The sequence below is a fragment of the Cohnella sp. LGH genome, assembly GCF_017671885.1.
In the GTDB taxonomy this organism is placed as follows: Bacteria; Bacillota; Bacilli; order Paenibacillales; family Paenibacillaceae; genus Cohnella; species Cohnella phaseoli.
Window position 1 is genome coordinate 2,479,876 of the sequence record NZ_CP072117.1, and the last position, 55,608, is coordinate 2,535,483.

Below are 55,608 nucleotides of genomic sequence, written 5' to 3' on the forward strand. Positions count from 1 at the left end.
TCCCGGCAAAAAGCTGCTTTTCATGGGCGGCGAGTTCGGCCAGTTCGACGAATGGAAGGACGACTCGGGACTCGATTGGAGCCTGCTGCGTTATCCGCTGCACGACAGCATGCGCAGTTACGTTCGCGATTTGAACCGGATCTATCTGGACCGGCCCGCTCTCTGGGAGAACGATCATGCGCCCGCCGGCTTCGAGTGGATCGACGTCAACAATGCCGACCAGTGCATGCTGTCGTTCCAGCGCCGGGACAAATCCGGCCACCGTTCCGTCGTTGTCGCCTGCAATTTCTCCCGACGAAGCTATGACGTCTATCGCATCGGAGTAAGCCAATCCGGTATATATCGGCTTCTGCTCAGCAGCGACCGCGCCAATTACGGAGGTTCGGGGGCGCCGATGCCCGAACGGGTCCAAGCGACCGACATCCCTATGCACGGCAAAGCGTACAGCATCGAAATTCCCGTCCCCGCTCTCACCGTCTTAATGTGGGAGACTGAGGAGCCCGCTTCGCGTTTCTCTAACTCATATGAGGAGGTTTGATGTGCATGCGCAAAAACGAATGCATCGCCATGCTGCTCGCCGGAGGCGAAGGACGCCGATTGGGCGTTCTCACGAAAGATCTGGCGAAGCCCGCCGTTCCCTTCGGAGGGAAATACCGCATTATCGATTTTACGCTCAGCAACTGCGTGCATTCCGGGATCGAAACGGTCGGCGTGCTGACGCAATACCAGCCTCTCGTGCTGACGCAGCATCTGGGCATCGGCTCTCCTTGGGGGCTCGACCGGCGCGACGGAGGGATGCATGTTCTGCCTCCTTACGTCCGCCAGAAGGGAGGGACCTGGTACAAAGGCACGGCCAATGCCATCTACCAAAACCTCGGGTTCCTTGAAAGCTACGATCCCGAATACGTATTGATCATTTCTGGGGACCACATTTATAAAATGGATTACGATCTGCTGCTAGAGGCCCACAAGAAAAACAACGCGGATGCGACGATTGCCGTCATCAGCGTGCCGTGGGTGGACGCCAGCCGCTTCGGCATCATGAAGGTGAACGAGGAAGGACGCATCGTCGAATTCGCGGAGAAACCGAAAAATCCGACGAGCAACCTGGCGTCGATGGGCGTCTATATGTTCAACTGGTCGGTGCTGAAAGAATCGCTGATTCGCGACGAGGCAAATGCGCAGTCGTCCAACGACTTCGGCAAGGACATTATTCCGACTCTGCTTGCGGAAGACGCGCGGCTGTTCTCCTACACATTCAACGATTATTGGAAGGACGTCGGCACGATCGACAGTTTGTGGGAAGCGAACATGGATTTGCTGGAGGAGCGTCCATCGCTGCAGCTAAACGATCGTTCGTGGCGCATTTTCACCTCGAATCCGAACCAGCCGGCGCAATATGTGTCGCCGTCCGCCAAGGTGCAAAGCTCGCTGATCAACGAAGGCTGCGTCGTCGAAGGCGCGATTAATCGCTCCGTACTGTTTAACGGCGCACGCGTCGGAGAGGGCAGTCTCGTCGAGGATTCGATTCTGATGCCGGGAGCGGTCGTCGGCCGCAATGCGAAAATCATCCGCGCGATCATCGGCGAAGGCGCGATTGTCGGAGACGGCTGCCAGCTCGGCAGTGTCGATGCAGTGGACATCGCGGTTGTAGGAAGCGGAGAGACGATATGCCTGACGGCAGACGACAAGGAGGCTGAAAAGGTATGAAGCTGCCAATGATGGGCGTCATCAATTTGATTCACGAAGCGGACGAGATGGAGGCGTTGACGGCCAATCGCTGTCTGGCGTCGGTGCCGTTCGGAGGCAGATACCGGCTCATTGATTTCGCGTTGTCCTCCATGGTCAATTCCGGCATACCTAACGTTGCCGTATTCGCCCACCGGAAGTTTCGTCCGCTGATGGACCACCTCGGCTCCGGGGCGAACTGGGATTTGCATCGCAAGATGAGCGGACTGTTCGTGCTTCCGCCGTCGATGGATGACCAGACCGATTTCGGCAAGGGCGATCTGTATCACTTTTACCGCAATCGCGATTACTTTACCCGTACGCCGCTGGAATACGTCGTCATCTCACGCAGTCATATGGTGTCCAACGTCGACTTCGCGAAGGTGTTGGACCAGCACCGGGAATCCGGGGCGGATATTACCGTCGTCTGCAAACAGACGCCGGAGGGGACGCCGGGCCTCGCTCGCAAAGCGAAGCTGGACGACACGGGACGAATCGTGGAGATGCAGGATCACTTTGGCCGTTTGGACAGCGACATTGTGTCGATGGAGATGTACGTGCTCAGCAAGGAGCTGCTGCTCGATCTGGTGGAGACCTCGCTGGCTCAAGGACGCGATCATTTCGTCAGGCATTCGATTCTAACCAGATTGCACCAGCTGAACGTTCGCGCCTATATGCATGAAGGAGTGCTGGGCGTCGTTAACAACATCGCCGCTTATTATCAGCACAGCATGGAGCTGCTGCGGCCGGAGGTGTGGCGGGAGCTGTTCTTCAAGCCGGGCTCGATCTATACGAAAGTCAAGGACGAGCCGCCTACGCATTATCGAGGCGGGGCGGACGTGTCGAATTCGCTCATCGCCAACGGCTGCGACATCGAAGGCGAAGTAACGGGCAGCATTCTGTTCCGCGGGGTTAAAGTCGCTAAGGGAGCGGTCGTTCGCAACAGCATCGTCATGCAGAACGGCATTATCGGAGAGAACGGCGTGCTGGAAAACTGCATACTCGACAAAGAGGTGGAGATCCGTCCGCAGGTGCAGCTTCGAGGCTCGTCGGAAGTGCCGTTTATCGCGTTGAAGCGCAAAGTGATTTAAGCCGTCGGGAGTCAACGGGCATGTCGATCGAAGCAAACAATGGAGGTAGACGAATGAGAGTGATGTTCGCGGCGTCGGAGGCGATGCCGCTCGTCAAAACCGGAGGGCTGGCCGACGTCGTCGGCGCCCTCCCCAAGGCGCTCGCCAAGCTGGGGGCGGAGGTGACGGTCGTTCTGCCCAAGTACGAGGCGATTCCGCAAGAGATCGCGGAGGCCGCCAAGACGATCGCCGTCACGGAGGTGCAGCTTGGGTGGCGTAGACAGTATTGCGGCATTCAGGAAGTAGTCGTCGACGGAGTTCGCTTCCTTCTAATCGACAACGAATTTTACTTTAAGCGGGGACAGCTGTACGGCTACGGCGACGAGGCGGAGCGGTTCGTCTTCTTCAGCGTCGCCGTGCTGGAAATGCTGGACAAGCTGGGACGGATGCCCGACATTCTGCACTGCCACGACTGGCAGACAGGGCTGATTCCGTTCCTGCTGAAAACAAGATACGCGAATCGTCCGGGATATCGGAACATTCGAACCGTATATACGATTCATAATCTGCAGTATCAGGGCGTGTTTTCCCGCGAGCTGCTGCAGGAGCTGCTGACGACCGGCGACGATTCTTTTACGGAGGACAGCCTGGAGTTTTACGGCGCGGCGAGCTGCATGAAGGGGGGGCTGCGCTTTGCGGACAAGCTGTCTACGGTGAGCTTCACGTACGCCCGGGAGATTCAGTTCGAAGAGTACGGAGAGAAGCTGGACGGCGTCATTCGCCAGCGCTCGCACGACCTCTGGGGCATTCTGAACGGCATCGACACGGAAGTATACAATCCGATGACCGATCCTAATCTGGCGGTCAATTACCGCGACTCGCTCGAGAAGAAGCGCCGGAACAAGCTCGCGCTGCAGCGCGAGCTGGGTTTGCCGGAGGACGTCGGCGTGCCGCTGATCGGGATCGTCTCGCGATTGACGCAGCAGAAGGGCTTCGATCTGATCGCAGAGGCGCTGTCGGAGCTGCTTAAGGAGCGCATTCAACTCGTCGTCCTCGGCTCGGGAGAGCCGGGCATCGAGGACATGCTCCGCGGCGCGCTGCCCGCCAACCGGGACAAGATGGCGATCTGGTTCGGCTTTAACGAAGGCTTGGCGAGACGGATTTATGCGGCTTCGGACTTGTATCTAATGCCTTCGCGCTTTGAGCCGTGCGGTCTCAGCCAACTGATCGCCTTGCGTTATCGGTCGGTGCCGATCGTGCGCGAGACGGGCGGGCTGAAAGACACGGTTGCGCCGTATAACGAATATACCGGTACGGGAAACGGTTTTACGTTTGGCCCGCCGACGGCGCACGATATGCTGTACACGATTCGCCGCGCGCTGTCGTTCTACGGCGACGCCGAGCATTGGGAACGAATCGTGGCTAACGGCGCCAAGAACGATTACGGATGGGAGTCATCTGCTGAACTTTATTGCAAATTATATCGCGAGCTTGTCAGCTAAGAGGGAGAGGATAGCATGGCACGTCATCTGGTCATCGGAAATGGAAAAATGCTCGTTAATCTGGATAATCGCTGCTTCATTCGGGACGTTTATTTTCCGTATGTGGGACAGCTTAATCACGTCGGCGGACACGCCTGCCGGTTTGGCGTATGGTGCGACGGCCTGTTCGCCTGGCTGGACGATCCGGAGTGGAGCATCGAGCTCGGCTACGTCGAAGACTCGCTTGTCACGAACGTCACGGCCCGCCACGAGCGGCTGGGACTGGAGCTGCAGCTTAACGACGGCATACACCAAAGGGAGAGCATTTACTTAAAACGCGTCGTTGTGCGGAATTTGCGGGAGTACGAACGGGATGTCCGGGTGTTTTTCCACCATGACCTGATGATCGACGGCAACGAGGTCGGGGATACCGCCGCGTTTTATCCGAGCAACCGCACCGTTTTTCACTATAAGAGATCGTCGTACTTCATGTTTAACGGCCGTTCGGATCAGGGCGGCATCTACCAGTTTTCCACCGGCATCAAAAGGTTTCACTCCGCAGAGGGAACGTGGAGGGACGCCGAGGACGGAGAGCTGATGGGCAACGCGATCGCGCAGGGATCGGTCGATAGTACGATCAGCTTCCGCACGTCGGTTCCGGTCGGCAGCGAGCGCACGATCTATTATTGGATGTCTGTGGGCGAGAGCATGGAGGAGGTCAAGCGGCTGGATCAATACGTGCAGGACAGCCATCCGGAGAAGCTGCTCAGCCGCATCGTCATCTACTGGAATCAATGGCTGTCGCGGGCCGGCGGCAGCTTTGGCGATTTGCCGACGGCCGTCGTCCGCCAATTCAAGCACAGCCTGCTGATCGTCAAGACGCAGACCGACGAGCGCGGCGCCATCATTGCGGCGAACGACACGGACATCCTGCAATACAACCGCGACCACTACAGCTATATGTGGCCGCGGGACGGGGCGTTGATCGCGGACGCAATGTCGCTAGCGGGATACCACAGGACGATAGCTCCGTTCTTCCAGTTCTGCGGGCGCAACCTGTCTCCGGAAGGCTATCTTCAGCATAAGTACAACCCGGACGGCACGGTCGGTTCAAGCTGGCACCCTTATGTCGTGAACGGAGTTCCGCGACTGCCGATTCAAGAGGACGAGACGGGACTTGTGCTGTACGCGCTCTGGAAGGATTACGCGCGACACGGTGAGATCGAGCTCGCGCAGTCGTTGTACAGCACGCTGATCCGCAAAGCCTCCGCCTTCCTATGCGACTACATGGAGCCGGAGCTGGATTTGCCGAAGCCGAGCTACGATCTGTGGGAGGAGCGCTACGGCATCTGGACGTATACGGTTGCTTCGGTATACGGAGGCCTGATGGCGGCTGCTTATTTCGCCGACCTGTTCGGGGACTACGACCGCAGCGATCATTATCGCGAGGTTGCCGAGCGCATCAAGCGCGGCATCGAAGAGCGGCTGTGGGACGAAGAGGCGGGACGGTACGCGCGAGGGCTTGTACAGCAGGACGGCCAATGGGTGAAGGATATGACGGTGGAGAGCAGCCTGTTCGGCCTGTTCGAGTTCGGCGTATTCCCGGCGGACAACGACCGGGTCGCCAAGACGATGCAGGCGATCTCGGAGAAGCTGCGGATCAACACCTCCATCGGCGGTATCGCTCGCTATACGAACGACTACTATTTCCGCCAATCGGACGACATCGAGCGGATTCCGGGAAACCCGTGGATCATCTGTACGCTGTGGGTCGCGAACTTCCAGATCGAGACGGCCCAAGACCCTGCAGCGCTGGGGGAGCCGCGCCGCACGCTAGAGAAGGTCGCGGGCTTCGCGCTCGCTGGCGGCAATCTGCCGGAGCAGCTTCATCCGGAGACGGGCGAGCCGTTGTCGGTCGCTCCGCTTACCTGGTCGCACGCCACCTATGTGGCGACTGTGTGTAAATACGTACGTAAGCTGGAGCGGCTGAACGCGGCCGCTACAGGTGGATAAAACGCAAGCGAAGGAATATGTATTACGAAAAGAAGCCGATCCTTGGTAGAATGGAAGGCGTGAGCCGCTGTTCGCCTTAGGTATCGGTTTTTTCGCGATTCAGTGAGGGAAGGTAGGCTAGGGCGTGTATGCAAACCCGCTCGGGGGCAGCTTTCACCGCCTTTTCGCCCCCTGCTGCGTCACTTTTGCTTGACGTACCTCCGGTACGCCTTCACAAAAGTTCCTTGCATGGAACGAAAATTCGGCCAAATCTACTGTCCTCGGAGTATGCATACACGCCCTAACTTATCGAAGCGTCTACGGAGGAACCATGATTCCATTTTTATACGAACTGATCGAAGCAAAGCTTGTGACGGGACATGATTATCCCCTTCGCGTTATTTCGAATTCGCTAGCGCTGCTTATTCCGACCGACGACGTGCAGGTGAAGTTGGGCGATCGAACATACGATCTTCGCTGCAAACAGATGATAGGTTTGATGTTGGTTGCGTTATTCGTCATGGCATGCGGCACTTCGACGCCGGCTTCGGAGCAAGCGACGCCGGTTGCATCCTCTGCGGCTCCAAGCGAGAGTGCTGAAGCCGAAGCGACTACGAAGAAAGTGGCCGCGCCTCTGGGGGAGATCGAAATTCCGACGCATCCCGTAAAAATTGTGACCGACGGCTATTTGCCGGAATTGCTCGTTCTTGGCGTGAAGCGATACCGGACTTTGCAGGCGACCATCTCATTTTGGCTTCCGATGCCAGCGCAGAGGATGCCGTTGGCCAACTGCTGGACAGCGGGCTGTGGAAATCCCTCGACGCCGTTAAAAACAATCGTGTCTATCGAATCGACTTCGATCAATTTTTGTTTAACGATCCGATCTTCGCGATGAAGCAGGTGGATCTATTGGCAGACGTTCTAACCCGCAAACAATAGAGCGGTTCTCATCCAAACCTTGAGGGACTTGAATCCTTCAAGGTTTTTTAGTGTAATTATGAAGAAAGCGAATCGAGGGATTCGGCAAGGAGGAGCAAAGTGGAGAAAACGAGAAAAACGAGAGTCGCTCCGGAGATCGTCGAACCGCTGTTTTACGCGTTGGCGGCGACGTCGGTCTTATGCGCGGTGTTAATCGCCATTAGGACGATGCGTATGGAGGATGTGCAGTACCGGTTTCTGTTGTGGAATTTGTTTCTGGCCTGGCTTCCGTTGATCGTATCGATGACCGCCTTGACGTTCGTTCGCGTCGCCCGGGGAGCGATGCTTGGAGCCGGACTGATCGTGCTCGGCGTCGCCTGGCTGCTCCTGTATCCGAATGCGCCCTACTTGACGACCGATTTTATCCATCTGATCTTCGATACCTACTACATTCGCTACGATAAGGACGGCTTGCTGCTGTGGTACGATCTCGTTTTGTTTTTTCTGTTTTCCTGGTGCGGGCTGTTGCTTGGTTATTTGTCGATGCGGCACTTCCATGAGCTTGTCAATCATTACTTCGGGCTGCTGACAGGATGGATATTCATTCTGACTGTATCCTTCCTAGGCGGCTTCGGCGTCTATCTGGGCAGAATCGTCCGACTGAACAGCTGGGACGTGCTGTTCAGCCCGTTCCGGTTGCTTGAAGGCGTATTAGAGGGGATCAACAGGCAGGCGGTCGGATTTACGCTGTTGTTCGGGACGCTGATTCTGATCGTCTACGTATCGCTATTTCTCGGATGGAGCCGGAGATCCTCCTCATCGTTCGCAACGACAGGAGAAGGGCCGTGAAGCCTGCGATACTGCTCGGGCGTCAGCCCCTCCTTCTGCCTGAAAGTAGCGACAAAATGGCTCGGATCGCGAAAGCCGACCGCCTCGCCGATCCGGCGCACGCTCCAATCGGGGCGGGAGGGCAGCCATTCCTTCGCTTTGCGCAGGCGGAGCTGGATGAGGTAGGCGTAAGCGGTCTGGCCGAACGATTGGCGGAACCTCTCATTCAGCTGCCGCTCGCCGATGCCCAATCTCTCCGCCATAGCCGCCAGCCCCAAGTCGGGGTTGGCGTATTCTTTTTCCAGCCACTGCAGCAGGTCCTGCACTTTCTCTAAGCGCCGGTTCAGGGAAGGGAGGTGGTTGCTTCTGCCATTTGTTCGCAGCAGCGTCAGAAATCGATACAGCTCCGCCGAGCTCTGCCAGCCCGACGCGTCGACACCCGATTCCGCCAGCCTTAGCATGCTGTCCACTTGTTCCGTGATCGCGTTGTCGTCGCCATCCCATTGGATTTTGCCGGGAAGCGCTCCGATCAGCTCAGAGACAAGTCCGTCGGCCAGCGTTCCCGTGAATGTGACGTAAGACGTTTTCCATAGAGGGCTTTTGGCGGAATAGAAATGGCGTCTCCCCGGAGGCAGCAAAATGCCGGACCGTTCGGGAAGCTTAAAGCTCCGTCCTTCGGCCCGCAGCTCCCCTTCTCCTTCGAGCGTAAGCAGCCAGTGGTAGCAGGGATAACCGCGGGGCCGTTGAATCGGCTCCTGCTCGGTGTTGATGCCGATCGTTTCCATCTGCAGCGGCAGCGCATCCGTCGGTACGGGCGGGACGACTCGTCGTATCACTCTGAAACAACCTCCATATTCTTATATGACTAAACCATTTTATTATATAGGATAAGGATAAATATTGCTTATATAATTTAATGATAAACGACATTTTACAATATGATGAGGTGCTTTCCATGATCAATGAACGGAAGCCGAAAATATGGTACGGAGGAGATTACAACCCGGATCAATGGGAGAAGCCGGTCTGGGACGAGGATCTGAGAATGTTTAAGCTGGCCGGCATCGACGTTGCGACGCTTAACGTGTTTGCATGGGCGCGCAATCAGCCCGACGAGGATGCGTACGAGTTCGGCTGGCTGGACGAGATGATGGACAAGCTGCACGCGGACGGCGTCGGCGTCTGTCTGGCGACGAGCACGGCGGCTCATCCGGCTTGGATGGCCAGAAAATATCCCGACGTGCTAAGAGTCGATTTCGACGGGCGCAAGCGCAAATTCGGCGGCCGCCACAATTCCTGTCCGAACAGTCCGACCTACCGGAAATACTCGGTGCGGATGGCGGATAAGCTGGCAGAGCGCTACAAGGATCATCCGGGATTGCTAATTTGGCACATTTCCAATGAATACGGCGGATACTGCTACTGCGACAATTGCGCGGCGGCTTTTCGCGAGTGGCTGCGCAAGCGGTACGGGTCGCTGGAGAGAGTCAACCGGGCGTGGAACACGGCTTTCTGGGGTCATCAATTTTACGATTGGGAGGACATTGTTCCGCCAAGCTCGCTCAGCGAGGAATGGCGCGGCCCGAACGGGCGGACGGCGACCAGCTTCCAGGGGATTTCCCTGGATTATTGCCGCTTCCAGTCGGACAGTCTGCTGGAATGCTATAAGCTGGAATACGACGCAGTCAAAAAGCATACGCCCGACATTCCGGCGACGACGAATTTAATGGGCGCCTTTAAGGAGCTGGATTACCACAAGTGGGCGAAGGAGCTGGACGTTGTCTCGTGGGACAACTATCCGGGCCTCGATACGCCGCACAGCTATACGGCGATGATGCACGACCTGATGCGCGGGCTGAAGGACGGCCAGCCGTTTATGCTGATGGAGCAGACGCCGAGCCAGCAGAACTGGCAGCCTTACAATTCGCTCAAGCGTCCCGGCGTCATGCGGCTGTGGAGCTACCAAGCGGTGGCGCGCGGCGCGGACACGGTCATGTTCTTCCAGCTGCGGCGCTCGATCGGTGCGTGCGAGAAGTATCATGGCGCGGTCATCGAACACGTCGGCCACGAGCATACACGGGTGTTCAAGGAGTGCGCGGAGCTTGGGCGGGAGCTGTTCGAGCTGGGAGACGCTTTGCTGGACTCGCGCGTGAAGGCGAAGGTGGCGATTCTGTTCGACTGGGACAACTGGTGGGCCGTCGAACTGTCCAGCGGTCCAACCGTTGCGTTAAAGTATGTCGAAGAGCTGCATAAAGCTTACGACGCGCTGTACAAAGCGAACATTGCGGCCGATGTCGTCTCGTTGGAGGCCGACTTGAGCGGATACGACCTCGTTATCGCACCGGTGCTGTATATGATCAAGCCGGGAATCGCGCAGAAGCTTGAGGAGTATGTGTCGGCCGGAGGGACCTTCGTCACGACATTCTTCAGCGGTATCGTGAACGAGAGCGATCTGGTCACGCTCGGGGGGTATCCGGGAGAGCTGCGCAAGCTGCTGGGCATCTGGGCCGAGGAAATTGACGCGCTGCTGCCGAGCCAGAGCAATACGATCGTCGTCCGAAATCCGGGGGATGGCCTCCAGACCTCGTATGCTTGCGGAATGCTCTGCGATCTCATTCATTCGGAGGGGGCCGAGGTTGTCGCCGAGTATGGGGAAGATTTCTACGCGGGCATGCCGGCGTTGACAGTCAACCGTTTCGGAAACGGGGAAGCCTGGTATTTGGCTACAAGTCCGGAGGCGGCGTTCCTGCAGGATTGGCTGCCTAAGCTGTGCGCCTCTCGCGGTATCGCGCCGCTTGTCGCCTCCGCTCCGGAGGGCGTCGAGACGACGGTTCGCGAGAAAGGCGGAACGAGTTATCTGTTCGTCCTGAACCATAATGCCGAGGCTGTATCGGTAGCCTTGGGAGTACAGTCGGGTGTGGACATGTTGAGCGGACGCAATCTGAGCGAAGCTGCGGAGCTGGCCGGCCGGGATTTATGGATTGTGAAGCTGGACCGATAAACCTGATCGCTGGCTATGGGAGCATGCGCATTTTCTCGCCGTAAGGCGGGGGAGAGCCATGCTTCTTTGTCATTGATCGGCGCGGTTGCGGCATAGGTTTGAATAAGTGCGCGGAACCCTGTAAAATTGTCGAAGTATGAGATAAAATAATGAAATGAGCTACTTCATTACATGGGTTTCAACTTATGCAAGGCATAGGGAGGAGAGATTGGGATGAGCTTTTTCAAAAAAATTACGGATTCGGTCAGCAAAGGGGTTACGACGGCAACGGAGAAGGCGCAGCAGACCGTGGAAATCACCAAGCTGAACAATCAAATTTCCGGCAAGCGCAAGGATATCGATAAATTGTACGCTGCTATCGGCGAAGTTGTATACGACGCTTACTTGGCGAACGATGTGTCCGTTACCGAGGAGCAGGTTAAGCCGAAGTGCGAGGAGATTTCCGCAATTCGCGAGGAGATCGCGGGGCTAGATGCCAGAATCAAGGAGATTCGCAACGAGAAGGATTGTCCGTCCTGCGGCAAGCGGGTGTCCGATGAAACGAAATTTTGCCCTTCCTGCGGCCACGCTTTTCCTCCGCCGGTCATTGATAAAGAGCCGATCCAGGTCGATCTCCACGTACCGGATGAGTCTGAAACGTCTGTAGAGACGGATGAGCCGAATGCGGCGTTAGAGGGAGACGCTGAGTCGCCGCGTGCAGACCAACGGCAGATTTGCCATAGCTGCGGTACTCCGCTTTACGCGGATAGTCATTTTTGCCCGGCATGCGGGCAGTCGACCCGCGCGTAAATCGCGCAGCGCTTCTTAAGACGGAGGGCGTCCTTAAGTCGTTACAAGACGACTTGGGGGCGCCTTATTTTTATATCTTGAGCGCTCATTGTTAGGGGAGAGAGGGGTCATCAAGCATTTGATGTTAAGTAACGTTACTTTAAATAAGCGGAGATCGCAAAATAATGGACGATTTTAGCTGTGATCATTAGATTTTTAACAATTTTAAGTGAAAATGCTTCTGTTTATGTGTTATTATATATGACATAATAAGGTGTTGGGTCTGTTTTTAATGTGAGATAGGTTGTTTGTGTCATCTTAATTGGCATTTTGTTGAGGGAGGCTGGTTCATGACCATCATGCCGTGCAATGAAATGGATATCGGTCGCATGGGAGGGAGAATCGCCGTTCACGGTAGCGGAATTGCTGACACAGCCGATCATGAGGGTAAGGAGACCGATTGGGAACAAAGGGTCGAAGCGTACGAATGCTTCGTTCCGAACGAGTTGGCGTTCGTCGCCGTACTGGTCGAATTGCCCTCGGATGGCTGTATGGCGTGCTGGATTCGGGAGGTTCGTCGCGTTCTTCGCTCGGAGCAGGAATGCGAGCCCGGAATGCTCGTCTGTACCGTCGGCAAAGATCTAGCCTTCATCCTGCCGGTTGCTCAAGGGCAGCCGACCGAGGCGGAGCGCGAGTCCGCTCTGCTGTCCGAGTTATACCGACTGCAGGAAAAGCTGAAAGATCGGCTCGATACATTCGGGTTGAGGCTATATGCGGGAAAGGCCGTTTCCCGCCCGGAAAGTCTGCAGGGCAGTTGGGCGCAGGCGAAACATGCGCGGCAGGTTGCGAAAGTATGCGGATTGACGGCAGAAGTCGTCGCTTATGATAAGCTAGGCGTTTATTCGCTTCTCTATTTGATTCCTTCGGGAGAAGAGCGGGAGCAATTTATCCGGCGGTATTGGATGCCGCTGCAATTGGCGGACCGCAAAGGAAGCGGAAGGCTGGCGGAGACGCTGGAAATGTTTTTCCGCTGCAACGGGAACGTTAAGTTGACTTCCGAGAGGTTGCTCGCCCACTATAATACAATTGTCTATCGGTTGGAGAGAGTTCAGGCGATTTTGGGCGTTTCCCTCGATGATCCCGAAGATCGGCTGCAGCTTCAATTAGCGTTAAAGCTAGGCCGGATTGCGCCTGCTTCAGCATCAATGTGAGCGACATGCCCGCTGGGGCGGACTTGCGAGTGAGTCGCTGGCAATTTGGGGCCGTCCTAAAAGTTGATCCAAGGTATAGCGAATGTGCAAAGAAACCGTTCCTTTCTTAGATGGGTTACGACTCCCATTTACTAAAGGGCGGTTTCTTTTGACTTATTCGTAGTCTCGATGAAAAGAGGGGGGATACCCCCCGCTAAAAACCTTATCGAGTAAATAAATCAAGGCTGCTCATAAGTCACTTATGAGACAGCCCCCTGAGGTAGAGACGATCCGTTTCACGCGAACGCTTCTGGAACGAATCTGCTATTCGGCGCTTGATTAAAATCCTGCGCGGAGGATGATGACCAACAGAATGAACAGAACCAGGGCGAATGTAGCCGTTCCGAATTGGCCGCCGTGAGTCGGCCCGCAACCGCAGCCTGCTGCACCTGCTACCGGATAACTCATTGTTAAACCCTCCCGTACTCATAGGTTTGTGATGGCGAATCACAATGTCAGCATATGACGGGGGACATGCGGAATCTTGGACGTTTGTACCGTCAGGACGAATATTCTCTATAGTTCCGGCTCTTGCCCGGGTTGATTAAAATTCCGAATGTGCTTGATCCGGGAAATTCCTTGAACCGGGCCGCTGCAGCCGACGCGGAGCGTGGAGGAGCTGGATACGCCGAGCGAGTAAATGCAGCCGACGCGAAGGACGGGGAAAGGCGAGTCGCTCGTAAAGCGCACGGGATCTTGGACTCCCGGAACAAGCTTCGGCAAATAAAAAATAGGGTATGACTCAAAGAAAAACTCGTCCTTCTGAACGTTCGCGACGGCCCGCTGCACGGCAAGCGCCTGCGAAGTCATATCGGTGTTGTCTCCGTCCCCGAGCTGTACGATTCCCGACGAACTGACGGTGTTCACGAAGAGAGAGAACAGAACTGTACTTCTGCAGTCATGATTCATTTTCTCCCTCCTCTTCTTCGGGCAGCGGAAGCGGCGCTAACGGCGAGACGATAACCGACTCCGGCGGCGTATCGAAGTAGGAGTACAGCGTAATCGACTCGGTATCGCCGAGCAGCAGCGCCGACGAGCTGGATACTCCGACAAGATTAATGCACCCGACGGATACGGGACCGTTGGTAACATGAAGAGACAGCGGCGACGACAAGCTCTCTCACCTCCTTGTATGGGATTGCTGAAGCTGCTGTTGCTTGTTCAAGTACGCGGTAAAAGCGCCCTGGACGTCTCGCATCGTTTTCTCTTTGACGGTATCCCGCCATTTTCGTTTCTCTTCTTCCGTTCCAGAAGCCGGGTATGCTTCGGAACGGACATAATAGTGCACGCGTTCGTCCAACTGCCGCTTAACGTCCGCGACAATTCTCCTGCGATGCTCCTCGTTCAGGGAGACTCCAAGCTGTCGCTCCAGCTCGGTCAGGTCGACGTATGCTTCCCTGTCCATGTACGCCGCGATCTCCTGCTGAAGCTGCCGCATCGGTTGAAGCGCCTCGTCGGCGCTTCCTTCCGCGGCCTTCCACCCGACGAAGTTGGGCGTCTCCAGAGATTCGAGGCCGGGGATGCCCTGCGGGGAAATTCCTACGTTCAGCGTTCCTTCCAGACGGTTGACTTTTAATTGGTCGAAATGATACTCGACGTGCAGAGGGGGTTTGCTCTTTATTTCATCCAGTTGTTTCTGCATCGAAGCGATTTGCTCCGACATCTGTTTGAGCGAGAGTTCGGCCTGGTATAAGCGCTGGGCTAATTCGGACCAGAAGTTCGGAGCCGTTCCCGCTGTCTGCGGGGCATTCGGATAAAGCGCGGGTTGCGTCGATTGATAGACGCCGTCCCATACATTCGGTCGTTGCTGCTGCATCAATCACTGCCCCTCTCTATCTCGGATTCGGCAAAGGCACCAGCGATAATGCGTTGAGATCTTCTTTCAGTTCTGGAGCGGGCTCGGTAAATCCGCCGGTATTGTAGAGCTGCGATAGAGCTTGAATGCTCCCCGCGCTTCCGATCTGCAGGACGGAGGAGTTGGTAATGCCATCTATTCGGAGCTGGCCGATCGTTATCGTCTGCTGCACGTTCCAGTTCATGTCAGATAACCCCCGAGTTCCCGCCGATGGTGTTTTCGCTGGAATCCTCCACGTCGGGATCGTTCGTGTTCGTGGCGCTGATGGCGTTATTGGTGCGCGGTAGATCCCCTGTCAGAAAAGAGCCGGCTCCTGCGTAAGTTTTGTTCGTGCTAGAAGGAGTGATTTGAATCGCGTCGCCGAATTGCACGACGCCGCTGCTGCCGATGCTCAGGATTTTGACATTGCCGACGATGCAGGGCATGGGCATAACGCCTCCTTCGCTGTAGGCTCTTAAACAGTGTATGAAGGCAGTAGCCCAGAGGTTCTCCCAAGACGGGCGGGAACGAGCGAGACTTCGCTCTCATATGCTGAAGGAAGGTGTCTGGGCGCTGGCCCGGTTATCGGACTATCGGGCAGGGGGGAGAAGGCGTTGAAATCTTTTTTCAATAGCGGACCGCTTCCGGATTGGCAGGAGCTTAGGAAGTGGCTCGGTAAGGATATCCCTTGGAAGCTGGCGGAAAACTGGGATCGGACGGGGGATGACGATTGGATGAACAACTATGTCAAGCAGATTTTGCAGAACGCCAAATCCGGTACGAACGCTCCGGATCGCTCAGCGATAAGGACGGAAATCAAGCAGGACGGGAAATATGTCAGGGTTGCGATTCGACTGGCGCCGGAGGTTGATCTGCGCGCGTTGCAACTGATGGCGACTTCCGATCGGCTCAAAATCAACGGACTGCCGGGAGACAAGAAACGCGTGATCCGGTTTCCGGGGCTCGTCTACCCGCGCACAGGCAAAGCCGTAATGAAAGCGGATCGTCAGATTCTCATTCGTTTCAAGCGGAGGCCTCCGGAAAAGTCCGAATATGAATTGTTTATCCAGACGTAAAACGTTATAATTCTAAAGGAAGCTAGCATTGGAAGTTTCGGATCAGTTCGTTGCGAGGGGGCAAGGAAGTGGAAATTACAGACGTGTCGGGAGTGTCGCCCGGCTTGTTTATTGCAGGAGTCATTTTCATTACGATGATCGGTTCGTTCTTGAGCATGGGTGTGCTGCGCTTTTTTCAACTGAAGAAGCGCCAGGGAGGCATTTACTTAGGATTGTCTGCGGTTTCTTTCGTGACGATGGTGCTTGTGGTCAATACGTGGTTTTCTTCTTAAACGAGGAAGTACGAGCCGCTCGCGCCGAATGAAAGGCAGGGCGGCTTCTTTGGTATGGGGATTTGTGCGGAGCTTCGCGATAATTCCGGGCTGTCAGAGCGACTGTCTGAATAAAGGAGCCCGCCCGACCGCGGAGGCGCGATCGGGGAGGCCGGCGATCAGGGCAGGTTTAGCGGCGTTTGTTTCTCCAACTGGACGTAGTGGCGCTGCCTTCGCGGCCGTTACCGCCTTCGAAGTCTCCGCAATATACGTCTTTGACGGATACGCTGGTCTTATGGTGATAGCACGGGACGCAGTGATGACGTCTAATGACTTGGATTTGATGAATAACGTCGACATGCTGCGGATGGTAGTAATCTTCGTACACCGTTTGCGGAGGATCGAAGACGGCTTTGCTATTGCATTTCGGATGATCGGACACTTAGATCATTCTCCTTCCATGGGATGTTGTACATTATACGGCATCCATCGCGCGTTGCCTGTTCAAAGGCCTAAGGGCTCGCCCACATCTTGTGCGGTTTGACGAGAGCCCAGGTTTCCTGCATAGTAAGAGTAGGTGTTCGATTATAAGAAAAAGCTTTGCGGGAGGTTATCTCGTGAGTACGACTGAGCACATTATGCAGAGGATGTCCCGGAACGGACTTCGTATCACCGAACAGCGCAAGACGATGGTCCGGCTGTTCGACGGAGCCTCCGGCTACTTGACGCCTAAAGAAGTGTACGAGCATATGCAGAGGGTATACCCGGGGCTCAGCTTCGATACGGTCTACCGAAATTTGCGGCTGCTGCTGGATATGGACGTTGTGGAACAGGTTGTGTTCGAGGACGGTGTCAAATTCAAGCTGAGCTGCGAGGAGCAGCACCATCATCATCATATGATTTGTCTGCAATGCGAGAAGACGCTTCCGATTCGCTTCTGTCCGATGTCGGAGACGGACGTGCCGGGAGACTTCAAGGTCGTCAAGCACAAATTCGAAGTGTTCGGCTATTGCGGCGAATGCCAGGAGGCGGCTTCGGGCGCCGCGCCGGAAGCGCGATGAACGTCGCTCGGCGGGTGCTGCAGGCGCCGATCCATGTGTATCGCAAATTCATCTCTCCGCTAAAGCCTCCGACCTGCCGTTTCCTGCCGACTTGCTCGGCGTATGCGCTGGAGGCGATCGAGGTGCACGGCGCGGCTAAAGGCTCGTATCTCGCCGCCAAACGGATCTGCAAATGTCATCCGTTCCATCCCGGCGGCTTCGACCCCGTGCCGGAACGTAAAGCTGAGAAATAGCTTACAGAGGCATTCAAGGGGGACAGGCCATGAAGAAGGCAATGATGGCGCTATGTCTCGTGTTTCTGCTGACCGCGTGCGCTGTCGGCAGCGGGAAGAGCGCCGAAGCGGAGTATATCCGGGAGGATACGTACGCGGGAGATGAACTGGACATCGTCCGGCTGATCAATCAAAGAATAAAATATTTGCATGAAGAAAACGAAAGCGAATACATGAAGCTGTTTTATACCGACAGTCCGATCAACGGAATGTCGAAGTTTAAGCTGAAGGCCGTCAGGCTGACTGAGGACATTAGCATTCAGCAGCAAAAGCAAGCGGTTGTTGCCTTGGCGCGGGCTGAAGATGTCGTATCGACGGGAGAGACATTCAACAGCCAATACGTTTTCATTAAGTCGAAACGTACCCATGACGAATGGAAGATCCTCGATATTGACTAACTAGAGGACGACTGCGGGAGCGGCACCTGACACGAAAACGGCGCTCGACTTGACACGAACCGTTCGTTCGGCTATATTGCGGAAAGAAGATCATATTGTTTCCAATGAAGGGATAAGTACAAGGAATCGCGATCTATCGCAGAGAGCCGGAGAAGCTGCGAACCGGCATAGGGCGACCTTGGAAGATGGTCCTGGAGGAATTGCTTTCGAGCAGGGCGCGGCACTCAGCCGCATCGGTAAGAGGGCGACGCGGAGATCAGCGTTAAAGATCGGCTTAATGAGCTTTCGCGGGGGATTTTTTTCGCGGGAGGAATTTGGGTGGTACCGCGTGAGCGCAGCTCTCGTCCCATACGGACGGGAGCTTTATGTTTTTTAAACGTAAAGGAGACGAGTGGGATGACCGACAACAAACAAACGTTTTACATTACGACGCCGATTTATTATCCGAGCGACAAGCTGCATATCGGGCATGCGTATACGACGGTGGCGGGCGATGCGATGGCTCGCTACAAAAGGCTGCGCGGCTACGACGTTCGCTATTTGACCGGAACCGACGAGCACGGGCAGAAGATCGAAAGGAAAGCGCAGGAAGCGGGCAAAACGCCGCAGCAATTCGTCGACGATATCGTCGTGGGCATCCAGGATTTGTGGAGGAAGCTGGAAATTTCCAACGACGATTTCATTCGCACGACGGAGCCTCGTCATACGAAGGTCGTACAGGATATTTTTGCGAAGCTGCTGGAGCAGGGGGATATCTATAAGGGCGAGTACGAAGGCTGGTACAGCATTCCGGACGAAACGTATTATACGGAGTCGCAACTGGTCGACGTGGAGAGAAATGCCGACGGCGTTGTCGTAGGCGGCAAAAGCCCCGACAGCGGCCATCCGGTGGAGTTGGTCAAGGAAGAGAGCTACTTCTTCCGGATGAGCAAATACGCCGACCGCCTGCTTCAACATTACGAGGATCACCCGGACTTCATCCAGCCGGAGTCGCGGAAGACGGAGATGATCAACAACTTCATCAAGCCCGGGTTGGAAGATTTGGCCGTGTCGCGGACGACGTTTAACTGGGGCATCCCTGTTCCTGGAGATTCGAAGCATGTCATTTACGTCTGGATCGACGCGCTGTCCAATTATATTACCGCGCTCGGCTACGGGACGGATACGGATGAGGCCTACCGGAAGTATTGGCCGGCCGACGTTCACTTGGTGGGCAAGGAAATCGTTCGATTCCATACGATTTATTGGCCGATTATGCTGATGGCGCTTGGCGTGCCGCTGCCGAAGAAGGTGTTTGCCCACGGCTGGCTGCTTATGAAGGACGGCAAAATGTCCAAATCTAAGGGCAACGTCGTCGACCCGGTGAAGCTGATCGATCATTTCGGTTTGGATGCCGTGCGTTACTACTTGCTGCGGGAAGTGCCTTTCGGAGCGGATGGAGCGTTTACGCCGGAAAATTTCGTGGAGCGGATCAACTACGATCTCGCCAACGATTTGGGCAACCTGCTTAATCGAACAGTGGCGATGATCGACAAGTATTTTGGCGGCGAGGTTCCGCAATTCGAGCTTGGCGTAACGGAATTTGATGGAGATTTGGAGCGCACGGTGCTGTCTGCAGTGGAAAAGGTAGAGGCGGCGATGGAGAACATGGAGTTCTCGGTAGCGCTGTCCGCGATCTGGACGTTGGTCGGGCGGACGAACAAGTACATCGACGAGACGAAGCCTTGGACGCTGGCGAAAGAGGAGGCCGATCGGGCGGCGCTCGCTTCTGTCATGGGGCATTTGGCGGAAAGCCTGCGGGTCGTGTCGATTTTGATTCAGCCGTTCCTGACGAATACGCCTCGTCTCATCTGGCAACAGCTCGGTTTGACGGAAGGCGGGCTGACCGAATGGGAGAGCATTCGCAAGTTCGGGGCACAGCTGGCCGGCACGAAGATCAGCAAAGGCGATCCGATATTCCCGCGTCTGGATCTGGCGGAAGAGGTTGCATGGATTTCCGGCTCAATGGGCGGAGCTGCGGCTGCGGTGAGCGCGGACGAAAACGCGGAGGCTGCAGTTCCCGCGAAGGCGGAAACGGAGGAGGCTCCGGAGCTTGCGCCGGAAATTACGATCGACGATTTTATGAAAGTCGAGCTGCGGGTCGCGCAGGTGGTCGCCTGCGAACCGGTTCCGAAGGCCGACAAACTGCTTAAGCTGCAGCTAGACTTAGGCTTCGAGCGGCGCCAGGTCGTATCCGGCATCGCCAAGTTCTACAAGCCGGAAGAGCTTATCGGCCGCAAAGTGATCTGCGTAACCAACCTGAAGCCCGTTAAGCTGAGAGGCGAGATGTCCCAGGGCATGATCCTCGCCGCGTCGAAGGACGATCAACTGACGCTGGCGACGGTGCCGGACGGCATGCCGAACGGCGCGATCGTTAAGTAGGACTCGAAACGAGTCGTCTATCGAGTCGTCTGATGAGCGATTGAGACGAATAGGGCAGTTCAGAAAGAAGCATCGAACCCTTATCCGCTCCTGGAGCGAGCTACAGAGAAGGGGCGATGCTTTTTTTCCAGGTTCAGCGTAAAATTGGCGATCCTGTTCTGAAAGACGCTGGTCAATTCTACGAGAAATATAAAGTTGACAGAGGGCGGATAGCGGCCTATAATCGGATCTGTTAATAAAAACGATTACGATTAAGGGGTCTATCATGAAGAAATTATCTTTTCAGCTAACATTGATCATAGCGTTGAGCGTTTCCGTAGCGCTTTTGGCCGGGTGCGGCAAGGACGATACCTATACGCAGGAGGAAGGCAAGGTCAATGTGGTTACGAGCTTTTACCCGCTGTATTTCTTTGCGAAAGAGATTGGCGGAGAGCACGCCCACGTCGTGAATCTAATCGCAGCAGGAGTCGAGCCGCATGAATGGACGCCGAAGAGTCGCGATCTGGACGCCGCCTCTAAGGCGCAGCTATTTCTTTATAACGGTGCGGGCCTGGAAGGCTGGGTCGACGGCTTTCTGAAGGGGCTCGGATCGGGCAGTCAGGTGCTGACGGTGGAGGCAAGTCAAGGAATCGAGCTGATCCAGGGCAACCCGGAGCACGGGCATAAGCACGAAGGCGAGCAAACGGACGCAACGGGTACGGAGGCCGAACACAGTCACGAGGGAGAAGAAACGGACCACGATCATGAGGGCGAGGATGCCGAGCACAGCCACTCCGATCTGGACGTCGATCCGCACACATGGACCAGCCCTCGCTCGGCGCTGGTGATGGCAGCCAACATTCGCGACGCGTTTGTGAAGGTGGATCCGGAGAACGCAGCGGCGTATGAGAGCAACTATTCCAATCTGGAGAAACAGCTGCGCGAGCTGGACGATATATTCACTCAGGAGTTGGCCGGATACAAGCGTCGCGACATCGTCGTCTCGCACCAAGCATTCGGATATCTGTGCCGGGATTACCAGCTGAACCAGATTGCCATTATGGGGCTGTCCCCAGAGGCGGAGCCAAGAGCGCAGGATTTGCTGGAAATCGCCAAGTTCGTGAAGGATAACGGCATTCCGTACATTTTCTTTGAGGAGCTTGTATCCGAACAGCTTGCCGATACGTTGGCCAGAGAGGCGAAGGTGGATACGCTTGTGCTTAATCCGCTGGAGGGTCTCACCCCGGAGCAGGAAAAAGCGGGAGACAATTACTTTACGCTGATGGAGCGCAATCTGAAAAACTTGCAGAAGGCGCTGCAGTAATCTAACATAAAGAGATGGATACAAGCAGGAAGGAGGGGCTGCGCATGGAAGCAGCGGCAAGCATGGCGCAAACTGGTTGTCACCGCGAGATCGTCAATCTAAGCGGGGTATCGTTCTCGTACGACAACCAGCCGATTTTGCAGGATGTGAACTTCCGCATTATGGAGCGCGATTTCGTCGGACTGATCGGCTCCAACGGAGCGGGCAAAACAACGCTGCTAAGGATGATCGTCGGCCTGACCCGTCCGCATAAGGGCGCAGTCTCGCTGTTCGGAACGCCTGCGGCTCGATTTAAGGACTGGAACCTGATCGGCTACGTTCCCCAACGAAGTCATTTTAACCCGTTGTTTCCCGCTACGGTTAAGGAAGTCGTGTTGTCCGGACTTTACGGCAGAAAGAAGCTGTTCCGCCGCGTAACCAAGGAAGACGTCGCCCGCTGCGAAGATGCGTTGAGAGCGATGAAGATCGAGGAACTTGGCAACAAGCGGATCGGCGCGTTATCGGGCGGACAGCAGCAGAGGGTGTTTCTGGCGCGTGCGCTGATCAACAATCCGAAGCTGCTTATTTTGGACGAGCCGCTTACCGGCATCGATGTCGAGACGCAGCAGAACTTTTTCCAGATGATCAAGCATATGCACCAAAGACACAATATTACGTTCCTGATGGTGTCGCACGATATGGACATGGTTCGCTCCTATTTGGGCGAGGAACCGAAGGAAAGAAGCGGCAAGCTCAGCTTCTACGTGCGTCACTCCCATGACCTGGAAGATTGCCAGGGGACGGATTTGCTGCACTCGTTGCGGAAAGAAGGGTAACCGGGATTGGAACTTTTATCGGCTGAATTTTTCCAGAGGGCTTTGATCGGAGGCGCCTTGATCGCGATAACCGCTCCGCTGATGGGGCTGTTTCTCGTGCTCAGGCGCTTGGCCATGATCGGGGACACGCTGGCCCATGTTAGCATTGCGGGTGTCGCGCTCGGCTTCTTGATAAACGTATACCCGGTCGCGGTAGGGCTGCTGTTTGCGATTGCCGCCTCGTTCGGGATCGAAATGCTACGCAAGATGTACCGGACTTATGCGGAGCTGTCGATCGCCATCATTATGTCGGGAGGAATCGCGCTCGCCTCGCTGCTGTTTACGATGGGGAAAGGGTTTAATCTTAGCGTAACCTCGTATTTATTCGGAAGTATCTACACGCTTGATTATACGGACATTTATGTCATTATGGGCGTGACGGTTATCGTGCTATCGATGGTGCTCATTCATAAGAAAGAGTTGTTCCTGCTGACGTTCGACGAAGACGCGGCGGCGGTGAGCGGTTTGCCTATGAAGTATTTTAATATTATGCTAAGTATATTAACCGCTCTTGTCATCAGCGCGGCAATCAAGATTGTCGGCGCGCTGCTCGTATCCGCATTGCTGACGATTCCGGCCGCCTGCAGTCTGGCGCTGTCGCGCAGCTTTAAGCAAGCCGTCATTATTGTCGTAATCATCGGTGAAGCGGCAGTGCTTGCCGGGCTGTGGATCGCCGGCGTCGCCAACCTTGCTCCGGGAGGAACGATCGTGCTGCTGCTTATCGGCATTCTGGCGGTGTCGGTGGCTTCAACGAAGTTAATTAGAACCTAGGTTCAGGAGGGGATATACGCAATGGCGGACTTAAACGTCGGAATCGCCTTCGCCGCCGGCTTGGCCTCATTTATCTCGCCGTGCTGCCTGCCGCTCTACCCGGCGTATCTATCTTACATAACCGGCGTATCCGTCAATCAGATTAAGACGGATACGAGCCGGAGCATGCGAATGAAGACGATGACCCATACGTTTTTTTTCATCCTTGGCTTTTCCGTCGTGTTCTTCGCGCTGGCATACGGCGCCAACGCGTTTACCGATGCTTTCCGGGATTATCAGGATACGATTCGTAAAGTTTCAGCCATCTTCATTGTGCTGATGGGCTTATTTCTTATGGGGATTTTTCAGCCGCAGCTGCTGATGAAGGAACGGAAGCTGAATATGAAATGGAAGCCCGGCGGCTACTTGGGCTCGTTCGTCTTCGGAATCGGCTTCTCCGCCGGCTGGTCGCCCTGCGTCGGTCCGATTCTCGGCTCGATCTTGCTGCTGGCCGCCAGCAATCCCGGAACCTGGGTCGGACTGACGACGGCGTATTCTCTTGGTTTCGCCCTGCCGTTTTTCGTTCTGGCTTTCTTCCTCGGCACGGCCAGATGGATTCTGAAATATTCGAACATGCTTATGAAAATCGGCGGCGTGCTGATGATCGTGATGGGCGTATTGCTGTTCACCGACAAAATGACGCAAATTACGATTTGGCTGCAGAGCATTACCCCCAAATGGCTGTTCGATATTATGTGAAGTATTCGATCCGAGCTTGGGGAAAATGCTCGAAGATGCGCTCCGTGATCCATTCGCGGAGCGCTTCGGCTTGTTCGTCGGGGTACACATATTTGTGTTGTCCCCAGCGTCCCCACTTTTTTTTGCGTTTCGCCTCGTCCATCTCCAGCTTGGACTTCGGGTATCTCTTCTCGATGACCGTCTTGGCCGTCTTGGTGAAGCGGTGCTGAATAAGCTCGAAAGTCAAGTCTTTCGTCGCTTCGGCCGGCAGCTCCTTCGCAAGCTTGTCGAACAGTTCGGCGTAGCCCTCGGGCCAGCCCTCGTACCAAATAATCGGCGCGACGATAAAGCCGAGCGGATAACCCGCCTTGCCGATCCGGCCGGCGGCCTCAATCCGTTCATGAAAACGGGAGGTTCCCGGCTCAAAGTTGCGGATGACGTAATCCGCGTTGACGCTGAAGCGGATGCGCGTATGGCCGTTGTGCCGCAAGGGAAGCAGCGAATCAATATGGTGATATTTGGTTACGAAACGGAGTCTGCCTAACGGCTGATCGGCCATGAATTCGATCGTTTCCGCCAGCGAGCCGGTCAGATGCTCCAACCCGACGGGATCTGACGTGCAAGCAGCCTCGAATCGGGTGAGCTCGGGGGCGCGCTCGTCAATGTACGTTTTGGCGGCTGCGAAGATGTTTTCCGTATTCACGTAAACCCGAATATAGGGCTTGGCTCCCAGCGTCGTCTGCAAATAGCAATAATGGCAGTGTCCCATACACCCCGTCGCCAAGGGCAGGGCATATTCGGCAGACGGCTTGGACGTGTCGAATTTGAGCGTTTTGCGGAGACCGACGACCAGCGTACGCTTGGCCGTTTTGTACTGCTCCAGCACCGTGTCGCCGGGCAGGTTCGTGATCCGGTTGTGGGACGCCGTCGTGCGGTAGGGCAATCCGCGCTCCTTGACCCAGTCGAGAATGCGTTGTCCTTTCGGGTATTCGAGCGCCGCCGGCTCGAAGTAAACGAGCTCGGGCACGAACAGGGCGGTTTCTTTGGTACGGCGGGAAGGGGTATCGGTTGAGGGCATCTTATAACCTCCGTTTCTGTCGGAACGATTCGATCGGTTTATTATGCAATGCGCAAGGCAGCTTAATACTTTCCCTGCCGGGAAACGAGTTCGGACTTGCTCGGTTTGCGTCAAACGGTGTATGATATGGAAGGAAAGGGGGACTAGCGTTGCCTACCCCAAGTATGGAAGATTATTTGGAGAAGATTTACCGCTTGATCGACGAGAAGGGCTACGCCCGCGTCTCCGATATTGCCGAAGGCTTGGAAGTGCATCCATCCTCGGTGACGAAGATGATTCAGAAGCTGGATAAGGATAATTATTTGATTTACGAGAAATACAGGGGCCTTGTGTTGACCAACAAGGGTAAGAAGATCGGCAAGAGACTCGTCGACCGCCATCACCTTCTGGAGACGTTCCTGTCGATTATCGGAGTCCAGGAGGATAAAATTTACGCCGACGTGGAAGGGATCGAGCACCATTTGAGCTGGGATTCCATTACATGCATCGAGTCCCTTGTGGAATTTTTTAACCGCGATCCGTCCCGAGTGGAGGATCTGGTCAAGATTAGGTCCGAGATGGACAGCGAGTAAGCGAAAGTTACGAAGATTCAGCCAAGCAGCCATGCCCGCACGAGGCTCGGCTGCTTTTTGAATGCGCGGAAGTCGGCGTGTTGCTGTATTAGGGAGGTCTCCGAACGCATAGGAATGAAAGCGAGGGCTGGAAGGTAAGGCCGAACAGGCGCGAAGTCCGCGAGGAGGCGGGGCAGTTGGAGACGACCCGAGTAAATGCGGTATTCGAAGGCGGAGGCGTAAGGGGAATATCGTTAGTAGGCGCGGTTTGCGCGGCGGAGCGGCACAACGTCGTTTTTAATCGGGTCGCAGGCGCGTCGTCGGGAAGCATTGTCGCCGCGCTTCTGGCTGCCGGTTATACGGCCGCCGAAATGAAGGCGGCGATCGAACGCACGCCTATTAGCTCTCTTCTGAAGAAAAGCGTCTTCCCCGCAGTCCGTCTCTTCCTACGCAAAGGACTCTATTCCGGCAAGTGGCTGGAGCTCTGGATCGCGGAGCTGCTCGAGGCCAAAGGCGTTCGGACGTTCAGCGACCTGCCGGACGGCAAGCTGCGGATTATCGCTTCGGATATTACGAACGGCAGACTTCTCGTTCTTCCCGGCGACATTGCGCAGTACGGCGTCGCGCCGGAGCTATTCTCCGTCGCCAGAGCGGTGCGGATGAGCACGAGCATTCCGTATTTTTTCGATCCGGTTATTTTGCGTCAACCGTTTAAGGAGCGTCAAAAACAGGCGGCGCTTTCGAAGTCTTCCTATGTCGTCGACGGAGGCTTATTAAGCAATTTTCCGCTGTGGTTGTTTCAGCACGACACTTCGTCCGATCCGGCCGTTCCGGTGATCGGCTTCCAAATGGTCGGGCGCTCCGATGCGCATCCTCATCGAATCAACGGTCCGGTTTCGATGTTTCAGGCGATATTCGAAACGATGCTCAGCGCGCACGATGAAAGATATATTGAGAAGAACAAAGCGATCCGCACGATTAAAATTCCCACCTTGGGCGTCGGAGGTACGCAGTTCAATTTGTCTCCGGAGAAAAGCGAGGCGTTGTACCGTTCAGGACTGGATGCGGGGGAAAAGTTTTTTCAAAGCTGGGATCGCAAGCTGGGAATGCTGAAGGTGACGATATCCAAAACGAAGTAAGTTGCGCGTCAGAGTTTGTTAGATAGGTTGGAGGGTAAGACAAAGGGGCTGCTCGATCGGCACTGGATCCCGCACGGGTTCCGGCCGATCGAACAGCCCCTTTATCTGTTTAGTGATAGCGCGGAGGTTCGTCATCCCGGTTTTTCCGGCCTTCGATGACGGTGAACGGAGAGGCGCGTCTTCGTTCCGACTTAGAGGCGGCGCTGCGAAAATCCGGACGCGGTCTCTTGGAGGGCGGTTGTTTCTTCTGAAACAGCTTCCTCCATCTATCCGGCGGAAATTTGTACAGCAGAAACACGATTGCCGCGAGTCCCAGCGGAATTGCCCACGAATCGACGGAGCCCTGCAGTAAAGTCGTGATCACTCCGATCGCCATAAATGCGAGCACGACGGCAAACCAGGGTTGAATTCGATTTCTCATGCGCATCCTCCTCAGGATACCTCAATGATCTTGACTGGCGAACAGCAGAATCAAGCTTGCTTCGCAAGCGCAACGCGAGGGGTGGAAATCTCTGCGTCGAGCTCTCTCATCCGGTTGAACGAAGCGATGGAGACCGCTACCTGCTCGTCGTTAGGCTCCTTGGTCGTCAGAAGCTGCAGCCACAAACCGGGGGCTCCCAGCCACTTCAAAACCGGAATGTCCCGAAGCGCATTCGTCCATCTCAGTACTTCGTAAGAGACGCCAAGCACGAGCGGGAGCAGCAGGATGCGTTGGATAATACGTTCGGCCATCGTGTCCCACGTAAAGAAGGAATAAATAATGACGCCGACGATGACGGTGAAAATGATGAAGCTGCTGCCGCATCTGTAGTGAAGCCGGCTGAACTTCTGAACTTTCTCGACCGTAAGTTCCGATCCCGCCTCGTAAGCGCTGATGACCTTGTGCTCGGCGCCGTGATATTGGAACAGTCGCTTGATCATTGGAGTTTGCGAAATGAACCATAGATAGGCGAGCAACAGGATGATTTTAATGACGCCTTCAAGCAGGTTATGCATAATTTTATTCTCAAAAGCTTGGCTGAAGATCAGTCCTTCCACGAAAGCCGGAACGACAGTGAAGATGAGCTTGCCGACGACGAAGGACAGGATGCCGACAACGGCAACGCCCAGAATCATCGTCAAGTTCCAACGCTGATCTTTCTCTTTTTCCTTCTGCTTGGCCGCTTCTTCCGGCCCGGTCTCGTCTTCTGCGTAGGCTTCGGCGGAATAGGTCAAATGCTGAGAGCCTTTGGCCGCCGATTCGACAATGCCGACGATGCCGCGCACGAACGGAATTTTCTTAATCTTGTTGAGGACGGGTGTGGGCTTCTTGGGCACCTCGAGAAAGGTAATTTGCTGATCCTTGCGGCGAACCGCAGTCACATGGACATGCTTGCCGGCGAACATGACGCCTTCTATGACGGCCTGTCCTCCATAGATCGAGGTAGATGGTTTTGACATGACGGGTCACCTGCTTTGCGAATAACTCTGGAAGCGTACGAAGCTGCGCCCCAAGTAATTCTATTTTACAGGATCGGGGAATAGAAAGCCACTGGGAATGGGGAAAGCTCGTCCCGGCACGGAGTAGCGGGAAGTAGACGGGGCTATACTATACCGGGAATCCGCAATATGACGCGAAGGATGGGATCGCATGACGGGTAGGAACGACCCGGCTCCGACAAGGCCGGTCTTGTACAGTCTGAAGATCGGTTTTTTCGCCGGACTGATCTGGGGATTGCTCCGCTGGTTGGCAACGGGACTCCATTTTACGAAAGTATCGCAGGCTTTTTTGCTTGATCCGTTCGTTCCGCGCGCTTGGCTTGGCGGGTTTTATTGGCAGTTGGGCGGACTTGGCGCGTTTATCGCGATGTCGATACTGGCGGCGGTCCTCTACGTAGCGCTGCTGGGCAAGCTGACGGGGCCTTGGCCGGGCCTTGCTTTCGGAGCGGTCTGGTGGGCGCTCGTATACGCATGGGCCGGGCCCTTGGTCGGAGCTCTGCCGCCGCTTAACCTAATCGGCTGGGATAGCATTGCAACCGATTTCTGCCTGTTCCTGCTTTGGGGCTTGTTTATTGGATACAGCATCTCTTTCGAGCTTCATGACGAAGCCGCGCGAGAGCCGTCTCCCAAGAAGACGCAAGGCTCTCCGCAGCCGTCCTCCTGACCAGAAAAGTCGGAAAAAACTGTAATCCCCCGTTTTCTTGGAAGCCGCAGATATGTTACAATGTCTGATGTACTTGGCCCGTCGGCCCCGGCCGATCCAGTCAACCGGTTGGACGGCGACGGCTGCGAGCGGGAGGAGCGGGACAATGGCAAGCATATTGGTACTGAACGGTCCGAACTTGAACATGCTCGGCATTCGCGAGCCGGACATCTACGGCGCCGTAACGCTGGCGGAGATCGAGAAGCGGCTGCGAAAGCTGGGCGAATCTCTGGGCGTGGAGTTAAGCTTCTTTCAGTCGAATCACGAAGGGGCTCTGCTGGACGAAATTCATGCCGCCTACGGCAAGCACGACGGTATTCTGATCAATCCGGGCGCGCTGACGCATACGAGCTATGCGCTAAGGGACGGGCTCTCATCCGTCGGGCTTCCCGCCATCGAGGTTCATCTCTCGAACATTCATAAACGCGAAGCCTTCCGCCATACTTCGGTGACGGCTGCTGCGGCGCTCGGCCAGATCGCCGGATTCGGAGCGGACAGCTACGAGCTGGGACTTCAAGCGTTATGCCGTCACATCCGGGGAGGGATAACGAATGCCTAATCAGAGGGTCGCCCGTTTGCGCGAAGCAATCGCCCGAACGGAAGCCCAGGCGATTCTCATCACCAATCGCCACAACGTTCGCTACTTGACCGGCTTTACCGGGACATCCGGCGCGGCGCTCATTTCGACCGACAAGGCCGCGTTTATCACCGATTTCCGCTACACCGAACAGGCGGCGGAGCAGGCGCAAGGCTTCGATATCGTGAAGCACGGCGCCGACATGAACGCGACGATCGCCGGGCTGTTGAAGGATTGGAATACGGAGAAGCTGCTGATCGAGGAGCAAGACGTTACGTATTCGGCTTATCTGAAAATGGAAGAGGCTTTCCGACCGGCGAAGCTGCTGCAGTCGAATGGCATCGCAGAGAAGCTGAGGATGACGAAAGACGAGGCCGAGCTGGCTATCTTGCAAGAAGCGGCCGATTTGGCGGACCGGACCTTCGATCATATTCTCGCTTATTTGAAGCCTGGCGTCGCCGAGCGGTCGATCGCCCTGGAGATGGAAATGTTCATGCGATCTCAAGGCGCGGCAAGCTCGTCCTTCGATACGATCGTCGCTTCCGGCGAACGTTCGGCTCTGCCGCACGGAGTGGCCAGCGACAAGATCATCGGGACAGGGGAATTCGTAACGCTCGATTTCGGCGCGTACTACAAGGGCTACTGCTCGGATCTTACTCGTACGGTTGTCGTCGGCAAAGCGAGCGATAAGCACAAAGAGATTTATGCGATCGTACGGGAAGCGCAGCAGCACGCGCTCGATCACCTGCGCCCGGGGATGACCGGAAAAGAAGCCGACGCCTTGACGAGAGATATCATCGCACGTTATGGTTATGGGGAATATTTCGGTCATAGTACGGGACACGGAATCGGATTGGAGATTCACGAATTGCCTAGGCTGTCGCTTACCGGCGATGTCGTGCTGACCCCCGGAATGGTCGTGACGGTTGAGCCGGGCATCTATCTTCCCGGCTTCGGCGGGGTTCGGATCGAGGACGACGTCGTGATGACCGAACGCGGAATCCGCGTTCTGACAAGCTCGCCCAAGCAGTTGATCGAGTTGGACTAATCAAGAGCAGTGTCTCTACAGGAGGAGTATCGAAGTGATTTCTGTCAACGATTTTAAAACAGGCTTGACCATCGAACTGGACGGGGCTCCGTGCACCGTCGTTGACTTCCAGCACGTTAAACCGGGCAAAGGCGCCGCGTTCGTGCGCTCCAAGCTCAAAAACCTCCGCAACGGCAACGTCGTAGAGAAGACGTTCCGCGCAGGCGAAAGCGTCGTTCGCGCCCATGTTGAAAACCGTGCGGTGCAATACCTGTACAATTCGGGCAACGAGTACACATTCATGGACAATGAGACGTTCGATCAGTTCGAGCTGTCCAAGTCGCAGCTGGAGTGGGAGATCAACTTCCTGCTCGAGAACATGACTGTTAACATCTCCAGCTACCAGGGCGAGCTGATCGGCATTTCCATTCCGAACAGCGTCGATCTTAAAGTCGTGGAAACAGAGCCCGGCATCAAGGGCAACACCGCGACGGGCGCTACGAAGAACGCGAAGCTGGAAACCGGCTTTAACGTCCAAGTTCCGCTGTTCATCAACGAAGGCGACGTGCTTACGATCGATACGCGCGAAGGCAGATACGTTTCCCGCGCCTAAGTCGCAGAATGCACCGAATTCCCGATTACGCCTCGCCGGCGGGTCGGGGATTTTTTTTCTTTTTGGGCCAATCGACTTATGCTATAATATAATGCTGTATGCAGAGGTTCTTCAATAGCTTGGAAAGTTAACTGGGGGAGTGACTACCGGTGTCATTGATAGTGATGAAATTCGGCGGAAGTTCCGTAGGCACGACGGAGCGGATGAGCCGTGTCGCGCAGCGGATCGTGGACAAAAAGCTGCAGGGCGACCGGGTTGTCGTGGTCGTGTCGGCGATGGGAGATACAACGGACGATTTGATCGACAAAGCAAGCGAAATTAACGCCAATCCGCCTGCGCGCGAGATGGATATGCTGCTGACGACGGGCGAGCAGATTTCCGTAGCTTTGCTGTCCATGGCTATTCATAAGCTGGGGCATGGCGCGAAATCTTATACAGGCTGGCAGGCCGGAATCGTTACGGAGGCGACCCATGGCAAGGCGAAGATCAGCGACATTTCGCCGGAGCGGATTTTCGCTGCGCTTGACGACGGCAACATCGTCATTGTCGCCGGCTTCCAAGGGATGAGCGAGACGGGAGAGATTACGACGCTTGGCCGGGGCGGCTCGGATACGACGGCTGTTGCGCTGGCGGCGGCTCTGAAGGCGGACATGTGCGAAATCTATACGGATGTCGACGGCATCTATTCCACCGATCCCCGCATTGTCAAATGCGCGAGAAAGCTGGATGAAATTTCGTATGACGAAATGCTGGAACTGGCTCATCTGGGAGCTGCGGTGCTGCATCCCCGTGCGGTCGAATACGCGAAGCACAATAAGGTGAATCTGGTCGTACGCTCGAGCTTTACGAATAACGAAGGCACGCTCGTGAGGGAGGAAGCGGAAATGGAACAAGGAATCGTCGTAAGAGGGATCGCTGCGGATAAAAATGTGGCCCGCATCAGCGTGCTAGGTGTCGAAGACACTCCCGGCGTATTGGCCGATATGTTCGGGGCGCTGGCTCGTAACGACATCAATGTGGACATCATCGTACAAAGCGGCGTACAAGACGGAGGAGCGGACTTCTCGTTTACGGTGTCGGTGGCCGACCGTCAGAAGGCGCTCGACGTTCTTGCCAGCATCAAGTCGGAAGTGCCTTATCGCGAAGCAACGTTCGAGGAAGGTCTCGTCAAGGTGTCGATCGTAGGCGCAGGCATGGTGTCGAATCCCGGGGTAGCCGCGCAAATGTTCGAGGCGATTTCCGACGTTGGCGTTAATATCAAAATGGTGAGCACTTCCGAAATCAAAGTATCCTGCGTGATCGCTGCCGAGCCGCTGCAGGACGTGATTCGCGCGCTTCATACCGCGTTCGGGCTCGATACGGCGGACACCGCGTTCGTCGGCGGACCGTCCGAGCGTCGCTAACGGACAGTAGGGAATTCCATAGATAGCAGAGTTGTGCGAATTGATTATCGATGAGTTAGCGTTGTGTGCATCTATCTCTCTCCGATCGCTCCGGGAGCTAGATGCACTTTCGCTTTTTTGATAATCATGTGCGACTCTCCTTTTTTTCTTACAGTCTCGTTTATTTTCCCGCAAGCAGTTGGACCAGCTTCACAAGGACGGCGGTAATGCCGGCTGCCATCAGCGGGCCGACGGGGATGCCTCGCAGCAGCACTACGCCGACGATCGAGCCGATGACGATGCCGACGATCAGCTGCGGGTCCGATTTGAGCGTGTCCAATCCTCGACTGTTCAGAAAAGCGCCGATCGCTCCTCCAAGCAGGGCGACCCAGCCGACCCAGCCGGAGAAGGCGTCGATAATGTCCTTGGGCTGAATGCGCCCGGCGGCGAAGGGAACAAGCACGGCCAGCGTCAGGAAAAGCAGACCGAGCTCGATGCCTCTTCTTTCGATGACCGGCAGGTAACGATCGAGGTGGGTAAGCTTAACGATTAGAAGGAGGCATGCGGCGGTCGTGATGATCGACGATCTGCCGATCAATCCGATAACGATCAGCGCAACAAGCACGATTTCTCCATATAACACCCGCGTCACACTCCCGATGAACTCCAGATGGTACACGATATGGAACAAGCCTCGCGTTTAGAACGCGAGGCTTGTTCCGGCTGGGGCGACCGAGCGCCTTCAAATCATGTAATCGCTATATGGAGCGCGCTGTAGCTCGAACGTATCCGACCGCAGCCCTCGGCGCATAGCCTCGAGCGCAAGAACATCCTGGAACGGGACGTTGCCCAGATTGACCTCCGAGCCGAGCGCCTTCAACAGTGCGACCTGCTGGTCCTTCAACGGCGCTTCCCAGAGAATGCGCTCTAGGTTCGGCAATGTTTTCCGAATGTAATGAAGGTCTTCCTCCCGACAATCTCCCTTCTCGTCGAACAGGCCGACCCCAAGGCCGGATTCTCGCGCCTCCACCGTTACCAAGTCCGCTCCGCAGGCCAGATCTTGCTCGGCGACGGCTGCGAAGTCGGCGAAGTCGATGCGCGAACCGGGCTGCTTTTTGCCATATTCGGTGAACACTTGCAAGCCGTAGCTTTTCGCTTCCCTGATCAGCTCGCTGCGCTGGCCCCGTTCGAGATAAATCGTGCCGTCCGACACTTCGATTCCGTTAAACCGCAACGCCAGCACCTGGCGGAAGAAACCCGGAACGACATCGAGCTTAACCGCCGCTTCCAGCAGCGTGCCTCCGGGAATAACAACGATTCCGCGTGCGGCGGCGAGCTCGATTTTTTGCCGGATCACGGGAAGCGGGTAGAGCGGCGATGTGCCGAAGCCGAGTTTAACGATATCGATATAATCTCCGGACAAGCTTAGCAGATCCTCAAAGGCGTTCAAGCCTAAGCCTTTGTCCAGCACCATCGTCAGCCCGGTCTGGCGGGGCTTCGCGGCCCTTCGTCCGCTAGGATCGGCCAGCCCGGCGGGCCATTCCGGTTGCAGGGTCGTATTCCGCATGCTCAACTCTCCTCGTTCGCACCAAAGTTGGATAATACCCGAGCAATATATGCGTTAGCCCAGTAAAAGGTGCTCCCCTCTTATTCTCGCAAATCAAGAGACAAGTTATGATGCGAGTCGGCATAGAGTAGAGTAGCGCGAAGAGACCTGGCAATCGATAAGGAGGAATGTTCTGTGGATAAAGCGGCATTCAGCATGGCGATGCTGCGGGTGTTGTCCGGCAGCATCGAATTGATCGCCGCGATTGTCATGCTGCGGCTTAACGACGTTCAGAAGGCGCTGGCGGTCAATTCGATGCTCGCCCTGGTCGGTCCGCTTGTGCTGATTTCTACGACGACGATCGGACTGGTGGGTTTGGCGGACAAGCTGTCGCCTTCCAAGTTCGTCTGGATTCTCGCAGGGGTCGGCTGTCTGATGATAGGAATATTAAGGAAATGAGATTTTCCCGGCGAGGCGGCCAAGCAGGCATAATCCCGCTGTCCAAGCATACATTTGAACAAGCAATGATCCACTGCCGGCGAGAGGGGGAGTCATGTTGCCGCAACTGATCATGGAGCTGTTTCCGGCCTCCTTGCGCTCGATTCTGGAGCGAATGCCGGAGGCGGTCAAGATGTCTCTGGAAGAGATTCGCATTCGCGAGAATCGCCCGCTGGAAATCGGATACGCAAGCCGCTACTCGTTCGCGCGCGAGGACGGCTCGCTAACGGAGCGCAGCGAGGAAGCCTATGCTCCCGGACGCGATCAGTGCCGAGCGCTGCTCGAGAGGATCACCAATCACTCCATCTATGCGGCGGAGGAGGAGCTTCGCAGAGGTTATATTACGGTAGCCGGAGGGCACCGCATCGGGCTTGCCGGCCGAGCGGTGCTGGACGGAGGCGCCGTCTCCCACTTGAAGGATATTGCGGGCTTTAATGTTCGGATTGCGAGGGCTCGCGACGGATTCGGCGCACAAGTGCTGCCGGGACTGCTGGACGTCCCGGCCAGGACGATCCGTCATACGCTGATCGTTTCCCCGCCGCAGCAGGGCAAAACAACGCTGATTCGAGACTTGGCCCGCTGCATCAGTTACGGCAGCTGGCATCATCCTGCGGCGAAGGGCTGGGGCAGTCGCAAGGTCGGCATCGTGGACGAGCGTTCGGAAATCGCCGCCAGCGAGCGTGGAGTTCCGACCTTCGATCTGGGCCCGCGCTGCGACGTGCTGGACGCCTGCCCTAAGGCGGAGGGCATGATGATGATGCTTCGCTCGATGTCCCCCGAGGTGCTAGTCGTAGACGAGATCGGTCGGCCGGAGGATGCCGAGGCGATTCGCGAAGCGATTCACGCCGGCGTGCGCGTGCTGGCGACCGCCCATGCCGCCGATATGGTCGACGTCCTGGCTCGGCCGGCGCTTGGCAGGCTGGCGGCGGAAGGCGCGTTTGGCGCTTATGTCCTGCTGAATAAATCGGGCGGCGGCGTGGCGCATCGGATCGTCGCCGCGGAGGATGCGGAGCGCGAGGCCGCACGAAGCCGACCGCGAGCGGCGGCGGCCATGCCGAGAGACGCTCCCCGATTCGCGGACGCGGACGCGCTTCGGCCTGATGGAACGGTTGCGCCTGGCGCGGCGGCGTTGGGAACGGCCGCACGGGTGACGGTCAAATCCCGCCCGATGCCGGTCATCCGTTCGCCGAACGGCTTGAAGGGAGGGGGCGGCAATGCTTAAGTTCGTTGGCGTGCTGCTCGTGCTGTTCGCCGGAACGATGATCGGGCTGGTGCAATCGGCGCGTTATGCCGCCAGGCCAAGGCAAATTCGCGAGCTGCTCCACGCTTTCCAGCGGCTGGAGACGGAGATCGGCTATGGCCGAACCCCTCTGCCCGAAGCGCTGGCCCGCATCGCGGCGGCCATTCCCAAGCCGTTGTCGGCGATGTTCGCTAGCGTGTCCGCATCGCTTGCGGGAGAAGAGGCGCGTTCGGGCGAGACAGTGAGCGAGTGCTGGGAAAGGGCGGTTCGCGATTTCTGGCCGGCGACGGCGATGAAGCAGCCGGAGCGGGAGGCGGCGCTCAGACTTGGCGCGACGCTGGGTGGAAGCGGCCGAGAGGATCAGTTGAAGCATCTGAAGCTGGCGTTCCATCAGCTTCAGGCCGAAGAGGCGACCGCCCGCGAGGAACAGCGCAAATACGAGAAGCTGAGCCGCAGCTTGGGCATGCTGGGAGCGGCGCTGATCGTCATTCTGATGATTTAGCGGGAACGGACGGTTGCGGCGTGGCGCACTTCGTTGTCGCGGGACAATTTAGGAGGCCATAGCGATGAACATCGATATCAGCACCATTTTCCAAATCGCCGGCATCGGCATTATCGTGGCGATGATCCATACGGTGTTGAAGCAGATGGGCAAGGAAGATATGGCGCACTGGGTTACGCTGATCGGATTCGTGGTCGTGCTGTTCATGGTCGTGCGTATGCTTAACGACTTGTTCCAGGAAATCAAGACCATTTTCCTGTTCCAGTAGGTGGGTTGGGATGGACATACTGCAAATCGTCGGAATCGGGTTTCTCGCCACGGTGCTCATTCTCGTCATCCGGGAGCAGAAGCCGATGTTCGCTTATCTGCTCGCCGCCTTCGTCGGGGTAGGAATTTTCCTTGCTTTCGTGGGCAAGATCGGCGACGTCATCTCCGTATTGGAGGAGCTTGCGGATCGCTCGGGCATTCCTTCGGTTTATTTGAAGACAATGTTGAAAATTATCGGGATCGCCTACATCGCGGAATTCGGGGCGCAGATCGTCCGGGACGCGGGACTGGAAAGCATTGCGACGAAAATCGAATTTGCCGGAAAAATGCTCATTCTCGTCATGGCGGTGCCCATCATCAGCGTAATCGTCGAAACGGTGCTGAATCTGCTGCCGGCTTGACGGACGCGAAGACGGGAGGAACGGGATGAGGCGAACGGGGAACGCATTCGGGCTGTTGCTGCTGGCATTGTTCGCCTTCCTGGTCGCGGATGCTTCGGTCGCGCTGGCGAATCCGGTAGGGGAAGGGGCTCAGTCGTCGATTGAAGGGCAGGAACGCCTGTCCGACGATCTGGCCCGCAAGCAGAGCGAGGAGCTTGAGCTGGGGCGCATCCAGCAATACTGGAGCAACCTGAAGTCGGAGTACGGCGGGTACTTTCCCGAGGGCAAGCTGCCCGAGCTGCGCCAGTTGATGTTTCCCGACGGGGAGAGCTGGAACATCGGTCAGGTGCTGTCCGGTATGGCGAAGTTTTTCCTGCATGAGGTGCTGTACAGCGGCAAGCTGCTCGTCACGATCGTGTTGCTGACCATCTTCACGATGCTGCTGGAAACGATGCAGAGCGCGTTCGAGCGGGGCTCGGTCAGTAAAGTCGCTTACGGCATCGCTTATCTCGTCGTCATCATCCTGGCGGTGAACAGCTTTCGCACGGCGACCGCTTACGCGGCGGACGCAATCGGCAGCATGGTGCAGTTTATGCTGGCGATGGTGCCGCTCCTGCTGACGCTGCTGGCTGGAACGGGAGGCGTGACGTCGGTTGCGGTCCTTCATCCGCTCGTCGTGTTCATGATCCATACGATCGGAACGCTCGTCCATTTGGTCGTGTTTCCGCTGCTGTTCTTTTCCGCGGTGCTGCATCTGGTCAGCGCTATGACCGAAAGGTACAAAGCGACGCAACTGGCCAACCTGCTTCGCAATGTCGGCATCGGCTTGCTGGGCGTTATGTTGACCGTTTTCCTCGGCGTGCTGTCCGTGCAAGGGGCGACGGGAGCGGTGACGGACGGGGTGGCGCTGCGGACGGCGAAGTTCGTTACCGGCAATTTCGTGCCGGTCGTCGGTAAAATGTTCTCAGACGCGACGGATACGGTCCTATCCGCCAGTCTGCTCGTCAAAAATGCGGTCGGTTTGGCCGGGGTTATCGTCCTGATCTTCTTGTGCGCCTTTCCGGCCTTGAAAATATTGACGCTCGCGCTGATCTACAACGTGGCGGGGGCGGTCATGCAGCCGCTGGGAGATACGCCGATCGTGCACTGCCTGCAGACGATCGGCAAGACGCTGATCTACGTCTTCGCCGCCCTTGCCTCGGTCGGGCTAATGTTTTTCTTGGCGGTGACAATCATTCTGACGGCGGGCAATGCCGCCCTTATGATTCGATGAAGGGGAGGCGATCGCCGGTTGGACATCATGAACGGATTGTCGGTCTGGCTGAGACAGGTGATCGCGGTTCTTCTGCTCGCCTCGCTCATCGATCTGCTGCTGCCGAACAAGACGATGCAGCGTTATGTACGACTGGTTGCCGGGCTGTTTATTTTACTCACGGTGGCGTCGCCGATTATTCAGTGGGTCAAGGGGGATTTCGGAAGTCAGTTGGCTCAGGGGCTACAGTCGGTCGAGCAGTCTCCCGAAGGGGCGGGCAGGCAGCTGGCGATGATTAAGGCCGATGGCGCAAAGCTGCGCGACCGCAAAGCGGCGCAGGCGGCCGAACTGGCGGCGGCGAGGCTGGAATCCGAAATCGGAAAAGAAGTAGAGCAGGCCGAAGGCCGCTCGGTTCGACGCGTGAGCGTCGGTCTGGAAAAGGTGTCGGACGGCTCGCTGGCGGTGGTGCAAGTGATGATCGAACTTGAGCCGGAAGCCCCCGGTCGGCCGAGCGGCAGAGGCGGCGGCGCGCATGCGGAGGAGATCCGGGAAGTGGAAGCGGTGGCCGATGTCGAAATCGAGGTCGGGGTTGGGGGCGAAAAAGCCTCTACAGAAGAAGGCGATCGGGCGGTTATCGCCAATGAAGCCGGTGCGGAGCGGGAACTCGACAAGGGCGTCCGGACAAAAGTAATCGCGCTCGTAGCGAACCGCTTCGGTATCGCTCCGGGGATCGTCGAAGTCAAGCTGCCGGACGAAGAGCGAGCCGTTAGGCGAGATTAGGGAGAGATGTGTCATGGCGAATTGGCTGGAGCGGCTCGAATCTTACATCGGCGGGGGGGCAGGGGGACAGCGCAGGGTAAAAGCGTTTCGATGGCTCGTGCTAATCGGCTTGCTCGGCGCGGCGCTGCTGCTCGCGGCTTCTCTGTTCAACGTCAAGACGATCGATCCTTCCAAGTCTCCGGACTTCTCGCCGCCCCGAGATCAGGATCCGCAGCAAGAGGTGTTTCTTGGAGGCGGCGAAGACAAAGACGTCTCGACATTCGCCGATATCGAATCGGAATTCGAAAGCCGGCTTAAGGGGATGTTGGAGAAAATCGTCGGAGTCGGAACCGTCGACGTTCTCGTTACCGTCGACTCTACGGAAGAGACGGTCGTGCAGTTGAACGAGAAGCAGATGCAGACCATTACGGACGAGACGGATCGCAACGGAGCCAAGCGGCACATAACCGACATTTCCAAGGACGGTCAGGTCGTGCTGTACGAAGTTTCTTCGGGCACGCAGTCTCCGATCGTCGTCAAGAAGATCAAGCCGAGAATTCGCGGGGTGATGATCGTCGCCAAAGGCGCGGAGAGCGCCGCCGTCAAGAAGCTGATCGCGGAAGCCGTATCGGGAGGGCTCGACGTACCGATTCATCGCATCTCCGTCGTGCCCCGCAAGACGTAGGGAGTTCCATAAAAGATTTAACATCTAACATACCGGGAGGAATAGAACAATGAACAACAAACGCCAAACGATCTGGCTCGTATCCATGCTTAGCTTAATGGTCATCTTATCCGCTTATTATTTGTTCAGCGAGGACGCTCCGTCGACGAACAAAGCCGCCGGAGGGGCGAATCAGGCGATCGAGGAGGCCGGCAAGGTGTCGGCGACCAATCCCGACGGCGTCACCGTTCAGCAGGTCGATCGAATGACCGACGAGCTGCCGGACGCCGAGACGGGGGCGACGGGAACGGGCGAGGAGATGTCGCCGGAGGATCAGGAAGTGCTTAAAGGAATCGCCAATGCGGTGGGCAACGATCGTCTGGAGCAGATCGCCTACGACAGAATGAACAAAGTGAGCAAGCGGTCGGAAGAGCTGAGCGCGACGATTGGCAATGCGAAAGCGACCCAGGAGGAAGCGACGGCCGCGGCCGAAGAGCTGGATCGTCTGGAAGATCTCGACTTACGGATTACAAGCTTGCAGGAGAAGCTGCTCCAGGAGTTCGACAACGCGGTCGTGGACGAGGTCGATTCGAAGTTTAAGGTTATTGTGCTTAGCGACAAGCTCGAAAAGAAACAGGCGATCGGCATCATCGACCTGGCGACCAAAGAGCTTAACGTTGGCCCCGAACGGGTCAGCGTCCAGTACGTGGATTGATCGGGAATCGGAGCGGCTAGTGCAATAAACGGAGGCGAGGCTGCCTCGGAAGCGGATCTCGCGATCCGTCTCCGGGCAGCCTTCTTTGCGCTTGCAGGTTAGAGCTAATCTTCGGGAGAATACCGAACGAGCCTTATAACCCTTTCCATTTCGAGCGTTTATGGTATAATAATCCCGTTGTGGGTTCGAACAAGCCTTCTCTTCGAACATGCTTTCTTCAGACGGGTGAATCCCGAATCAAGGAGTGACCGAGATGTTTAAGTTGAGCGAAATTAAAGAATTGATCAAATTGGTGGACCAGACGAGCGTGCACGAATTGGAAATCGAAAACGAGGGCGCGCGGCTGTCGATCCGCAAGCCGGGCCGCACCGAGGTTGTCAATGTGCAAGCGCCTTCCTTCCCTACTACATATCTTCCCGCGGCTCCGGTCGCGCACGCTTCGCCCGTAGGGGCTCACGCTGTGCCGGCAGAAGAGGCGAAAGCCGCTCCTGCAGCCGATACTTCCCATCTGAACCGGATCGTCTCGCCGATGGTCGGAACGTTTTATCGTTCGCCGTCTCCAGACGCAGCGCCGTTCGTCAACATCGGCGATCGTGTAACGGATAAGACGGTTGTGTGCATCCTGGAAGCGATGAAGCTGATGAATCCTCTGGAGGCGGAAGTTAAAGGAGAAATCGTGGACATTCTCGTGGAGAACGGACAGCTCGTCGAGTTCGGCCAACCGCTATTCCTAGTCAAGCCGGAATAATCCCGAGGAGGACTTCGCTTTGAAATTCAATAAAATATTGATCGCCAACCGAGGCGAGATCGCGGTCCGGATTATTCGCGCATGCCGCGAGCTGGGCATTACGGCTGTTGCGGTGTACTCCGAAGCCGACAGGGAATCGCTGCACGTGCGCCTGGCCGACGAAGCTTATTGCATCGGGCCGACCGCATCGAAGGACAGTTACCTGAATTTGACCAATATTATGAGCGTCGCCACTCTGACCGATTGCGATGCGATTCACCCCGGCTACGGCTTTCTTTCGGAAAACGCCGACTTCGCGGAAATCTGCGAATCGTGCAATATAACGTTTATCGGACCTTCGTCCGAAGCGATCAGCCGGATGGGCGACAAATCCGTCGCCAAGCAGACGATGAAAGAGGCGGACGTTCCCGTTATCCCGGGTTCCGACGGCCTGCTTGAAGATCTCGACGACGCAGTGCGCGTCGCTCGCGAGATCGGCTATCCGGTCATCATCAAGGCGACGGCCGGTGGCGGCGGACGCGGTATTCGCATCGCGGAGAACGAGGAGATGCTGATCCGGGAAATTACGACCGCTCAGCAGGAAGCGGAGAAGGCGTTCGGCAATGCCGGCGTTTATTTGGAGAAATTTTTGACTGGAATGAAGCATGTCGAGATTCAGATCATCGCCGACAAGCACGGCAATGTGGCGCATCTCGGCGAGCGGGATTGCTCAGTGCAGCGCCGTCGCCAGAAGCTGGTCGAGGAAGCGCCTTGCCCGATTATGACGCCGGAGCTCCGCGAGCGCATGGGCCAAGCGTCGGTTCGCGCCGCCCGCGCCGTGAACTATTCCGGCGCCGGCACGATCGAATATTTACTTGGACCGGACGGCAGCTTCTACTTTATGGAGATGAATACCCGCATTCAGGTCGAGCACCCGGTAACCGAGATGATTACCGGAATTGATCTGATCAAGGAAATGGTCTTCATCGCTCAGGGCGAACCGCTTTCCTTCAAGCAAGAGGACGTCAAGTTTGACGGATGGGCGATCGAATGCCGCATTAACGCGGAGGATCCGGAGCGCAACTTCATGCCTTCCGCCGGACGCGTCGGCTTCTATTTGCCTCCTGGAGGTCCGGGGGTGCGGGTGGACAGCGCGGCTTATCCGCAGTATGTCATTTCGCCGCATTACGATTCCATGGTGGCCAAGCTGATTGTCTGGGCGCCGACTCGCGAGGAAGCGATTGCCAGAGCCCGTCGGGCGCTTAGCGAATTTATCGTGGAAGGCGTCAAGACGACAATTCCGTTCCACATGAAGCTGATGAACCATCCGATTTTCAATAAAGGCACGTTCGATATCAAGTTTCTCGAGGAGCACGACGTCGGTCTCGAAGGCTGACGCCGGCGTCGGTTGCCGGTTTTGGGACAAAAAAAATCGGCCAAGCGTTTGTCATAATAATCCGGGAATGCTATATTTATAAGTAGTGAAGGCGGACGCTCGGACTTACGCGAATAGGTCCGGGATATGGAGGTGGAACTGCGAAATGGAAATGTTAGCACCGGATTTCGAGAGAACGGATCTCGGTACGATCGAGATCGCCCCGGAGGTCATCGAGGTGATCGCCGGCCTGGCAACCGTCGAGGTGGACGGGGTCGCCGGGATGAGCGGGGGCCTGTCGTCCGGCATCGCCGAATTGCTCGGACGCAAGAACCTGTCCAAGGGAGTCAAGGTAGAGGTAGGCCAGAGAGAAGCTGCCGTTGATGTTTCGATTATCGTGCATTACGGTCGCAAAATTCCGGAAATTTCAACCGAGATTCAACGCAACGTCAAGCGCTCGATCGAATCGATGACGGGATTAAACGTCGTGGAAGTCAACGTACATATTCATGACGTTCACTTCAAGACGAGTGAGAAACCCGAAGAAGAAGAATCCCATACACGCGTACGATAATGACGTGCCATACCCGGTTTCCGCAGCGTCGGCAATAGCTTCGGTCTGCGGATGACCGCCCTCTGACGAGAGTTTCCCGTAGGAGACTCTCGTAGAGGCCTTTTTCGCGATCATAAGCGCATCATCGTACCTGGAAACAGGGAACAGGGAGGGCTCATTCGTTGATTAAAGTGTTGGACAGGCTGCTTCTGTTGCTATACAGCTTAGTAATTGCAATTGCCTCGATCGTGGCGATTGTAGCTGCGAGCGGAGGTTTCTCCGTAGAGTGGCTGCAGGAGGTTGTTTCTGATTTTACGGGCGACGTGCGCGTCGTGCAGGCTTCGGTAATCGGAGTATCGATCGTGCTGCTGCTCGTCAGCGTTCGATTCTTGTTCGTCTCCCTGCGTAGAGACGGCAATTCCGCTCCTTCGATTAACCAGCGAACGGAGCACGGAGATATTCGCATCTCGGTTGAGACGGTCGAGAATCTCGCGCTGAAGGCTGCATCCCGCACGCGGGGCATCAAAGATTTGCGCGCTCGAGTCAGAGTATCCGAGGCCGGCCTCGGTATTCTCATCCGGGCGTTCGTAGACGGTGAAAGCTCCATTCCGACATTGTCGGAGGAAATGCAGCGCGCGGTCGCGCAGCAGGTGGAGGAAGCGACGGGCATTCCGGTAGCCGAGGTTTCGGTGTTTATCGCGAATGTGACCCAAGCGCCCGCCACTTTTAAGAGCCGCGTGGAATAGGAGGGCGGACCGCCTATGTGGAAAGCTTGGTTGGAAGCCTACGGCGGCAGAATCGCAGGAGTTGCGGCGGGTCTCTTATTCGGCGTCATCTACTTGATCAGCGGATTTTGGGATATGCTGTTTTGCGCATTGCTCATTGGCATAGGTTATTGGATTGGCAAACAGAAGGACGAACGGCGCGGTCCGATCTTTCCGCTGGAAAGATTGACGGACTGGGTGTCTGACCGTTGGCCCTGGTCGCGATAATCCCTGCGAATGCATGGGATTTTTTGCGTGTTTATGGAAAAAATGCAAAGAAACGGGCAACGACGACACGAAACATTCGGGAGGACTCATGAAGCGCAGACTGGCAAGAGAAATTGTGGTGCAGAGCTTGTACCAGATCGAAATGAACGGGGTTACGGGGCTTGAGGCCGTCAATACGGTAATGGACGAGGCTCGTCAAGATAACGAGGTCGGCGCCGACGTGGCGGAGCTCGCGAGCATCGACGCTTTTACAAGAGAATTGGTGCAGGGCGTGCTGGACAAGCAGCAGGAGATTGATCAGCACCTTGTCGTCTATTTGACGGGATGGCAGGTAGATCGGCTATCGCGGGTTGACCGGCAAGTATTGCGTTTGGCCGTTTATGAGATGTTGTATCGGCAGGACGTGCCCCCCAAAGTTGTCATTAACGAAGCGATCGAGCTGGCCAAGCATTTCGGCCGGGACGAGAACGGCAAGTTCGTGAACGGCGTTTTGGGCCGGATGATGAAAGAGAGAGAAGAGAACCAACCCGAGGAGAGTGACCGGAAGTGAGCGCACAACTGATCGAAGGCAAAAAAATATCCGATTTTATCCGCGAAGAGATTAAGCTTGAAGCGGATCGATTGAAGAGCGAGGGCGTAACTCCGGGCCTTGTCGTCATCTTGGTAGGCGAAGATCCGGCTTCGCAGGTTTACGTTCGCAACAAGGCGAAAGCATGCGAGCAGCTTGGCTATTATTCCGAGGTCGTTCGTCTGCCAGCCGAGACGAGCCAGCAACAACTGCTGAGCCTGATCGACCGATACAATAGCGACGACAAAGTGAATGGCATTCTGGTGCAGCTCCCGCTGCCTAAGCATATCGAAGAGAAGGCGATCATCGACGCGATTGCGGTGGAGAAGGATGTCGACGGCTTTCATCCGGAGAGCGTCGGCAATCTGATGATCGGGGACGACACGTTGCTGCCGTGTACGCCGGCCGGCGTCATCGAACTGCTCAAGCGGACCGGCAACGATCCTGCGGGCAAGCATGCCGTCGTCATCGGACGCAGCAACATCGTCGGCAAGCCGGTCGCGATGCTGCTGCTTCGCGAGCATGCGACGGTGACGATCTGTCACTCGCGCACGCCGAATTTGCCGGAAATCGCCAAGCAAGCCGACATTCTGGTTGCCGCCGTCGGCGTGCCGAAGCTGGTGAAGAAGGAATGGGTCAAACCGGGCGCGGTCGTTATCGACGTAGGCGTTAACCGTCTTCCGGACGGCAAGCTGTGCGGCGATGTCGATTTCGACGATGTCGTGGATACAGCGGGGTGGATTACGCCGGTGCCGGGCGGAGTCGGACCGATGACGATTACGATGCTGATGGCCAACACGCTGAAGGCGGCCAAGCGTTCCCGCGGTTAGGGCGCAGACGATGAGAGGAGAACCGGCGCGCGCGTTGACGATTCGCGAGCTTACCCGGCTCATCAAGGGTAAGCTGGAAGGCGACCCGGGCCTTCAGGATATATGGCTGAGGGGCGAGATTTCGAATTTTACGCTGCATTCGAGCGGACATATGTATTTCACGCTGAAGGACGATGCCTCCAGATTAAAATGCATCATGTTCGCTTCCTACAATCAACGTTTGCCTTTCGTCCCGAAGAACGGAACAAAAGTATTGGCGCGGGGAGGCGTCTCGGTATACGAGAGGGACGGCCAATACCAGTTTTATGCAACGGCGATGCAGCCCGACGGAATCGGCAGCCTGTATCTCGCCTTTGAGCAGCTTAAGCGCAAGCTTGAGGAGGAGGGGCTGTTCCGTCCGGAGACGAAGCGGGCGTTGCCGCTTTATCCGCGCACGGTCGGGGTAATTACCTCGCCGACGGGAGCCGCCGTTAGAGATATTCTGATTACGCTTGAACGGCGCAACCCTGGCGTGCATGTCCTGCTCTACCCTGTAACCGTGCAAGGCACAGGCGCCGCTCCCTCCATCGTTAAAGCGATCCGCGAGATGAACGAGCTAGGCGCGGCGGACGTGCTGATCGTCGGACGGGGCGGAGGCTCGCTTGAAGAACTGTGGGCGTTTAACGAGGAGCAGGTCGCTCGGGCGATTCGGGCTTCCGCGATTCCGATCATCTCTGCCGTCGGGCACGAGACGGATTTTACGATTGCGGATTTCGTCTCAGATATGCGCGCCGCGACGCCGACGGCCGCTGCCGAAATCGCCGTCCGGCATATCGGGGAGCTGAGGCAGGAACTGACGTATCTGGAGCGGAGAATGGCCGGTGCGCTTGGACGCGGCCTGGCCAAGGCGAAGGAGCGGTGGCAGCATGCGGCGCGCTCGCCGTATTTTACGCAGCCTAAGCGCAGCTTATTGGCGCAGGCCGAGCGACTGGACCGGCTTAAGGAGACGCTTCGCTACCGGATCGGCGCCGAGCAAAGCCGAGCGCAGGAGCGGGCGACGAGGCTGACCGGCAGGCTGCAGGCGGTTAACCCGCAGCAGCAGGTTATCCACGCCCGGCAGCGCGCGACGGCGGCCGCCAAAAGGCTGGAGCTGGCAATGGGTGCGATCATGCGCGAACGGACAAGCCGTTTCGGTTCGATCGTTAAACAGCTCGATGCGCTGAGTCCGCTCAAGGTTATGGCTCGCGGCTATAGCTTGGCTTACGACGAGCAGGAGAAGAAGCTGATTCGTTCGATCGACGAAGTTCAGCCGGGAGATCTCCTTCATCTTCGGCTTACGGACGGCAAGCTGGTCTGTCAAATATGGGGGATTCACGGGGAGGAACAAGCGAATGGCTAACAACCGCACTGGAAAAGCCGAGGCGGCTGCCGCAGAGGAGAACGGAGTCGCGGAGGTGTCGTTCGAGCTGGCGATGGAGAAGCTCGAGACGATCGTCGCGAAGCTGGAGAGCGGCGACGTGCCGCTGGAGACGGCGATCGAGCTGTTCCAGGAAGGGATGACGCTGTCGCGACTGTGCGGGCAGAAGCTGGAGCAGGTGGAGCGCCGCATCGAGATGCTGGTGGAAGGCGATGGCGGATTGCAGCGCAAACCGTTCTCCGCCGGGAAGGAAGAGTAATTTTCCCGCGTTATTCGGCATACATAGGTTTTGAAGAGCAGAGGGGTAATAACGTGAAGACTTCGGTAGCATTGCACACTTATTTGCAAGAGCAGCGGGCGCGAGTGGAAGCAGCGCTGCAGAACGTTTTTCCGGTGGATTGGGCAATTCCTGAGCGGCTGCGGGAAGCGATGGATTATTCCTTGCTGGCCGGAGGCAAGCGGCTGCGTCCGATTTTGGCGCTCGCTGCAGCCGAGGCGGTAACAGGCAAGGAGGAGACGTCGGACAGGGCGCTCGCTTTCGCCTGCTCGGTCGAGATGATCCATACCTATTCGCTTGTACACGATGATTTGCCTGCCATGGACAATGACGACTATCGCCGAGGCAGACCGACGAATCATAAAGTGTTTGGCGATGCGATGGCGATTCTCGCCGGCGACGGTCTGCTAACGCATGCCTTCCATGTCGCTTCGCGGGCAACCGATGACGGCGTATCGGCGGAACGCGCGCTTGCCGTCATTCGGGAGCTGAGCTGTTACGCAGGCTTGCCTGGCATGGTCGGCGGGCAAGTATCCGATATGCTCGGAGAGCAGGGAATCACTTCGCTGGAGCAACTGGAGCATATTCATCTGCACAAAACGAGCGATTTGATCGCCTTTTCCCTGCGAGCCGGCGGCCATGCGGCGGAGGCGGACGAGCGACAGGTCGAGGCGTTGGGACGTTTCGGGCGCAACATCGGTCTGGCTTTCCAAATCCAGGACGATATTCTCGACTTGACGGGCTCGGCGGATAAGCTGGGCAAGCCGGTTAAGAGCGACGAGCGTCAGCACAAGGTGACCTATCCTTATTTGCTAGGGCTCGACGAGAGCCGCAGACGCGTCTCGGAGCTGACGCGCGAAGCGACCGATGCCTTGCTGCAGGTCGGGCTAGCGAAGCCGGAGCGCCTGCTCGAGATCGCGGATTATTTGCTGAATCGGGATCACTAAGCAATTGCGTACTCGGAGGCCCCGCAAGGGAAGGGCGGCGCGTTAGGCGACGGTTGTCCCTTTGCGGGGCTTTTTGGCGCTGAATTTGGGCATTGAATCGGGGATATGGTATAATAGGTCTAATATTGATGTGGGGAAAGCGGGGAACATGACTTGCTGCTCGAGCAAATCGACAGTCCGGATGACCTGAAGAAACTAACGCTGTCCGAGCTTCCTCAACTGGCGGAAGATATTCGACATTTTCTTATTCGGAAACTGAGCGTGACCGGGGGGCATTTGGCGCCCAATCTCGGCGTAGTGGAGCTGACGCTTGCGCTCCATTACCATTACAACAGCCCGAAGGATAAATTTATTTTTGATGTAGGTCACCAGGCGTACGTACACAAAATGCTGACGGGACGGCAAGATCGTTTCGACACTTTGCGTCAGAAGGATGGCCTCTGCGGCTTTGTAAAGCGCAACGAAAGCGAACACGACGTATGGGAAGCCGGCCATAGCAGCACATCTTTGTCCGCAGCGATGGGGATGGCTTTGGCGCGCGATTTGAAGGGCGAGTCGAACCGTGTGATCGCCATCATTGGCGACGGCGCGCTTACCGGAGGGATGGCGCTTGAAGCGCTCAACCATATCGGGCATGAGAAGCGCAAGCTGATGGTCGTGCTCAACGATAACGAGATGTCCATCGCACCCAATGTCGGAGCGATTCACAACTATTTGGGCAAGGTCAGAACGGAGAAAATTTACCGCAAGACGAAGGACGAGTTGGACTGGTTGCTGCGCAAAGTTCCGGCGATCGGCGGCAAGCTGGCTCGTACGGCAGATCGCGTTAAGGACAGCTTGAAGTATTTGATTGCGCCTGAAGGCGTCCTGTTCGAGGAATTCGGCTTGAAGTATTTTGGCCCAGTAGACGGTCATGACATAAACAAGCTGATGGAGACGTTTAAGCAAGCCGATCAAGTCGATGGACCTGTGTTGGTGCACGTCTTGACGACAAAAGGAAAGGGCTACTCCCCGGCCGAAGCCGATTCTCATAAATGGCACGGCGTATCCGGAGCCTACAAGATCGAGTCCGGACAAGTGGTTAAGCCCGTTGGCCCTCCGATGTATACGGAGGTGTTCGGCAACGCCCTGATCGAGCTTGCGGAGCAGGATTCCCGTATCGTCGCCGTTACTCCTGCAATGCCGGGCGGCTCGGGCTTGCTGAAGTTTGCGGAGAGATTTCCGGATCGGATGTACGATGTCGGCATCGCGGAGCAGCATGCAGGGACGATGTCCGCCGCGTTGGCTATGGAAGGCATGAAGCCTGTATTCGCAGTGTATTCGACGTTTTTGCAGCGTGCGTACGATCAGGTCGTTCACGATATTTGCCGGCAAAACCTGAACGTTATTTTCGCGATCGACCGGGCGGGCTTCGTCGGAGCCGACGGCGAGACGCATCAAGGCGTATACGATATCGCCTTCCTGAGACATATACCGAATATGGTCGTCATGATGCCCAAGGATGAGAATGAGCTTAGAAACATGCTTCGTACGGCGGTCGATTACGACGGCGGCCCGATAGCGGTGCGGTATCCCCGTATCGAAGGCGTCGGAGTCGCTTACGACGAGCGGATGACGCCGATCGAGATCGGCACGTGGGAGACGGTTCGCGAAGGCGACTATGCTGCCGTGCTGGCGATTGGGCCGATGGTTCAGGTCGCCGAGGAAGCGGCCGACCTGCTGAAGCGAGAAGGCATCAATGTGCGTGTCGTGAATGCCAGATTCGTCAAGCCGCTGGACAGTCAAATGCTGCTGTCGCTAGCGAAGGAAAGGCTGCCGATCATGGTCGTCGAAGAAGGCTCCGTTCAAGGCGGCCTGGGAAGTGCGATCTTGGAGTTTTACGCTTTGCAAGGCGTGCAGCCCGCATCCGTTCATCTCGCCGGCGTTCCCGACGTGTTCGTGGAACATGCGACGGTGAAGGAACAGCGCGAGGAAGTCGGTCTATCGGCCGAGCACATCGCTCAGCGTCTTGCCTCGCTCTCCGTGCGCAAACGGCAAAGGGCCACCTGATGGAGAAGACGCAGGCAACTAAAGAGCGGCTTGATCTGCTCCTGCTGGAGCAGGGTTATTTCGAAAGCCGCGAGAAGGCGAAAGCCGCCATTATGGCCGGTCTGGTGCTTGTCGGGACAGAGCGCATCGACAAGGCGGGAACGAAGATTCCTCGCGATGCGCCGATAACGGTCAAAGGTTCCGTACATCCGTACGTAAGCCGCGGGGGCTTGAAGCTGGAAAAGGCGATTAAACATTTCGGCCTTAACCTGCAGGATGCGGTTATGCTGGATATCGGCGCATCCACGGGCGGTTTTACGGACTGCGCCCTACAGAATGGAGCTGCGCGGGTATATGCGGTAGACGTAGGCTATAATCAGCTCGACTGGTCCTTGCGGCAGGACTCGCGGGTACAGGTGTTGGAACGGACGAATTTTCGGCATATGACGGGAGATCAGCTCGACGGTCCGTTGCCGCTGTTTGCGACGATTGACGTTTCGTTTATTTCCCTTAGGCTGATATTGCCGGTGCTGGCCGAACTGCTGCAAAAAAACGGACACACCGTTGCGCTGATCAAGCCGCAGTTCGAAGCGGGGCGGGAGCATGTGGGCAAGTCGGGCGTCATTCGCGACCCGGCCGTTCATACGCAAGTGCTTCGAGGCGTTTTGAACGCGGCAGCCGACATCGGTTTTGAGCTGCAGGGACTGACGTATTCCCCGATAACCGGAGGCGAAGGGAACATCGAGTTTCTCGCCTATTGGCGTCTCGGCTCGGCGGTTGCCCCGAATTCGGCCAAATCGGATACTTCGACCGTTTCGGCTGCGGCGGATGATAAACGGTATGAAGAACTAATTGCGAATACGGTAGAAGAAGCAAATCGGGCGTTTCGCCGCAATCCTTCATAAAAACAAGATCCTTCGCCCGGAGCACCCGGAGCTGCCGAACAACGGTCCGAGCATTTTGCCGCGGGCTGGCGCGCATCTCCGGGTTTTTCCTTGATATTGGAGGAAAATGGCTTCCGATCGCGAAAAGATAATGCAACGGATACAACTAGTCCAGGCAGCGCGGCTCTCCGTAACGGAAGTCGGGAGGCGGTTATGGATAGCGTCGGAGATTGGGTGATCATGCTTGTCGCTGCCATCGTTATGGGATGGTGGATCGTTAGAAGGTTGGATCGCTGGCTTCACGAGCCTCCGGATGCTCGCTTGCGCAAGCTTGCGACCAAAGGGGGCGTCGAAGAGGATGAATACGTCCTCTTGCTGAAGGAGCACGGTTTTCAAGTGCTGTCCGGCAAGCACCGTATTCCGCTTGGAGTGGCCGTGGACAACGGGTCGGTTATGCCGACCCGCCTATATTTTGATTATTTGGCCGAGAAAGACAACAAGTATTACCTGGTGAAGCTCGACCGGCCAAGGCAGCCGATGGAATGGACGGCCAGCGCGCTGCGTGAAAGACTGCTCGTGTATGCGCTGCTGTTTCCGGATTGCCACGGCATTGTTATCGTGCTTCCGCAGGGGCGTCAAATCAAAACAGTGCGATTTAAAGTGGAGGCTGGCGAGAAATGAAAGGACAACGTCAACGCAAAATCCGTGAGTTGATCGGTTCTAGAGAGATCGAAACCCAAGAGGAACTCGTGGAAGCGCTAAGCTTGGAAGGAATGCAGGTAACCCAAGCGACGGTGTCGCGCGACATTAAGGAAATGCAGCTGATTAAAGTCCCGCTGGAGGACGGCCGATACAAATATTCGATGCCGCAAGACCAACGCTACAATCCGGCGCAGAAGCTGAAGCGAGCGCTGCTCGATCATTATTTGGGAGCGGAGTCCGCCGAAAATCTCGTCGTGCTGAAGTGCTTGCCGGGAACGGCGGGAACGATCTCTGCGCTGATTGACGGCATGGATTGGCCGGAAATTATCGGTACGATCGGCGGAGACGACACGACGCTGATTATCACCAAAACGAAAAGCCATGGCGAAGACGTGTTAGAGCGAATTAACGATATGATGAAGTGACCAATAACACGCATTCATCTCCGACTTGATTAATACGGAGATGGATGCGTGTTAGATTATCTTGAATGTTCTTGTTTTGTCTGGTCTTCTTTCCGGATATGTGCTATGATTTGGATGAGTAATGAGAACGTATGATCGCAATGAGGTCGCGAGCCCCCTGTTTCAAACGAGGCAATGGGGGATTGAGACTGTCGAGTCCAAAGGGGGCTTATTATGCTGCGAGAATTAACCATCCACAATTTGGCCGTTATTGAGAATGTATCTGCTTCTTTTCATGACGGCTTTCATGTGCTTACCGGAGAGACCGGAGCAGGGAAATCGATCGTGATCGACGCTTTGACATTGGCGGCGGGAGGCCGAGGCTCTGCAGAAATGATTCGCCATGGCTGCGATAAGGCGGATATCGAAGCGGTATTCGATCTGCCCTCAGATCATCCCGTGTGGGAGACGCTCGGTCGTTTGGGCATCGAGGCCAACCGGGAAGAAACGCTGCTCATTCGCCGTGAGTTGCTGTCTCATGGCAAGTCCACGGCAAGAATCAACGGTCAAAGCGTTACATTGACGATGCTGAAAGAAGCTGGCGAGCACCTCGTCAACATTCATGGTCAGCATGAGCATCAGTCGCTTCTCAAGACAGAGAAGCATCTGGAGTGGCTTGACCTGTTTGCGGGAGAGGAGATCCGCGAGGAGAAGGCGGCTTATCGTCAATTGTATCAACAATATATTGGTGTGTGCAGAGAAAGGCGCGAGCTTGAGGAAAGATCCCGACAAGGCATGCAGATGGTCGATTTATACAGATTTCAGCTGGAGGAAATCTCCGCAGCCAGGTTAAAACCGGGCGAGGATGAATCCCTTGCCGACGAACGGCGCAAACTAGCTCATGCGGAGAAGCTTGCTGAATCGGCAACGGAGGCCTACGATCTGCTTTACGGAACTAAAGGGCTAGTGGCTCTTTCTCGTTCATTGAGCCGGTTGCAGGATATCGTGAAGTTCGATTCCGGAGTGCTCCAACCGTTGCTGGAGCAGCTTCAGAGCGCTTATTACAGCGCGGAGGACGCAGCTTTTCAGCTTCGCGATTATAAGGAAAGCATCGAATTCAATCCTGAGCGCTTAGCGAAGATTGAGCAGAGGCTGGACGTTATTCATGGGTTAAAAAGGAAATATGGCGAGACGATTGAGGATATTTTGAACTATCGGGCGAAAATCCAGGCCGAAGCCGATCAGCTTGACAATAGCGAAGAATTGCTCGAGAAGCTGACCGAGCGGGAAGCACAGCTGGCGGCCGAACTGTATGAGCGCGCGGAGAAGCTGTCGCTGGCGCGCCGAAACGCCGCGAGAGTGCTTGCCAAGCAGATCGAGCAGGAATTGGCGGAGTTGCAGATGGAACGTTCCGTATTCGAAGTGAAGCTTGGCGCAACGGAGCTGTCGGCCACAGGAACGGATACCGCGGAGTTCATCCTGTCGACGAATCCTGGCGAGCCGCCCAAACCGCTAGCTAAGATTGCATCTGGCGGCGAAATGTCGCGCGTGATGCTGGCGCTCAAGGCGATTTTCGCTCGAATCGATGAAATTCCCGTACTCGTTTTTGACGAAGTGGATACTGGAGTCAGCGGAAGAGCTGCGCAAGCCATTGCAGAGAAGCTCAGCTTGCTGTCGAGTCACTGTCAGGTGTTTGCGATCACTCATCTGCCGCAGGTGGCATGTATGGCCGATCGCCAATATGAAATCCGCAAGCAAGTGAACGAACAATCGCGGACGCGAACATCGGTGACGCAGCTGTCGCCGGAGCAAAGGATTGAAGAACTGGCGCGGATGCTTGGCGGAGTGGAAGTTACGGAAAAAACCCGTCATCATGCACAAGAAATGCTTAGTCTGGCTGATATCCGAAAAAACGCGTAACGACGCGAAAAATCAATTGGCAAGGAAGCTTTTTGAGAACATAAAAGAAGCAAGCCACGGTTACCTTATAGGTACGTTATCGGCGACATACCAGAGAAGCCGATTCAGACTGTAAGGGAGCGTGAGATCTTGTACCAGCAGCACTTCAGGAAACGCCGTCGTATCGGTCTTGTCGTCGTTTTCATGTTGATCATTGCTGTCTGCTCGGCGCCGTTTCAGCATTTCGCGGAATTTCCGAGCCGTGTCAGACTTTTTCAAGGACAGTCGGTCTCGCTGCACTATGCCATTCCCGTTCATGCGCAGATCAGCTTGAACCCGAAAGTCGTCGCTGTGAATGGCAGCGAGCATGCATCGGTTCAAGTCGATCTCAGACAGCCTTTATCCATTCAACCGAAGTCCAGCGGCGTCACTCAGTTGCAAATGAAGCTGTTCGGCAAAATTCCTTTTAAGACGGTACGACTTCAAGTGATTCCCGATTTGCGGGTGATTCCCGGAGGGCAAACGATCGGCGTCAAAGTAAAATCGGCAGGGATTATGGTCGTTGGCCACCATCTGGTCAGTACTAACGATAATTCCCGAGTATCCCCTGGGGAAGCGGCCAAGCTAAGATTAGGCGATCTGATCGTCGAAATCAACGGACAGCCGTGCAACGACATTTCCAAAATTGCGGCATATTCGGAAGAAGCCGGTCGCAGCGGCGAATCATTGAAGCTCCTCGTCCAGAGAGGCAAAGAGCGGTTTAGAACATCGATTACTCCAGCGTACGATGAAGAGGATAAAGCTTGGCGCCTCGGATTGTACATTCGGGATTCGGCTGCGGGCGTAGGGACGTTGACATTCTACGCACCGGATCAAGGAGTATATGGCGCGCTTGGTCATGTCATTACCGATATGGATACGCAAACCCCAATCGTCGTCGGCAGTGGTGAAATTTTGCAGTCAAGCGTCTCATCAATTAACAAAAGCCAAAGCGGCGAACCCGGGGAGAAGAGGGCGCATTTCCTGAAGGAAGGACGCACATTGGGCAGCGTGGAGCGCAATACCCCATTCGGCATTTTCGGCAAAATGAAACAACTGCCAGAGCATTCCTATAATCCAGAACCGATTTCGGTCGCCTTCGCGGAAGAAGTAAAGGAAGGGCCTGCGCAAATCTTAACCGTCGTGGATAAGCAAAAGGTCGAAAAATTCGATATTCAAATCGTTCATGTGTCCAAGCAATCGTCCCCGGCGACGAAGGGAATGGTCATCAAAATAACCGACCCTAAGTTGCTGGAGAGAACTGGCGGTATCGTGCAAGGGATGAGCGGTAGCCCGATTATTCAAAACGGAAAGCTGGTCGGTGCGGTTACTCATGTATTCGTCAACGATCCTTCCTCCGGCTATGGTTGCTTTATCGAATGGATGCTGCAGGATGCGGGAATTATGCTGAATCCCGAACAAACGATGTCTAAGGCGGTTTGACGCCTTAGATTTTGTTTTATGTGCTAAATCCGAACGTTTGTCGAAAATGTACGAAACGAATCATGATTTGACGTGTTGTGCCGCAAATTATTAATTATATTCGATTTCAAATAATAAATAAAGAAAAATTTTTTAATCGAGAAGGAATCTGCCGAGGTCGTGTCGAAAACGGATTATT

65 protein-coding genes (1 of these 65 only partly in view) are annotated in these 55,608 nt (G+C 56.1%); 52 read left to right on the forward strand and 13 right to left on the reverse strand.

Features of this window, described 5'->3' with window-relative positions; all coding sequences use genetic code 11:
* The 7 genes from glgB to J4772_RS10025 all read left to right on the forward strand — a co-directional run.
* Positions 1–538 carry the final stretch of a 1,4-alpha-glucan branching protein GlgB gene (glgB, locus tag J4772_RS09995; RefSeq protein WP_209075109.1) on the forward strand. The gene continues 1,409 nt to the left of window position 1, outside the view, so 538 of the gene's 1,947 nt are visible here — the last part of the coding sequence; the start codon falls outside the window, past its left edge; it ends in the stop codon at positions 536–538.
* Between the two features lie 5 nt (positions 539–543).
* Entirely contained in the window at positions 544–1,710 is a 1,167-nt protein-coding gene (locus tag J4772_RS10000; RefSeq protein WP_209075110.1) for a glucose-1-phosphate adenylyltransferase, read from the forward strand.
* Positions 1,707–2,819 (forward strand): glucose-1-phosphate adenylyltransferase subunit GlgD, encoded by a 1,113-nt coding sequence (glgD, locus tag J4772_RS10005; RefSeq protein WP_181917427.1) that lies wholly within the window; start codon positions 1,707–1,709, stop codon positions 2,817–2,819. The genes J4772_RS10000 and glgD overlap by 4 nt, the downstream gene beginning before the upstream one ends.
* Before the next feature lie 53 nt (positions 2,820–2,872).
* On the forward strand, positions 2,873–4,300 hold the full coding sequence (gene glgA / locus J4772_RS10010; RefSeq protein ID WP_209075111.1) for a glycogen synthase GlgA: 1,428 nt from the start codon (positions 2,873–2,875) through the stop codon (positions 4,298–4,300).
* 15 nt (positions 4,301–4,315) lie between these two features.
* Positions 4,316–6,292 carry a glycoside hydrolase family 15 protein gene (locus tag J4772_RS10015; RefSeq protein ID WP_209075112.1) on the forward strand — a complete coding sequence of 659 codons (1,977 nt, stop codon included), beginning with the start codon at positions 4,316–4,318 and terminating at the stop codon, positions 6,290–6,292.
* A 310-nt stretch (positions 6,293–6,602) separates the two neighbouring features.
* On the forward strand, positions 6,603–7,166 hold the full coding sequence (locus J4772_RS10020) for a hypothetical protein (protein ID WP_209075113.1): 564 nt from the start codon (positions 6,603–6,605) through the stop codon (positions 7,164–7,166).
* Between the two features lie 143 nt (positions 7,167–7,309).
* Positions 7,310–8,038 (forward strand): DUF1361 domain-containing protein, encoded by a 729-nt coding sequence (locus J4772_RS10025; RefSeq protein ID WP_209075114.1) that lies wholly within the window; start codon positions 7,310–7,312, stop codon positions 8,036–8,038.
* On the opposite strand, the gene J4772_RS10030 is transcribed toward J4772_RS10025, so the two are convergent.
* Complete coding sequence (locus tag J4772_RS10030; protein WP_247741069.1) at positions 7,966–8,853, reverse strand: helix-turn-helix domain-containing protein; 888 nt, start codon at positions 8,851–8,853, stop codon at positions 7,966–7,968. The two genes, J4772_RS10025 and J4772_RS10030, sit on opposite strands and share 73 nt — an antisense overlap.
* Before the next feature lie 119 nt (positions 8,854–8,972).
* On the opposite strand from J4772_RS10030, the gene J4772_RS10035 reads away from it, so the two are divergent.
* From J4772_RS10035 to J4772_RS10045, 3 genes are all read left to right on the forward strand, one after another.
* On the forward strand, positions 8,973–11,018 hold the full coding sequence (locus tag J4772_RS10035; protein ID WP_209075115.1) for a beta-galactosidase: 2,046 nt from the start codon (positions 8,973–8,975) through the stop codon (positions 11,016–11,018).
* A gap of 213 nt (positions 11,019–11,231) precedes the next feature.
* A complete protein-coding gene (locus J4772_RS10040; protein WP_209075116.1) occupies positions 11,232–11,807 on the forward strand; it encodes a zinc-ribbon domain-containing protein in 576 nt (191 codons plus the stop codon).
* A 329-nt stretch (positions 11,808–12,136) separates the two neighbouring features.
* On the forward strand, positions 12,137–12,997 hold the full coding sequence (locus J4772_RS10045; protein WP_209075117.1) for a PucR family transcriptional regulator: 861 nt from the start codon (positions 12,137–12,139) through the stop codon (positions 12,995–12,997).
* A gap of 318 nt (positions 12,998–13,315) precedes the next feature.
* Here J4772_RS10045 and J4772_RS10050 read toward each other — a convergent pair whose 3' ends face one another.
* The 6 genes from J4772_RS10050 to J4772_RS10075 all read right to left on the reverse strand — a co-directional run bounded on the left by J4772_RS10050 (position 13,316) and on the right by J4772_RS10075 (position 15,316).
* Entirely contained in the window at positions 13,316–13,444 is a 129-nt protein-coding gene (locus J4772_RS10050; protein ID WP_116058840.1) for a sporulation protein YjcZ, read from the reverse strand.
* A 108-nt stretch (positions 13,445–13,552) separates the two neighbouring features.
* Positions 13,553–13,945, reverse strand: coding sequence for a spore germination protein GerPE (locus J4772_RS10055; RefSeq protein ID WP_209075118.1), 393 nt, complete (start codon positions 13,943–13,945; stop codon positions 13,553–13,555).
* Entirely contained in the window at positions 13,935–14,150 is a 216-nt protein-coding gene (locus J4772_RS10060; RefSeq protein WP_281275118.1) for a spore gernimation protein GerPD, read from the reverse strand. The genes J4772_RS10055 and J4772_RS10060 overlap by 11 nt, the downstream gene beginning before the upstream one ends.
* 6 nt (positions 14,151–14,156) lie before the next feature.
* The gene (gene gerPC, locus J4772_RS10065) at positions 14,157–14,852 is read right to left on the reverse strand and encodes a spore germination protein GerPC (protein ID WP_209075119.1); all 696 of its coding nucleotides are present in this window, start codon (positions 14,850–14,852) and stop codon (positions 14,157–14,159) included.
* Positions 14,853–14,868: 16 nt separating this feature from the next.
* Positions 14,869–15,075 carry a spore germination protein GerPB gene (locus tag J4772_RS10070; RefSeq protein ID WP_209075120.1) on the reverse strand — a complete coding sequence of 69 codons (207 nt, stop codon included), beginning with the start codon at positions 15,073–15,075 and terminating at the stop codon, positions 14,869–14,871.
* Position 15,076: 1 nt separating this feature from the next.
* A complete protein-coding gene (locus tag J4772_RS10075) occupies positions 15,077–15,316 on the reverse strand; it encodes a spore germination protein (protein ID WP_209075121.1) in 240 nt (79 codons plus the stop codon).
* A gap of 168 nt (positions 15,317–15,484) precedes the next feature.
* Between J4772_RS10075 and J4772_RS10080 the strand changes: the two genes are divergently transcribed.
* Together J4772_RS10080 and J4772_RS10085 are read left to right on the forward strand one after the other, a co-directional pair.
* Positions 15,485–15,946: a hypothetical protein gene (locus tag J4772_RS10080; RefSeq protein WP_209075122.1), complete on the forward strand. Its 462-nt coding sequence runs from the start codon at positions 15,485–15,487 to the stop codon at positions 15,944–15,946.
* Positions 15,947–16,014: 68 nt separating this feature from the next.
* On the forward strand, positions 16,015–16,218 hold the full coding sequence (locus tag J4772_RS10085; protein WP_116058846.1) for a hypothetical protein: 204 nt from the start codon (positions 16,015–16,017) through the stop codon (positions 16,216–16,218).
* Between the two features lie 169 nt (positions 16,219–16,387).
* Here J4772_RS10085 and J4772_RS10090 read toward each other — a convergent pair whose 3' ends face one another.
* Positions 16,388–16,639 (reverse strand): hypothetical protein, encoded by a 252-nt coding sequence (locus J4772_RS10090; protein WP_116058847.1) that lies wholly within the window; start codon positions 16,637–16,639, stop codon positions 16,388–16,390.
* Positions 16,640–16,814: 175 nt separating this feature from the next.
* On the opposite strand from J4772_RS10090, the gene J4772_RS10095 reads away from it, so the two are divergent.
* From J4772_RS10095 to J4772_RS10130, 8 genes are all read left to right on the forward strand, one after another.
* A complete protein-coding gene (locus J4772_RS10095) occupies positions 16,815–17,258 on the forward strand; it encodes a Fur family transcriptional regulator (RefSeq protein ID WP_116058848.1) in 444 nt (147 codons plus the stop codon).
* The gene (gene yidD, locus J4772_RS10100) at positions 17,255–17,491 is read left to right on the forward strand and encodes a membrane protein insertion efficiency factor YidD (protein WP_116058849.1); all 237 of its coding nucleotides are present in this window, start codon (positions 17,255–17,257) and stop codon (positions 17,489–17,491) included. Before J4772_RS10095 ends, yidD begins: the two co-directional genes overlap by 4 nt.
* 29 nt (positions 17,492–17,520) lie before the next feature.
* Positions 17,521–17,928 (forward strand): hypothetical protein, encoded by a 408-nt coding sequence (locus tag J4772_RS10105; protein ID WP_209075123.1) that lies wholly within the window; start codon positions 17,521–17,523, stop codon positions 17,926–17,928.
* A gap of 396 nt (positions 17,929–18,324) precedes the next feature.
* Positions 18,325–20,349, forward strand: a complete 2,025-nt coding sequence (gene metG / locus J4772_RS10110; RefSeq protein ID WP_209075124.1) for a methionine--tRNA ligase — start codon at positions 18,325–18,327, stop codon at positions 20,347–20,349.
* Positions 20,350–20,614: 265 nt separating this feature from the next.
* Positions 20,615–21,652, forward strand: a complete 1,038-nt coding sequence (locus tag J4772_RS10115; protein WP_209075125.1) for a metal ABC transporter substrate-binding protein — start codon at positions 20,615–20,617, stop codon at positions 21,650–21,652.
* A gap of 44 nt (positions 21,653–21,696) precedes the next feature.
* Positions 21,697–22,467 carry a metal ABC transporter ATP-binding protein gene (locus J4772_RS10120; RefSeq protein ID WP_209075126.1) on the forward strand — a complete coding sequence of 257 codons (771 nt, stop codon included), beginning with the start codon at positions 21,697–21,699 and terminating at the stop codon, positions 22,465–22,467.
* Between the two features lie 6 nt (positions 22,468–22,473).
* The gene (locus J4772_RS10125) at positions 22,474–23,277 is read left to right on the forward strand and encodes a metal ABC transporter permease (RefSeq protein ID WP_209075127.1); all 804 of its coding nucleotides are present in this window, start codon (positions 22,474–22,476) and stop codon (positions 23,275–23,277) included.
* A 21-nt stretch (positions 23,278–23,298) separates the two neighbouring features.
* Complete coding sequence (locus J4772_RS10130) at positions 23,299–24,015, forward strand: cytochrome c biogenesis CcdA family protein (RefSeq protein WP_116058855.1); 717 nt, start codon at positions 23,299–23,301, stop codon at positions 24,013–24,015.
* Here J4772_RS10130 and splB read toward each other — a convergent pair.
* The gene (gene splB, locus J4772_RS10135) at positions 24,008–25,072 is read right to left on the reverse strand and encodes a spore photoproduct lyase (RefSeq protein WP_209075128.1); all 1,065 of its coding nucleotides are present in this window, start codon (positions 25,070–25,072) and stop codon (positions 24,008–24,010) included. The two genes, J4772_RS10130 and splB, sit on opposite strands and share 8 nt — an antisense overlap.
* A 149-nt stretch (positions 25,073–25,221) precedes the next feature.
* Here splB and mntR point away from each other — a divergent pair, with 149 nt between their 5' ends.
* Positions 25,222–25,644 carry a transcriptional regulator MntR gene (gene mntR / locus J4772_RS10140; protein ID WP_116058857.1) on the forward strand — a complete coding sequence of 141 codons (423 nt, stop codon included), beginning with the start codon at positions 25,222–25,224 and terminating at the stop codon, positions 25,642–25,644.
* A 176-nt stretch (positions 25,645–25,820) separates the two neighbouring features.
* Positions 25,821–26,762 carry a patatin-like phospholipase family protein gene (locus J4772_RS10145; RefSeq protein WP_209075129.1) on the forward strand — a complete coding sequence of 314 codons (942 nt, stop codon included), beginning with the start codon at positions 25,821–25,823 and terminating at the stop codon, positions 26,760–26,762.
* Positions 26,763–26,871: 109 nt separating this feature from the next.
* Here the strand turns inward: J4772_RS10145 and J4772_RS10150 are convergent, their stop codons facing one another.
* The gene (locus tag J4772_RS10150) at positions 26,872–27,183 is read right to left on the reverse strand and encodes a hypothetical protein (RefSeq protein WP_209075130.1); all 312 of its coding nucleotides are present in this window, start codon (positions 27,181–27,183) and stop codon (positions 26,872–26,874) included.
* 50 nt (positions 27,184–27,233) lie between these two features.
* Positions 27,234–28,202 carry a DUF1385 domain-containing protein gene (locus tag J4772_RS10155; protein ID WP_116058860.1) on the reverse strand — a complete coding sequence of 323 codons (969 nt, stop codon included), beginning with the start codon at positions 28,200–28,202 and terminating at the stop codon, positions 27,234–27,236.
* A gap of 190 nt (positions 28,203–28,392) precedes the next feature.
* On the opposite strand from J4772_RS10155, the gene J4772_RS10160 reads away from it, so the two are divergent.
* The 5 genes from J4772_RS10160 (at position 28,393) to J4772_RS10180 (ending at position 32,564) form a co-directional block, all read left to right on the forward strand.
* Positions 28,393–28,905 (forward strand): YqhR family membrane protein, encoded by a 513-nt coding sequence (locus J4772_RS10160; RefSeq protein ID WP_116058861.1) that lies wholly within the window; start codon positions 28,393–28,395, stop codon positions 28,903–28,905.
* A gap of 145 nt (positions 28,906–29,050) precedes the next feature.
* Positions 29,051–29,503 (forward strand): type II 3-dehydroquinate dehydratase, encoded by a 453-nt coding sequence (gene aroQ / locus J4772_RS10165; protein WP_116058862.1) that lies wholly within the window; start codon positions 29,051–29,053, stop codon positions 29,501–29,503.
* Positions 29,496–30,569: a M24 family metallopeptidase gene (locus J4772_RS10170; protein ID WP_116058863.1), complete on the forward strand. Its 1,074-nt coding sequence runs from the start codon at positions 29,496–29,498 to the stop codon at positions 30,567–30,569. Before aroQ ends, J4772_RS10170 begins: the two co-directional genes overlap by 8 nt.
* 34 nt (positions 30,570–30,603) lie before the next feature.
* Positions 30,604–31,161 (forward strand): elongation factor P, encoded by a 558-nt coding sequence (gene efp, locus J4772_RS10175; RefSeq protein WP_116058864.1) that lies wholly within the window; start codon positions 30,604–30,606, stop codon positions 31,159–31,161.
* Between the two features lie 149 nt (positions 31,162–31,310).
* Entirely contained in the window at positions 31,311–32,564 is a 1,254-nt protein-coding gene (locus J4772_RS10180) for an aspartate kinase (protein ID WP_209075131.1), read from the forward strand.
* 160 nt (positions 32,565–32,724) lie between these two features.
* Here J4772_RS10180 and J4772_RS10185 read toward each other — a convergent pair whose 3' ends face one another.
* Entirely contained in the window at positions 32,725–33,186 is a 462-nt protein-coding gene (locus J4772_RS10185; protein WP_209075132.1) for a DUF441 domain-containing protein, read from the reverse strand.
* A gap of 99 nt (positions 33,187–33,285) precedes the next feature.
* Positions 33,286–34,110, reverse strand: a complete 825-nt coding sequence (locus J4772_RS10190) for a phosphosulfolactate synthase (RefSeq protein ID WP_116058867.1) — start codon at positions 34,108–34,110, stop codon at positions 33,286–33,288.
* A 174-nt stretch (positions 34,111–34,284) separates the two neighbouring features.
* Here J4772_RS10190 and J4772_RS10195 point away from each other — a divergent pair, with 174 nt between their 5' ends.
* The 25 genes from J4772_RS10195 (at position 34,285) to spoIVB (ending at position 55,430) form a co-directional block, all read left to right on the forward strand.
* On the forward strand, positions 34,285–34,548 hold the full coding sequence (locus tag J4772_RS10195; RefSeq protein ID WP_371822842.1) for a YqhV family protein: 264 nt from the start codon (positions 34,285–34,287) through the stop codon (positions 34,546–34,548).
* Positions 34,549–34,642: 94 nt separating this feature from the next.
* A complete protein-coding gene (gene spoIIIAA, locus J4772_RS10200; RefSeq protein ID WP_209075133.1) occupies positions 34,643–35,809 on the forward strand; it encodes a stage III sporulation protein AA in 1,167 nt (388 codons plus the stop codon).
* A complete protein-coding gene (spoIIIAB, locus tag J4772_RS10205) occupies positions 35,802–36,329 on the forward strand; it encodes a stage III sporulation protein SpoIIIAB (protein ID WP_116058869.1) in 528 nt (175 codons plus the stop codon). Before spoIIIAA ends, spoIIIAB begins: the two co-directional genes overlap by 8 nt.
* A gap of 64 nt (positions 36,330–36,393) precedes the next feature.
* Positions 36,394–36,597 carry a stage III sporulation protein AC gene (gene spoIIIAC / locus J4772_RS10210; RefSeq protein ID WP_094050916.1) on the forward strand — a complete coding sequence of 68 codons (204 nt, stop codon included), beginning with the start codon at positions 36,394–36,396 and terminating at the stop codon, positions 36,595–36,597.
* A 10-nt stretch (positions 36,598–36,607) separates the two neighbouring features.
* Positions 36,608–36,997, forward strand: a complete 390-nt coding sequence (gene spoIIIAD / locus J4772_RS10215; RefSeq protein ID WP_094050917.1) for a stage III sporulation protein AD — start codon at positions 36,608–36,610, stop codon at positions 36,995–36,997.
* A 67-nt stretch (positions 36,998–37,064) separates the two neighbouring features.
* On the forward strand, positions 37,065–38,249 hold the full coding sequence (spoIIIAE, locus tag J4772_RS10220; RefSeq protein WP_371822892.1) for a stage III sporulation protein AE: 1,185 nt from the start codon (positions 37,065–37,067) through the stop codon (positions 38,247–38,249).
* A gap of 27 nt (positions 38,250–38,276) precedes the next feature.
* Positions 38,277–39,008: a stage III sporulation protein AF gene (locus J4772_RS10225; RefSeq protein ID WP_247741184.1), complete on the forward strand. Its 732-nt coding sequence runs from the start codon at positions 38,277–38,279 to the stop codon at positions 39,006–39,008.
* 13 nt (positions 39,009–39,021) lie between these two features.
* A complete protein-coding gene (gene spoIIIAG / locus J4772_RS10230) occupies positions 39,022–39,672 on the forward strand; it encodes a stage III sporulation protein AG (protein ID WP_209075136.1) in 651 nt (216 codons plus the stop codon).
* A 49-nt stretch (positions 39,673–39,721) separates the two neighbouring features.
* Positions 39,722–40,366, forward strand: coding sequence for a SpoIIIAH-like family protein (locus J4772_RS10235; protein ID WP_209075137.1), 645 nt, complete (start codon positions 39,722–39,724; stop codon positions 40,364–40,366).
* A 253-nt stretch (positions 40,367–40,619) separates the two neighbouring features.
* A complete protein-coding gene (gene accB, locus J4772_RS10240) occupies positions 40,620–41,114 on the forward strand; it encodes an acetyl-CoA carboxylase biotin carboxyl carrier protein (protein WP_116058874.1) in 495 nt (164 codons plus the stop codon).
* Positions 41,115–41,133: 19 nt separating this feature from the next.
* Positions 41,134–42,489: an acetyl-CoA carboxylase biotin carboxylase subunit gene (accC, locus tag J4772_RS10245; protein ID WP_116058875.1), complete on the forward strand. Its 1,356-nt coding sequence runs from the start codon at positions 41,134–41,136 to the stop codon at positions 42,487–42,489.
* Between the two features lie 145 nt (positions 42,490–42,634).
* Entirely contained in the window at positions 42,635–43,042 is a 408-nt protein-coding gene (locus tag J4772_RS10250) for an Asp23/Gls24 family envelope stress response protein (RefSeq protein ID WP_116058876.1), read from the forward strand.
* Positions 43,043–43,203: 161 nt separating this feature from the next.
* Complete coding sequence (gene amaP, locus J4772_RS10255) at positions 43,204–43,767, forward strand: alkaline shock response membrane anchor protein AmaP (protein ID WP_116058877.1); 564 nt, start codon at positions 43,204–43,206, stop codon at positions 43,765–43,767.
* A 15-nt stretch (positions 43,768–43,782) separates the two neighbouring features.
* On the forward strand, positions 43,783–44,013 hold the full coding sequence (locus J4772_RS10260; RefSeq protein ID WP_116058878.1) for a DUF2273 domain-containing protein: 231 nt from the start codon (positions 43,783–43,785) through the stop codon (positions 44,011–44,013).
* 88 nt (positions 44,014–44,101) lie between these two features.
* A complete protein-coding gene (gene nusB, locus J4772_RS10265) occupies positions 44,102–44,563 on the forward strand; it encodes a transcription antitermination factor NusB (protein ID WP_116058879.1) in 462 nt (153 codons plus the stop codon).
* Entirely contained in the window at positions 44,560–45,411 is an 852-nt protein-coding gene (gene folD, locus J4772_RS10270; protein WP_116058880.1) for a bifunctional methylenetetrahydrofolate dehydrogenase/methenyltetrahydrofolate cyclohydrolase FolD, read from the forward strand. Before nusB ends, folD begins: the two co-directional genes overlap by 4 nt.
* Positions 45,412–45,421: 10 nt before the next feature.
* Entirely contained in the window at positions 45,422–46,789 is a 1,368-nt protein-coding gene (gene xseA, locus J4772_RS10275) for an exodeoxyribonuclease VII large subunit (RefSeq protein WP_209075138.1), read from the forward strand.
* Positions 46,782–47,066 carry an exodeoxyribonuclease VII small subunit gene (gene xseB / locus J4772_RS10280; protein WP_209075139.1) on the forward strand — a complete coding sequence of 95 codons (285 nt, stop codon included), beginning with the start codon at positions 46,782–46,784 and terminating at the stop codon, positions 47,064–47,066. The genes xseA and xseB overlap by 8 nt, the downstream gene beginning before the upstream one ends.
* Positions 47,067–47,119: 53 nt before the next feature.
* A complete protein-coding gene (locus tag J4772_RS10285; protein ID WP_209075140.1) occupies positions 47,120–48,031 on the forward strand; it encodes a polyprenyl synthetase family protein in 912 nt (303 codons plus the stop codon).
* 153 nt (positions 48,032–48,184) lie between these two features.
* On the forward strand, positions 48,185–50,080 hold the full coding sequence (gene dxs / locus J4772_RS10290) for a 1-deoxy-D-xylulose-5-phosphate synthase (RefSeq protein ID WP_209075141.1): 1,896 nt from the start codon (positions 48,185–48,187) through the stop codon (positions 50,078–50,080).
* Positions 50,080–50,964 carry a TlyA family RNA methyltransferase gene (locus J4772_RS10295; protein ID WP_209075142.1) on the forward strand — a complete coding sequence of 295 codons (885 nt, stop codon included), beginning with the start codon at positions 50,080–50,082 and terminating at the stop codon, positions 50,962–50,964. Before dxs ends, J4772_RS10295 begins: the two co-directional genes overlap by 1 nt.
* A gap of 192 nt (positions 50,965–51,156) precedes the next feature.
* Positions 51,157–51,624 (forward strand): hypothetical protein, encoded by a 468-nt coding sequence (locus tag J4772_RS10300; RefSeq protein WP_116058886.1) that lies wholly within the window; start codon positions 51,157–51,159, stop codon positions 51,622–51,624.
* A complete protein-coding gene (ahrC, locus tag J4772_RS10305) occupies positions 51,621–52,070 on the forward strand; it encodes a transcriptional regulator AhrC/ArgR (protein ID WP_116058887.1) in 450 nt (149 codons plus the stop codon). Before J4772_RS10300 ends, ahrC begins: the two co-directional genes overlap by 4 nt.
* A gap of 213 nt (positions 52,071–52,283) precedes the next feature.
* A complete protein-coding gene (gene recN / locus J4772_RS10310) occupies positions 52,284–53,969 on the forward strand; it encodes a DNA repair protein RecN (RefSeq protein ID WP_116058888.1) in 1,686 nt (561 codons plus the stop codon).
* Positions 53,970–54,098: 129 nt separating this feature from the next.
* Entirely contained in the window at positions 54,099–55,430 is a 1,332-nt protein-coding gene (gene spoIVB / locus J4772_RS10315) for a SpoIVB peptidase (RefSeq protein ID WP_371822843.1), read from the forward strand.
* Positions 55,431–55,608 lie beyond the last annotated feature (178 nt).

What these genes read in the sequence shown, in the direction of transcription:
- J4772_RS10075 (WP_209075121.1), bottom strand. Translation starts at nt 15,316, where the DNA reads ATGCCCTGCATCGTCGGCAATGTCAAAATCCTGAGCATCGGCAGCAGC.
- spoIIIAG (WP_209075136.1), top strand. Translation starts at nt 39,022, where the DNA reads ATGGCGAATTGGCTGGAGCGGCTCGAATCTTACATCGGCGGGGGGGCA.
- metG (WP_209075124.1), top strand. Translation starts at nt 18,325, where the DNA reads ATGACCGACAACAAACAAACGTTTTACATTACGACGCCGATTTATTAT.
- spoIIIAB (WP_116058869.1), top strand. Translation starts at nt 35,802, where the DNA reads ATGCTTAAGTTCGTTGGCGTGCTGCTCGTGCTGTTCGCCGGAACGATG.
- aroQ (WP_116058862.1), top strand. Translation starts at nt 29,051, where the DNA reads ATGGCAAGCATATTGGTACTGAACGGTCCGAACTTGAACATGCTCGGC.
- J4772_RS10300 (WP_116058886.1), top strand. Translation starts at nt 51,157, where the DNA reads ATGGATAGCGTCGGAGATTGGGTGATCATGCTTGTCGCTGCCATCGTT.
- J4772_RS10155 (WP_116058860.1), bottom strand. Translation starts at nt 28,202, where the DNA reads ATGTCAAAACCATCTACCTCGATCTATGGAGGACAGGCCGTCATAGAA.
- glgD (WP_181917427.1), top strand. Translation starts at nt 1,707, where the DNA reads ATGAAGCTGCCAATGATGGGCGTCATCAATTTGATTCACGAAGCGGAC.
- spoIIIAC (WP_094050916.1), top strand. Translation starts at nt 36,394, where the DNA reads ATGAACATCGATATCAGCACCATTTTCCAAATCGCCGGCATCGGCATT.
- J4772_RS10225 (WP_247741184.1), top strand. Translation starts at nt 38,277, where the DNA reads ATGAACGGATTGTCGGTCTGGCTGAGACAGGTGATCGCGGTTCTTCTG.
- J4772_RS10150 (WP_209075130.1), bottom strand. Translation starts at nt 27,183, where the DNA reads ATGAGAAATCGAATTCAACCCTGGTTTGCCGTCGTGCTCGCATTTATG.
- J4772_RS10105 (WP_209075123.1), top strand. Translation starts at nt 17,521, where the DNA reads ATGAAGAAGGCAATGATGGCGCTATGTCTCGTGTTTCTGCTGACCGCG.
- ahrC (WP_116058887.1), top strand. Translation starts at nt 51,621, where the DNA reads ATGAAAGGACAACGTCAACGCAAAATCCGTGAGTTGATCGGTTCTAGA.
- J4772_RS10170 (WP_116058863.1), top strand. Translation starts at nt 29,496, where the DNA reads ATGCCTAATCAGAGGGTCGCCCGTTTGCGCGAAGCAATCGCCCGAACG.
- J4772_RS10020 (WP_209075113.1), top strand. Translation starts at nt 6,603, where the DNA reads ATGATTCCATTTTTATACGAACTGATCGAAGCAAAGCTTGTGACGGGA.
- J4772_RS10045 (WP_209075117.1), top strand. Translation starts at nt 12,137, where the DNA reads ATGACCATCATGCCGTGCAATGAAATGGATATCGGTCGCATGGGAGGG.
- splB (WP_209075128.1), bottom strand. Translation starts at nt 25,072, where the DNA reads ATGCCCTCAACCGATACCCCTTCCCGCCGTACCAAAGAAACCGCCCTG.
- J4772_RS10160 (WP_116058861.1), top strand. Translation starts at nt 28,393, where the DNA reads ATGACGGGTAGGAACGACCCGGCTCCGACAAGGCCGGTCTTGTACAGT.
- J4772_RS10115 (WP_209075125.1), top strand. Translation starts at nt 20,615, where the DNA reads ATGAAGAAATTATCTTTTCAGCTAACATTGATCATAGCGTTGAGCGTT.
- J4772_RS10015 (WP_209075112.1), top strand. Translation starts at nt 4,316, where the DNA reads ATGGCACGTCATCTGGTCATCGGAAATGGAAAAATGCTCGTTAATCTG.
- J4772_RS10235 (WP_209075137.1), top strand. Translation starts at nt 39,722, where the DNA reads ATGAACAACAAACGCCAAACGATCTGGCTCGTATCCATGCTTAGCTTA.
- J4772_RS10130 (WP_116058855.1), top strand. Translation starts at nt 23,299, where the DNA reads ATGGCGGACTTAAACGTCGGAATCGCCTTCGCCGCCGGCTTGGCCTCA.
- xseA (WP_209075138.1), top strand. Translation starts at nt 45,422, where the DNA reads ATGAGAGGAGAACCGGCGCGCGCGTTGACGATTCGCGAGCTTACCCGG.
- accB (WP_116058874.1), top strand. Translation starts at nt 40,620, where the DNA reads ATGTTTAAGTTGAGCGAAATTAAAGAATTGATCAAATTGGTGGACCAG.
- J4772_RS10120 (WP_209075126.1), top strand. Translation starts at nt 21,697, where the DNA reads ATGGAAGCAGCGGCAAGCATGGCGCAAACTGGTTGTCACCGCGAGATC.
- J4772_RS10040 (WP_209075116.1), top strand. Translation starts at nt 11,232, where the DNA reads ATGAGCTTTTTCAAAAAAATTACGGATTCGGTCAGCAAAGGGGTTACG.
- J4772_RS10000 (WP_209075110.1), top strand. Translation starts at nt 544, where the DNA reads ATGCGCAAAAACGAATGCATCGCCATGCTGCTCGCCGGAGGCGAAGGA.
- J4772_RS10295 (WP_209075142.1), top strand. Translation starts at nt 50,080, where the DNA reads ATGGAGAAGACGCAGGCAACTAAAGAGCGGCTTGATCTGCTCCTGCTG.
- nusB (WP_116058879.1), top strand. Translation starts at nt 44,102, where the DNA reads ATGAAGCGCAGACTGGCAAGAGAAATTGTGGTGCAGAGCTTGTACCAG.
- J4772_RS10035 (WP_209075115.1), top strand. Translation starts at nt 8,973, where the DNA reads ATGATCAATGAACGGAAGCCGAAAATATGGTACGGAGGAGATTACAAC.
- yidD (WP_116058849.1), top strand. Translation starts at nt 17,255, where the DNA reads ATGAACGTCGCTCGGCGGGTGCTGCAGGCGCCGATCCATGTGTATCGC.
- gerPC (WP_209075119.1), bottom strand. Translation starts at nt 14,852, where the DNA reads ATGCAGCAGCAACGACCGAATGTATGGGACGGCGTCTATCAATCGACG.
- J4772_RS10055 (WP_209075118.1), bottom strand. Translation starts at nt 13,945, where the DNA reads ATGAATCATGACTGCAGAAGTACAGTTCTGTTCTCTCTCTTCGTGAAC.
- xseB (WP_209075139.1), top strand. Translation starts at nt 46,782, where the DNA reads ATGGCTAACAACCGCACTGGAAAAGCCGAGGCGGCTGCCGCAGAGGAG.
- J4772_RS10050 (WP_116058840.1), bottom strand. Translation starts at nt 13,444, where the DNA reads ATGAGTTATCCGGTAGCAGGTGCAGCAGGCTGCGGTTGCGGGCCGACT.
- spoIIIAD (WP_094050917.1), top strand. Translation starts at nt 36,608, where the DNA reads ATGGACATACTGCAAATCGTCGGAATCGGGTTTCTCGCCACGGTGCTC.
- J4772_RS10260 (WP_116058878.1), top strand. Translation starts at nt 43,783, where the DNA reads ATGTGGAAAGCTTGGTTGGAAGCCTACGGCGGCAGAATCGCAGGAGTT.
- glgA (WP_209075111.1), top strand. Translation starts at nt 2,873, where the DNA reads ATGAGAGTGATGTTCGCGGCGTCGGAGGCGATGCCGCTCGTCAAAACC.
- J4772_RS10070 (WP_209075120.1), bottom strand. Translation starts at nt 15,075, where the DNA reads ATGAACTGGAACGTGCAGCAGACGATAACGATCGGCCAGCTCCGAATA.
- recN (WP_116058888.1), top strand. Translation starts at nt 52,284, where the DNA reads ATGCTGCGAGAATTAACCATCCACAATTTGGCCGTTATTGAGAATGTA.
- J4772_RS10190 (WP_116058867.1), bottom strand. Translation starts at nt 34,110, where the DNA reads ATGCGGAATACGACCCTGCAACCGGAATGGCCCGCCGGGCTGGCCGAT.
- J4772_RS10250 (WP_116058876.1), top strand. Translation starts at nt 42,635, where the DNA reads ATGGAAATGTTAGCACCGGATTTCGAGAGAACGGATCTCGGTACGATC.
- spoIIIAA (WP_209075133.1), top strand. Translation starts at nt 34,643, where the DNA reads ATGTTGCCGCAACTGATCATGGAGCTGTTTCCGGCCTCCTTGCGCTCG.